This is a genomic window from Streptomyces odontotermitis (assembly GCF_050510915.1).
Lineage (GTDB): Bacteria > Actinomycetota > Actinomycetes > Streptomycetales > Streptomycetaceae > Streptomyces.
On sequence record NZ_JBNJLS010000008.1, the window covers coordinates 107,883 to 165,274 of the forward strand.

General features: G+C 73.2%; 50 protein-coding genes and 1 pseudogene (2 of these 51 cut by a window edge). 34 read left to right on the forward strand and 17 right to left on the reverse strand.

Annotation, left to right across the window (positions count from 1 at the left end; all coding sequences use genetic code 11):
* From pdxR to ACQB60_RS23610, 8 genes are all read left to right on the forward strand, one after another.
* On the forward strand, positions 1-1,174 hold the 3' portion of the coding sequence (gene pdxR, locus ACQB60_RS23575; RefSeq protein ID WP_496928075.1) for a MocR-like pyridoxine biosynthesis transcription factor PdxR. Its footprint begins 266 nt before the window's first position; 1,174 of the gene's 1,440 nt are visible here — the last part of the coding sequence; its start codon lies beyond the left edge, outside the window; the stop codon is at positions 1,172-1,174.
* A gap of 80 nt (positions 1,175-1,254) precedes the next feature.
* Entirely contained in the window at positions 1,255-1,623 is a 369-nt protein-coding gene (locus ACQB60_RS23580) for a hypothetical protein (protein WP_496928076.1), read from the forward strand.
* Between the two features lie 86 nt (positions 1,624-1,709).
* On the forward strand, positions 1,710-2,189 hold the full coding sequence (locus ACQB60_RS23585) for a hypothetical protein (RefSeq protein ID WP_496928077.1): 480 nt from the start codon (positions 1,710-1,712) through the stop codon (positions 2,187-2,189).
* 60 nt (positions 2,190-2,249) lie between these two features.
* Entirely contained in the window at positions 2,250-3,131 is an 882-nt protein-coding gene (locus tag ACQB60_RS23590; protein WP_496928078.1) for an aminoglycoside phosphotransferase family protein, read from the forward strand.
* Between the two features lie 219 nt (positions 3,132-3,350).
* The gene (locus ACQB60_RS23595; RefSeq protein WP_496928079.1) at positions 3,351-3,542 is read left to right on the forward strand and encodes a hypothetical protein; all 192 of its coding nucleotides are present in this window, start codon (positions 3,351-3,353) and stop codon (positions 3,540-3,542) included.
* A 106-nt stretch (positions 3,543-3,648) separates the two neighbouring features.
* On the forward strand, positions 3,649-6,447 hold the full coding sequence (locus tag ACQB60_RS23600; RefSeq protein ID WP_496928080.1) for an ATP-binding protein: 2,799 nt from the start codon (positions 3,649-3,651) through the stop codon (positions 6,445-6,447).
* Positions 6,448-6,559: 112 nt separating this feature from the next.
* Positions 6,560-7,306: an AfsR/SARP family transcriptional regulator gene (locus tag ACQB60_RS23605; protein WP_496928081.1), complete on the forward strand. Its 747-nt coding sequence runs from the start codon at positions 6,560-6,562 to the stop codon at positions 7,304-7,306.
* Positions 7,307-7,405: 99 nt separating this feature from the next.
* A complete protein-coding gene (locus tag ACQB60_RS23610) occupies positions 7,406-7,546 on the forward strand; it encodes a hypothetical protein (RefSeq protein WP_496928082.1) in 141 nt (46 codons plus the stop codon).
* A 161-nt stretch (positions 7,547-7,707) separates the two neighbouring features.
* Here ACQB60_RS23610 and ACQB60_RS23615 read toward each other — a convergent pair whose 3' ends face one another.
* From ACQB60_RS23615 to ACQB60_RS23625, 3 genes are read right to left on the reverse strand one after another with little or no spacing between them, the layout of a single operon-like run.
* Positions 7,708-9,096 carry a hypothetical protein gene (locus tag ACQB60_RS23615; protein WP_496928083.1) on the reverse strand — a complete coding sequence of 463 codons (1,389 nt, stop codon included), beginning with the start codon at positions 9,094-9,096 and terminating at the stop codon, positions 7,708-7,710.
* The gene (locus ACQB60_RS23620; RefSeq protein ID WP_496928084.1) at positions 9,083-10,132 is read right to left on the reverse strand and encodes a caspase family protein; all 1,050 of its coding nucleotides are present in this window, start codon (positions 10,130-10,132) and stop codon (positions 9,083-9,085) included. The genes ACQB60_RS23615 and ACQB60_RS23620 overlap by 14 nt, the downstream gene beginning before the upstream one ends.
* Before the next feature lie 25 nt (positions 10,133-10,157).
* Positions 10,158-11,693: a hypothetical protein gene (locus ACQB60_RS23625; RefSeq protein ID WP_496928085.1), complete on the reverse strand. Its 1,536-nt coding sequence runs from the start codon at positions 11,691-11,693 to the stop codon at positions 10,158-10,160.
* Positions 11,694-11,904: 211 nt separating this feature from the next.
* Between ACQB60_RS23625 and ACQB60_RS23630 the strand changes: the two genes are divergently transcribed.
* The 5 genes from ACQB60_RS23630 (at position 11,905) to ACQB60_RS23650 (ending at position 17,958) form a co-directional block, all read left to right on the forward strand.
* Positions 11,905-12,930 (forward strand): LacI family DNA-binding transcriptional regulator, encoded by a 1,026-nt coding sequence (locus ACQB60_RS23630; protein ID WP_496928086.1) that lies wholly within the window; start codon positions 11,905-11,907, stop codon positions 12,928-12,930.
* Between the two features lie 135 nt (positions 12,931-13,065).
* Positions 13,066-14,442 carry an ABC transporter substrate-binding protein gene (locus tag ACQB60_RS23635; protein WP_496928087.1) on the forward strand — a complete coding sequence of 459 codons (1,377 nt, stop codon included), beginning with the start codon at positions 13,066-13,068 and terminating at the stop codon, positions 14,440-14,442.
* A gap of 7 nt (positions 14,443-14,449) precedes the next feature.
* On the forward strand, positions 14,450-15,400 hold the full coding sequence (locus ACQB60_RS23640; protein WP_496928088.1) for a carbohydrate ABC transporter permease: 951 nt from the start codon (positions 14,450-14,452) through the stop codon (positions 15,398-15,400).
* Positions 15,401-15,413: 13 nt separating this feature from the next.
* Positions 15,414-16,295: a carbohydrate ABC transporter permease gene (locus ACQB60_RS23645; protein WP_496928089.1), complete on the forward strand. Its 882-nt coding sequence runs from the start codon at positions 15,414-15,416 to the stop codon at positions 16,293-16,295.
* Between the two features lie 61 nt (positions 16,296-16,356).
* The gene (locus ACQB60_RS23650) at positions 16,357-17,958 is read left to right on the forward strand and encodes a glycoside hydrolase family 13 protein (RefSeq protein ID WP_496928090.1); all 1,602 of its coding nucleotides are present in this window, start codon (positions 16,357-16,359) and stop codon (positions 17,956-17,958) included.
* Positions 17,959-17,976: 18 nt separating this feature from the next.
* Here the strand turns inward: ACQB60_RS23650 and ACQB60_RS23655 are convergent, their stop codons facing one another.
* The 3 genes from ACQB60_RS23655 to ACQB60_RS23665 are packed head-to-tail and all read right to left on the reverse strand — an operon-like array spanning position 17,977 to position 21,616.
* Entirely contained in the window at positions 17,977-18,792 is an 816-nt protein-coding gene (locus ACQB60_RS23655) for a transporter substrate-binding domain-containing protein (protein WP_496928091.1), read from the reverse strand.
* Between the two features lie 11 nt (positions 18,793-18,803).
* Positions 18,804-20,402, reverse strand: coding sequence for a M81 family metallopeptidase (locus tag ACQB60_RS23660; protein ID WP_496928092.1), 1,599 nt, complete (start codon positions 20,400-20,402; stop codon positions 18,804-18,806).
* Positions 20,399-21,616: an ROK family protein gene (locus ACQB60_RS23665; RefSeq protein WP_496928257.1), complete on the reverse strand. Its 1,218-nt coding sequence runs from the start codon at positions 21,614-21,616 to the stop codon at positions 20,399-20,401. Before ACQB60_RS23665 ends, ACQB60_RS23660 begins: the two co-directional genes overlap by 4 nt.
* Positions 21,617-21,782: 166 nt before the next feature.
* Here ACQB60_RS23665 and ACQB60_RS23670 point away from each other — a divergent pair, with 166 nt between their 5' ends.
* The 9 genes from ACQB60_RS23670 (at position 21,783) to ACQB60_RS23710 (ending at position 32,629) form a co-directional block, all read left to right on the forward strand.
* Positions 21,783-23,636, forward strand: coding sequence for a peptide ABC transporter substrate-binding protein (locus tag ACQB60_RS23670; RefSeq protein WP_496928093.1), 1,854 nt, complete (start codon positions 21,783-21,785; stop codon positions 23,634-23,636).
* Entirely contained in the window at positions 23,633-24,592 is a 960-nt protein-coding gene (locus ACQB60_RS23675) for an ABC transporter permease (RefSeq protein WP_496928094.1), read from the forward strand. Before ACQB60_RS23670 ends, ACQB60_RS23675 begins: the two co-directional genes overlap by 4 nt.
* The gene (locus ACQB60_RS23680) at positions 24,589-25,494 is read left to right on the forward strand and encodes an ABC transporter permease (RefSeq protein ID WP_496928095.1); all 906 of its coding nucleotides are present in this window, start codon (positions 24,589-24,591) and stop codon (positions 25,492-25,494) included. The genes ACQB60_RS23675 and ACQB60_RS23680 overlap by 4 nt, the downstream gene beginning before the upstream one ends.
* A 13-nt stretch (positions 25,495-25,507) precedes the next feature.
* Entirely contained in the window at positions 25,508-27,619 is a 2,112-nt protein-coding gene (locus tag ACQB60_RS23685) for an ABC transporter ATP-binding protein (RefSeq protein WP_496928096.1), read from the forward strand.
* 25 nt (positions 27,620-27,644) lie between these two features.
* The gene (gene mmuM / locus ACQB60_RS23690; RefSeq protein ID WP_496928258.1) at positions 27,645-28,574 is read left to right on the forward strand and encodes a homocysteine S-methyltransferase; all 930 of its coding nucleotides are present in this window, start codon (positions 27,645-27,647) and stop codon (positions 28,572-28,574) included.
* A gap of 114 nt (positions 28,575-28,688) precedes the next feature.
* On the forward strand, positions 28,689-29,774 hold the full coding sequence (locus tag ACQB60_RS23695) for a WD40/YVTN/BNR-like repeat-containing protein (protein WP_496928097.1): 1,086 nt from the start codon (positions 28,689-28,691) through the stop codon (positions 29,772-29,774).
* Between the two features lie 80 nt (positions 29,775-29,854).
* Positions 29,855-30,532: a uracil-DNA glycosylase gene (locus ACQB60_RS23700; protein WP_496928098.1), complete on the forward strand. Its 678-nt coding sequence runs from the start codon at positions 29,855-29,857 to the stop codon at positions 30,530-30,532.
* 14 nt (positions 30,533-30,546) lie between these two features.
* Positions 30,547-31,578: an N-acetylglucosamine kinase gene (locus ACQB60_RS23705; RefSeq protein ID WP_496928259.1), complete on the forward strand. Its 1,032-nt coding sequence runs from the start codon at positions 30,547-30,549 to the stop codon at positions 31,576-31,578.
* Positions 31,579-31,684: 106 nt separating this feature from the next.
* Complete coding sequence (locus ACQB60_RS23710) at positions 31,685-32,629, forward strand: sirohydrochlorin chelatase (protein ID WP_496928099.1); 945 nt, start codon at positions 31,685-31,687, stop codon at positions 32,627-32,629.
* A 90-nt stretch (positions 32,630-32,719) separates the two neighbouring features.
* On the opposite strand, the gene ACQB60_RS23715 is transcribed toward ACQB60_RS23710, so the two are convergent.
* The 4 genes from ACQB60_RS23715 to ACQB60_RS23730 form a co-directional block, all read right to left on the reverse strand.
* Positions 32,720-33,763, reverse strand: a complete 1,044-nt coding sequence (locus tag ACQB60_RS23715) for a lactonase family protein (protein ID WP_496928100.1) — start codon at positions 33,761-33,763, stop codon at positions 32,720-32,722.
* Positions 33,764-33,831: 68 nt separating this feature from the next.
* Positions 33,832-34,977 (reverse strand): nitric oxide synthase oxygenase, encoded by a 1,146-nt coding sequence (locus tag ACQB60_RS23720; protein ID WP_496928101.1) that lies wholly within the window; start codon positions 34,975-34,977, stop codon positions 33,832-33,834.
* A gap of 231 nt (positions 34,978-35,208) precedes the next feature.
* Positions 35,209-36,708, reverse strand: coding sequence for an FUSC family protein (locus ACQB60_RS23725; protein WP_496928102.1), 1,500 nt, complete (start codon positions 36,706-36,708; stop codon positions 35,209-35,211).
* A 201-nt stretch (positions 36,709-36,909) separates the two neighbouring features.
* The gene (locus ACQB60_RS23730) at positions 36,910-37,146 is read right to left on the reverse strand and encodes a DUF2180 family protein (RefSeq protein ID WP_496928103.1); all 237 of its coding nucleotides are present in this window, start codon (positions 37,144-37,146) and stop codon (positions 36,910-36,912) included.
* A gap of 294 nt (positions 37,147-37,440) precedes the next feature.
* Here ACQB60_RS23730 and ACQB60_RS23735 point away from each other — a divergent pair.
* From ACQB60_RS23735 to ACQB60_RS23765, 7 genes and pseudogenes are all read left to right on the forward strand, one after another.
* Positions 37,441-37,914, forward strand: a pseudogene (locus tag ACQB60_RS23735) (Lrp/AsnC family transcriptional regulator); the annotation flags it as partial.
* Positions 37,915-38,041: 127 nt separating this feature from the next.
* Positions 38,042-38,731, forward strand: a complete 690-nt coding sequence (locus ACQB60_RS23740) for an HAD family hydrolase (RefSeq protein ID WP_496928104.1) — start codon at positions 38,042-38,044, stop codon at positions 38,729-38,731.
* Between the two features lie 142 nt (positions 38,732-38,873).
* Complete coding sequence (locus ACQB60_RS23745; RefSeq protein WP_496928105.1) at positions 38,874-39,989, forward strand: chitinase; 1,116 nt, start codon at positions 38,874-38,876, stop codon at positions 39,987-39,989.
* A 112-nt stretch (positions 39,990-40,101) separates the two neighbouring features.
* Positions 40,102-40,599 (forward strand): winged helix-turn-helix transcriptional regulator, encoded by a 498-nt coding sequence (locus ACQB60_RS23750; RefSeq protein WP_496928106.1) that lies wholly within the window; start codon positions 40,102-40,104, stop codon positions 40,597-40,599.
* Positions 40,600-40,665: 66 nt separating this feature from the next.
* Positions 40,666-41,205 carry an SRPBCC family protein gene (locus tag ACQB60_RS23755; protein WP_496928107.1) on the forward strand — a complete coding sequence of 180 codons (540 nt, stop codon included), beginning with the start codon at positions 40,666-40,668 and terminating at the stop codon, positions 41,203-41,205.
* On the forward strand, positions 41,205-42,347 hold the full coding sequence (locus tag ACQB60_RS23760; RefSeq protein WP_496928108.1) for an LLM class flavin-dependent oxidoreductase: 1,143 nt from the start codon (positions 41,205-41,207) through the stop codon (positions 42,345-42,347). Before ACQB60_RS23755 ends, ACQB60_RS23760 begins: the two co-directional genes overlap by 1 nt.
* 169 nt (positions 42,348-42,516) lie before the next feature.
* Positions 42,517-43,881 (forward strand): hypothetical protein, encoded by a 1,365-nt coding sequence (locus ACQB60_RS23765; protein ID WP_496928109.1) that lies wholly within the window; start codon positions 42,517-42,519, stop codon positions 43,879-43,881.
* Between the two features lie 58 nt (positions 43,882-43,939).
* On the opposite strand, the gene ACQB60_RS23770 is transcribed toward ACQB60_RS23765, so the two are convergent.
* Both ACQB60_RS23770 and ACQB60_RS23775 read right to left on the reverse strand, forming a co-directional pair.
* Positions 43,940-45,439, reverse strand: a complete 1,500-nt coding sequence (locus ACQB60_RS23770) for a VWA domain-containing protein (protein ID WP_496928110.1) — start codon at positions 45,437-45,439, stop codon at positions 43,940-43,942.
* Positions 45,436-46,332, reverse strand: coding sequence for an AAA family ATPase (locus ACQB60_RS23775; protein WP_496928111.1), 897 nt, complete (start codon positions 46,330-46,332; stop codon positions 45,436-45,438). The genes ACQB60_RS23770 and ACQB60_RS23775 overlap by 4 nt, the downstream gene beginning before the upstream one ends.
* 276 nt (positions 46,333-46,608) lie before the next feature.
* Between ACQB60_RS23775 and ACQB60_RS23780 the strand changes: the two genes are divergently transcribed.
* Entirely contained in the window at positions 46,609-47,118 is a 510-nt protein-coding gene (locus ACQB60_RS23780) for a MarR family winged helix-turn-helix transcriptional regulator (RefSeq protein WP_496928112.1), read from the forward strand.
* Positions 47,119-47,185: 67 nt separating this feature from the next.
* Here ACQB60_RS23780 and ACQB60_RS23785 read toward each other — a convergent pair whose 3' ends face one another.
* Both ACQB60_RS23785 and ACQB60_RS23790 read right to left on the reverse strand, forming a co-directional pair.
* The gene (locus ACQB60_RS23785; RefSeq protein WP_496928113.1) at positions 47,186-48,001 is read right to left on the reverse strand and encodes an SDR family NAD(P)-dependent oxidoreductase; all 816 of its coding nucleotides are present in this window, start codon (positions 47,999-48,001) and stop codon (positions 47,186-47,188) included.
* Positions 48,002-48,090: 89 nt separating this feature from the next.
* Positions 48,091-48,981, reverse strand: a complete 891-nt coding sequence (locus ACQB60_RS23790) for an esterase/lipase family protein (protein ID WP_496928114.1) — start codon at positions 48,979-48,981, stop codon at positions 48,091-48,093.
* 188 nt (positions 48,982-49,169) lie between these two features.
* On the opposite strand from ACQB60_RS23790, the gene ACQB60_RS23795 reads away from it, so the two are divergent.
* Entirely contained in the window at positions 49,170-50,462 is a 1,293-nt protein-coding gene (locus ACQB60_RS23795) for a PucR family transcriptional regulator (RefSeq protein WP_496928115.1), read from the forward strand.
* A 48-nt stretch (positions 50,463-50,510) separates the two neighbouring features.
* Here ACQB60_RS23795 and ACQB60_RS23800 read toward each other — a convergent pair whose 3' ends face one another.
* Complete coding sequence (locus tag ACQB60_RS23800; protein WP_496928116.1) at positions 50,511-50,933, reverse strand: YybH family protein; 423 nt, start codon at positions 50,931-50,933, stop codon at positions 50,511-50,513.
* Between the two features lie 193 nt (positions 50,934-51,126).
* Between ACQB60_RS23800 and ACQB60_RS23805 the strand changes: the two genes are divergently transcribed.
* The 3 genes from ACQB60_RS23805 (at position 51,127) to ACQB60_RS23815 (ending at position 54,742) form a co-directional block, all read left to right on the forward strand.
* Entirely contained in the window at positions 51,127-52,503 is a 1,377-nt protein-coding gene (locus tag ACQB60_RS23805) for a pyridoxal phosphate-dependent decarboxylase family protein (protein WP_496928117.1), read from the forward strand.
* A 63-nt stretch (positions 52,504-52,566) separates the two neighbouring features.
* A complete protein-coding gene (locus ACQB60_RS23810; protein ID WP_496928118.1) occupies positions 52,567-53,076 on the forward strand; it encodes a DinB family protein in 510 nt (169 codons plus the stop codon).
* 139 nt (positions 53,077-53,215) lie between these two features.
* Positions 53,216-54,742 (forward strand): MFS transporter, encoded by a 1,527-nt coding sequence (locus ACQB60_RS23815; protein ID WP_496928119.1) that lies wholly within the window; start codon positions 53,216-53,218, stop codon positions 54,740-54,742.
* A 55-nt stretch (positions 54,743-54,797) separates the two neighbouring features.
* On the opposite strand, the gene ACQB60_RS23820 is transcribed toward ACQB60_RS23815, so the two are convergent.
* Complete coding sequence (locus ACQB60_RS23820) at positions 54,798-55,949, reverse strand: XdhC family protein (protein WP_496928120.1); 1,152 nt, start codon at positions 55,947-55,949, stop codon at positions 54,798-54,800.
* On the reverse strand, positions 55,942-57,392 hold the 3' portion of the coding sequence (locus tag ACQB60_RS23825; RefSeq protein ID WP_496928121.1) for a xanthine dehydrogenase family protein molybdopterin-binding subunit. It continues 757 nt past the right edge of the window; only the last 1,451 of its 2,208 coding nucleotides appear in the window; its start codon lies beyond the right edge, outside the window; its stop codon occupies positions 55,942-55,944. The genes ACQB60_RS23820 and ACQB60_RS23825 overlap by 8 nt, the downstream gene beginning before the upstream one ends.

A 57,392-nucleotide genomic window follows, 5' to 3' on the forward strand; every position in this document is an offset into this window, starting at 1 on the left:
GCAGCCGGAGTTGAGCGCCACGGAGCCCGTACGGTGGGACCTCCGGCCCGGCGTCCCCGACGTCTCCCTCTTCCCGGGACCTTCCTGGGCGGCCGCCGTCCGGGAGGCCACCCGGCACGGCCCGGACGCGTACGCCTACGGTGATCCGCGCGGCCGCCTCGAACTCCGGTCCGCCCTCACCGGCTATCTGAGCCGCACCCGCGGCGTGGCCGGGACGCCGGGGCAGACCCTGGTGACCGGCGGGTTCGCCGATGGACTCGCCCTGGTGGCGGGGGCGTTGCGGGCGCTCGGGGTGCGGGACATCGCGATGGAGGACCCCTGCCTTCCCGTGCACCGGCAGATCGTCGCGCGGGCCGGGCTCACCGTGCACCCGGTACCGGTGGACACGCGCGGCCTCGACGTCGGCGCGCTCGCCGCCACACCCGCCCGGGCGGTGCTCGCCACACCGGCCCATCAGTTCCCGCTCGGCGTGACGCTGAGCCCGCTGCGGCGGCGCCGGCTCGTCGAGTGGGCGCGGCGGGTCGACGGGTATGTGATCGAGGACGACTACGACGGGGAGTACCGCTTCGACCGGCGCCCGGTGAGCGCCCTGCAGGCCCTCGACCCGGCGCGCGTCGTCTACGGCGGCACGACGTCGAAGACCCTCGCCCCGGCGATGCGGCTCGGCTGGCTGGTGCTGCCGGACCGGCTCTGCCGACCGGTGGTGGACCGGGTGGTGTGCCAACAGGCGCCGCCGCTGGACCAGTTGGCCCTCGCGGAGCTGATCCGGGGCGGGCGGTACGACCGCCAGGTGCGGCGCACCCGGGGCGAGTACCGGCGCCGCCGGGACCGGCTGATCGCGGCGGGGCTGCCGCTGACCGGCATCGCGGCCGGGCTGCACGCGGTGCTCTCGGTGCGGGACGAGGAGGAGCTGCTCACCGAGGCGCGGGCCGCTTCGGTCGCCCTGTTCGGGCTGGGACCCTTCTGGCACGAGCCGGACCCATCACGCCCCGGCCCGCACCCGGACCCGCGCACCGGCCCGCGTCGCCCCCAGGGCGTGATCGTGGGCTACAGCCGCCCACCGGCCCGGACCGCCCCCGAAGCACTGGACCGACTCATCGCCGTGACGGCCCGCGCGGGCTTGCGGCCTGGGATCCAGCCGCCTCGGTGCGCTGCACGAGCCCTCCCAGAATGAGGGCGAGGCCCGCCTCGAACGCCGGTTCGTGATCGATCTCCGGTACGTCGGCCGGCCGCTCTATGACGTCACCGGAGTCCGTGTCGGCTCCCTACAGCGGCATGGGCGTCTCCGGCGGCCTGGTCGGCGCCTACGTCCTGGCCGACGAGATCAACCGGCACGCCGACGACCGGCCCACCGCCCTGGCGAACCACGACGGCGTGCTGCAGCCCTTCATCGACGAGATCCAGGCCGAAGTGAACCCCCGCCTGCTCCGCCTCGGCATGCCCATGAGCAAGCACGCGATCAGCGCCCTCCAGGCCGCCACGGCCCTGGCGTGCCTCCTGCGCATTCCCGACCTCACCGCCCGCTTCGCGACGGCGGACCGCGGCGGCGACTGGCGGCTCCCCGGCTACCGCCCCCTGCCGCCACACCGTCGAACGGCGCGCGCGGGCCTGCCCGGTGCGTGAGGGTTCACCACCCCCCACGCCCCGCGCACCCGCGTCACTCCCGTGAGCGATAACGGTGATCGCCGCCGCCTGATTGGGTCGGGATCATGACCAAGCAGCTCAGGAATCTCCAGCACCTCGCCCTGGCCGTCTCCGCCGTCGCCCTGGTGGTGGCGGGCCCGCTCGCCGCCACCGCGACCGCCGCCCCTCTGCCTCAACTCCCGGGGTCCGGGGCCTCCTTCCGCGCCGAGAGCCCCGCCGCGACGCAGGTCGACGCCTTCTTCGGCGCCTACCGTCGCGCCTCGCTCGGCGGGGTCGAGGAGACCCCCGAGGAGGTGCGCCACCTGTATCTGGACCCGGAACTCGACGTCCGGCTCACCGACTGGGCCGCCGAGCACGACGCCGACCCCGTCTTCCGCGCGCAGAACATCCCGGACTCCTGGTCCGTGGCCACGCTCACGAGCGACGAGGACACCGAGACGGTGGTCCTCACCGAGCACTGGGGAGACGGCTCGACCACCACCGTCTGGTACACCGTCCGGCTCGCCGACCTCGTCATCGTCGGGCTCACGGACCCGCCCCTGTGACCCGTCCCCTCTGACACCTGCCCGACCCGGCCCCCGCCGCTTCCGTGCCATGATCGCGGGATGCCGCACCCGTCCGCCGCCCTCGCCCGCAGCATCGTCGCCGCCGCCCTCCCCCGGGAGCCCGGCCCCGACGTGCGCCCCGTCGACGAGGGCGGCGAGCACTCCACCTGGTGGGTGGGCGAACGGCACGTGCTGCGGCTCGCGTTGGACGCCGACGGGTCGGTGCGGCAGCGGCGCGAGCTCGCGCTGCGGGACGCCGTCCGGGGTCGCGTCGGAGAGGTCGGTGTGCCCGCGAGCGTCGCGTCCGGGACCTGGGCGACCGGACTGACGTACACCCTCGACACGCTGCTCCCCGGGACCTCCGCCGAGGTGCGGGGCGTCTGCGCCGCGGACGAGCGGGATCTGGCCGCGCTGCTCTCGGGCCTCGCCTCCTTCCCGGGAGCGGAGGCCGACGCCCTCGGGGTGCCCGTCGAGCGGCCGCGGGCCCTGGACGACGTACGGAAGCAAGCCACGGACGCGGCGCGGCAGTTGGCCGACAGCGGGGAGGTGGAGCGTGAGCTGCTCGGGCGGCTCACCGGACCAGCGGCGGAGTTCGAGGCGGTGGCCGCTCCGGCCCTCGTCCTCAGCCACTACGACCTCAAGGGCGAGCACCTGCTGGTCACGTCGGCGGGCCGGGTCGCGGGCGTGCTCGACTGGACCGACGCGGCCGTCGCCGACCCGGCCGAGGACGTCGCGGGGCTCGCCCTCTCCGTCGGCGCACCCGCCGCCGTCCGGGTGGCCGCGCTCGCCGGGCACTCCCCCGCGACCGCCGCCCGCGGTGTGGCGCTCGCCCGCTGCGACACGCTGATCCGCCTCGCCGAGCGGCTGTACGGGACGGACGACAGCCCGCTCCCGCTGCTGCGGGTGCAGCGGGAGCGGGCCTGGGCGGCGCTGCCCGCGTAGGGCGACTCGAGAGAAGTTCTCAGCGGAATCCCAGAGGTGTCCCAGGGGTGCCCCGGAGGAATCTTCACCAGGACGTCCCGTTTGCGGAGTTGGTCCCCCCGCACCCTGGGGACATCCCTGGGTGGCGCACCGAAGCGGAGCCGGGGGGCGGCTCCTAGTCTGGATTCCGTCGCCAAGTGTCACGGCTCATGGGCCTGAGCCTGACTCCGGGAGGGCGCTGTGCGCTATGTGATCGAGGTGTACCGCTCGCCCGGTGGGGTGTACGGGAGTGTCGTGACGGAGAGCGGTGAGGAGACGGCCGGTGCCCGGCCGTTTCACGGCTGGCTCGAACTGCTCGCGCTCCTGGAGCCGCCGCCGGAGCCGCAGGGAGCGGGGCTTGTCGTGTCTCCGCCGGCGGAGGATCTGTCCTGAGACGCCCGAAGGACATTCCTCGGGATTCCCGCTTGTGCGCGGGGTGGTCGCGCCCCCATCGTGGACCTTTAGGGGCAGGCATCCCATGCAGGGGTCCGGGGGCGGTATGGCCGACGACGTGTTCTCCGGTCGCGCACAGGAACTCACCGCGCTGCACGAGGAGTTCCGGCGTGCGAGCGCGGGCGAGCCGCGCCTCGTCCTGGTGGAGGGGCCCGGTGGCATCGGCAAGACCGCCCTGGTGCGCCGCTTCCTCGACACCGCGCCGGGCCGCCCCTGTCTGCTGCACGCCAGCGGCGAGGAGAACGAGAGCGCGCTGCCCTGCGGGGTGCTCGCCCAGTTCGTGGGCCAGAGCCCACTCCCGCCGCCCGACGCGCTGGCCGCCCTGGCCTCCGTACCGAAGTCGCTGCCGCCGAACCTGGCGCCGATGGCGGCGGGTTTCGGACTGCTCGACCTGCTCGGCGAGGTACAGGCCAAGGGGCCCGTGGTGCTGGTGCTCGACGACGCCCACTGGGCGGACGCGCCGTCCATGAACGCCCTGACGTTCGCGCTGCGACGGCTGCGCGGTGAGCGGGTTCTGGCCATCGTGACCCTGCGCGACCTGAACAACCCGGCGCTGCCCGACGGGATCCGCCGGCTCCTCACGGACGTGCGCACCCGGCATCTGCCGCTGGAGGGGCTCACCCCCTTCGAACTCACCTCGCTGGGCGCCGAGTTGGCGGCGCTGCGGCTGCCGCACTCGGCTTCCGTGCGGCTGCACGCGCACACCCGCGGCAACCCGCTGCACGCCCGCGCGCTCCTGGACCAGGTGCCCGCCCCCGTACTCATGGACGTCGGCACGCCGCTGCCCGCGCCGCGCTCGTACGCGATGCTCGTCCTCGCCAATCTCGCCGACTGCGGCTCCCAGGCCCGTCGCCTCGTGCAGGCGGTGAGCGTCCTCGGCCTCACCTGCCCGCTGCACAGGGCCGCTTCGCTCGCCCGGCTGCCGCAGCCGCTGCCCGCCCTGGAGCGGGCCATCACCGCGGGCCTGCTGCACTCCTCGCCGCCCGGCTCCGCACCCGAGGTGTCCTTCCCGCACCCGCTGGTGCACGCGGCCGTCTACCAGGACATCGGGCCCGCCCAGCGCGCCGCCCTGCACACCCGGGCCGCCGCCCTGGTCGAGGACGAGTACGCGAGCCTGCGCCATCGGGTGCTCGCCGCGACCGGGCCCGACGAGCACCTGGCCGCCGCGCTCGCCGCCTGTGCGCGCCGGGAGGCGGCCACCGGTCAGTGGGCGGTCGCGGGCACGCATCTGCGGCACGCCTCGCGCGTCGCCACGACCGCCCTGGAGCGGGACCGGCTCGCAGTGGAGGCTGTCGAGGCGCTGCTCCTGGACGGGCGGGTGCACGAGTCGGCGGAGCTCGCGGCCGCGCTCCCGGACAGCACGGCCCCGGCGCTGCGCGGCTATGTGCGCGGCTATGTGGCCCGGGTGGAGGGGCGCACCGAACAGGCGCAGACACTGCTCCTCGACTCCTGGGAGCAGTGCGACCAGGACGCCGAGCCTTCGCTCGCGGCGCGCACCGCCGAGCAGTTGAGCTACGCCGCGGTGATGCGCGGGCGGGCCGCCGACGCGGCGCGCTGGGCGGAGCGGGCGCAGCGGCTCTCCACGCTGCAGGGGCCGAGCCGGATGCTGCGCTTCAACCATCTGATCGCGCTCGGTCTGAGCGGCGCCGCGAAGCAGGGCATCGCGCTCGCCGCCGATCTGCCCGATCCGCTGCTGGTGCCGCTGGGCAGCATCGATCTGCTGCTCGCGCGGGGGCAGTTGAGGCTGTGGTCGGACGATCTCGACGGGGCGCGCCAGGACCTGCTCAGCGCCGTCGCCAACTGCCGCAACACCACGGTGCCGCTGCGGCTGCTGTCCTCGTCGGCCCTCGCTCAGGCCCTGCACCGGCTCGGCGACTGGGACGAGGCGCTGATCCACGCGGAGACGTCCGCCTCGATCGCGGACGACACCGACCAGTCGTGGCTGAAGCCGGTGACGCACGGCGTGGCCGCGCAGATCCTCGCGGCGCGCGGCGCCTGGGACCGGGCGGAGGGGCATCTGCGGATCGCCCTGGACGCGCCGGGCAGCGCAGAGACGGCGGTCGCCTTCGCGTACGCGGCCTCCGCGCACGGCCACTTCGCGGACGCCCGCGCGGAGCCGGAGCGCGTCGTGGACGCGCTGCGCCCGCTGCTGCGCTACGCCGACCACGACGGCGTCAACGAACCGGGCGTGGTCGACTGGCACGAGCTCCTCGTCGAGGCGCTGGTCCAGCTCGGCGAGCTGGACGAGGCCGAGGCGGTGCTCGCGCCCTTCGAGTCGCGGGCCGCGGACCGGTGCCGGCACTCGGCGATGGCGGGGGCGGCCCGGGTGCGGGCGGCGCTGCTCGCGGCGCGGCGCGACAAGTCCGGCGCGGAGGCCGCGTTCCGGCGCGCCCACGACCACGCGGCCCAGGTGCCCATGCCCTTCGTCCGGGCCCGGGTCGACCTGGACCACGGCGCCTTCCTGCGGCGGGTGGGGCGCAGGGCCGCGGCGGTGGCACGCCTGCAGTCGGCGTACGACACGATGTCGGCGCTCGGCGCGCTGCCCTACCGGGCCCGCTGCGCCCGCGAACTCGACGCCTGCGGCCGGGCGGCGCCCCCGCGCACGGACAGCGATCCGGCCCAGAACGGGTCGGCGGGCGACGGCGCGGACGGCGCGCTCACCCCGCAGGAGCTGGCCGTCGCCCGCCTCGCCTCCCAGGGCCTGACGAACCGGCAGATCGCCACGGCCCTGGCGCTGAGCGTGAAGACGATCGAGTACCACCTGGGGCACACGTACGCGAAGCTCGGCATCACCTCCAGGATCGGTCTGGTCGCCCGGCTCGCGCCGCACCCGCACCCCTCCTAGTGGCCGCCCCCAGGGGGACACCGGGGTAATCCCTGGTTCACTCCCCGAGGCGACCCGGTACGGCCCGCCCCTACCGTCGGGGCCGTACACGGGAAGCACTGGAGGTGTTCGGATGGCTTCCTCGACATCCCTGACCGCGTGCGGCGACACACCGGCCGCGCTGCGTCTGGGTCTGCTGGGGGGTTTCCGCCTGAGCCACGGGGGCGACGGCGGCAACGAGATCGACGTCACGGCGAGCGGTCAGCAGCTGCTCGCCCTGCTCGGCCTGCGCGGGCCCGCCACCCGCTCGGTCCTCGCGGGCACACTCTGGCCGGAGGTGCCCGAGCACCGGGCCCGGGCCAGCCTGCGCACCGCCATGTGGCGGCTGAACGGGGCGGGTTCGGCGATCGCCGACGCGCGCACCGGCGTCCTGTCGCTCAGCCCGCTGGTCCGCATGGACATCGACGACCTGACGGCCACCGCCCACGAGGCGCTGTCGGCGGCCGACGGGTCCCGGGTCCGCGGCGAGTCGGCCGTCCTGCTCGGCCGGGGCGAACTGCTGCCGGGCTGGGACCAGGAGTGGGTGGTCTTCGAGCGCGAGCGGCTGCACCAGCTGCGGCTGCACGCCCTGGAGGCCCTGTCCGCGCGCCTGGTCGACCAGGGCGCGTACGCGACCGCTCTGGAGGCCGCGCTGGAGAGCACCCGCATCGATCCGCTGCGCGAGAGCGCCCACCGCGCGGTCGTCTCGGTGCACCTCGCCGAGCACAACGTCGCCGAGGCGGTGCGCCACTACGAGGGCTTCCGGGCCCTGCTGCTGCGGGAGTTGGGGGTCGAGCCCTCGCGGCAGTTCTCGGTGATGGTGCGGCGCGTGCTGGTGTGAGGGCGCGCCCGGCGCGTACGCGGGTGTGACGGGCCGGTGACGCGAGCCCCGCCACGATGGACGCGCCTCGTCCGGGAGACGGGGGAGACGGGCCGGACTATGGGGGGCCGCCCGTCCGGAGCGACGCCCCGGCGGCTGTCCGCGCAGCCGCCGGGACGGGACCGCTCGGCCCTGGGCGAGGCGCTCACCGGCCGGGTGGCCGCACGCCCGAACGGCAACGGGGCGGAGAAGGACAACTGAGACCGCCGTACGTGTGGATCACGGGGCCATGCGTACGGGGAGATGCGCGGACGCACGGACGGGGGTGCGTGTGGACGCGGCAGGGGCGGGGCGCCGTGAGCTCGGCGCCCCGCCCCCTTTCTCTTCCCCCTGGGGCTCCCCCGGGCCCCCTTCTCAGTGGCTCATTCGGCGGCCCGCAGTCCCGCCACCGCCCGCTCGACGGCCTTGTGGGGCAGGCCCGTTCGGCGGCAGAGCTCCTTGGCCGACAGTTCGCGCAGGACCGTGTCGACGTCCTTGCCCTCGATGGCGGCGATCTGCTGGACGTAGCCGCGTACGCGGTCGACCGGGTCGGCGGCGTCCGGGCGCGGCCCCGCGGGCGCCTGCGGGGGCGCCCCGGGCAGGCCGCCCCTGGCCTCGTCGGCGCGGCGCGGCTCCTGCTCCAGCCAGGTCGTCCACACGCCGCGGCCCACCAGGTGCGCGGCGGCCGACTCGGCGACGGAGCCGTCCTCGATGACGCCCGGGTCGACGGCGTCGGCGGCGACCAGGAGGCGGCAGGAGGAGACGAGTTGGGGCGGCGCCGTGACGGACGGCAGCTCCAGGTCCGCGCGCTGGTCCGCGGGCAGCAGGGTGGCGAGCGCCAGGGCGTCCGGGTGGCCGGGGACGCTCGCGAGCAGCCGGTGGATCATGTCGCGCTGCCACTCCCGGTCGAGGGCGGCCCCCTTGCCCAGGAGCATCGCGTGTGCGCCGACGATGCCGAGGAACGGCGCCATCTTCTTGGAGTGCAGCATGAGCGAGATCTGCTCGTCCGAGACCAGTTCGAGGCCCTGCCGGAGCCCGGAGAGGGCTGCCTCCAGGGCGAGCGAGCGGGCCGGGTCGGCGTCGCTCCAGCCGTCTCCCTCGCGCGCCATGTGCACCGAGGCGTACTGGGGTTCCGGGCCCTGGCTGCCGTTGGGCACGAAGACCATCGTGGTCCAGCCCTCCTGCACCCACAGCGCCTGCGCCAGCGGGTAACCGCCGCCGTTCGGGACGCGGGTGCGCAGCCGGTAGCCGCCGGGCGCGAGCGGGGCGCTGAACGCCGACCACTCCTGGTCGCCGGAGCTCGTCCAGCCGTCCTCGCCGCCGTCCACGGGCGTGCCGTCCTCGGCGGCGACCTCCAGGGCGTAGGGCGCGAGCCGGCGGCCGCGGCGCAGATTGCGGAGCAGGACCATGAGGCTGGGCACGCCGGTGCCATGGGTGGAGGCGCGGCTGAAGCGCACGGCCGCCTCCTGGTGGTCCTCGCGGGTGGAGGACGTGCCCACCAGGGGCGCGGGCGTGGGGATGCGGGGCAGCGGCAGCCGTTCGACGAAGGGTTCGCCGCCGACCTCGACGAGCTTGCTGTCGACCGCGCCGCCGAAGCGCTGCTCGATGCGGTAGATGCCCGGCGTGAGCGTCGTCTCGACGGTGCCCATCCGGTGGATGACCTCTTCGAAGGCCGCGTCCGTGACGGTGACCATCACGGAGGGCGTGTCGGGGATGACCACGAACGGCACGCCGTACTCGGCCCGTTCGCGGCGCCGGTCAGAACTGGACACCGTTGCCACCGCCTGTCACTACCTCGAAGAAGCCGTCGTTGCGGAAGTCGGGGGCCATGTCGCTGTCCGGGATCATCCGGTAGAGCCCGGGGACGAGGGACTCGACGCTCTCGTCCTTCTCGACGAAGACCCGGCGCGGCTCGTCGAGGCGGCCGCGGAGTTCGACCCAGCCGCGGAACCCGGCCGGGAAGCGCAGCGTCACCGGGTAGGCCCCGTTCCCCTGGAGTCGGGCGAGGACGAGCGGCTCGCTGAGCTGGGTGCGGAACGTCGCGCGCTGGGAGACCACTCCCCTGGCGCGCTCCAGGACGTGCTGCTGCACGTAGTTGCGCAGCTTGTCCGAGGTGACCGCGCCGTCGGTGACGGTGGCGCCGCCCGCACCGCGCAGCCCTTCCAGGAGCGCGGTGGTGAAGTAGCCGCGCGCCTGGTCGGGGTCGGCCGGCAGGGATTCGTAGGCGGGGTCGCCGAGCGAAGCGGCGTACCCGATCAGCCAGTTGACCTTGTCCGGCGTCTCGTTGGTCTCCGTGAACGGCGGGGCGAAGGGCGCCACGGTGCCGAACCTGGTGCGGCAGCAGTCGGCGAAGAAGACGACCTCGTGGAAGGGCGAGGCGGACTCGTACCACTCCACGTACTTGCCCACGGCGATGTGGTTGCCGAGCATGTGCATCGCCGCGTCCGCCATGAGCAGCGCCGCGTCGCCCCCGAACGGCGCGATGCCGTGGCCCGCGAGGAACACGTACAGGCGGGTCTCGGCCCAGGACTCGGGCCGCTCCTCGAGGGCCTGGCGGACGGCGTCGTGGGCCCGGATCAGGGCGCGGACGACGTTGGCCGTCGTGGGCTTGGCGCACGTGTAGTCGGTGACCTGTTCGTCCTCCTCCGTGGCCGCGACGAGCGTGACGTTCGCCGCGGGCACATCACCTCCGGCCGGGTCGACGAGCCACTCGGCGAAGCGCTGCGCGTCTCCTCGCGGCCCGCGTAGATCGCTGATCGCCGGGTAGCGGTTGATGCCGACCACCACCGCGTAGTGCAGGCTGTTCATCGGGCGTCCCCCTGCGTTCGCTCTCTCACTCGGCGAGCATGGCGGCCACGCTCGCCAGGACCTCCGGGTCGTCGTCGAACCCGGAGTGGCTGTGGGCGCCGGAGCGCAGGCCCGGGCCGCCGTCGTGCGGCGACCACACGGTGCGGGTCGCGTCGGCGTCCAGGAAGTCCCGTACGGCGGCGATGTCCTGGCCCGCGCCGCCCGCCCCGTCGCTGTAGGCGCGCTGCATCCCGGCCAGCGGGAGGACGGCGGAGCGCCCGTCCGGGTCGCGCTCCAGGACGCCGGAGACGAAGTACAGGAGCGACCTGGGGTACAGGTGCGGCACCAGGTGGTCGGCGCGCTCCGCGGTGTCGGTCATGGTGAACATGCGGAAGCGGTCGAAGAGTTCGGCCCTGCGGCGCACGACGGGCGCGAGGTGCGCGACGGTGCAGGCGGGGGCGAGCAGTACGACGTCGCGGATGCGGAAGTCGGCCGGGACGGGCTCCTCGGCGGCGGTGCGGCGGCGGTCGAGGTCGGTGAGGAGGTTGTCGATGAAGACGGCGCCCGCACTGTGTCCGACGACGGAGAGCCGGGGCCGGGGTCCGGCGGCGAGGAGTTCGCCGAAGCGGTCCATGAAGTAGCGTCCGGCGCGCACCTCGCCGGGCAGCGCGGGCGCGGCGAAGGTGGCGGCGGTCTGCTGCTTCATGGCGTCCCAGATGGCGGCGCCGACGTTGGCGACGTAGAACTCGCGCAGGATCTCCTCGACGACGGTCGGGTACAGACCGTGGTCGCTGTGCGCGCGGAAGCGGCCCACGACGGCGCCGACCACGCGGACGGTCTTGCGCACCAGGAGCGCCGAGGTGACGACGGCCCGCTCGACGTCGGCCGCGACCGTGGCGACGGTGAGTTCGTCGACGGTCGCGGGCGACATCAGGGTGGCGGCGGCCGCGCGTCCCCCCGTGACACCGCGCGCCGCCGCCTGCTCGGTCGGTCCTTCGGGTGCCGCCTCGACGGGGTCCTGGTAGGCCGAGTTGACGATCTCTCGGTTGCGCAGGGCGAGTTCGGTGTCCGCGTCGAGCTCGGCGGTGATGCGCTCGCGCTCGGCCTCGCTCAGCTGCTCCACCTCGGGCGGGGCGACGAGCTGCCCGTACGGCTCCTGGCCGCGCTCGGCCAGGGACAGTTCGGCGGCGACGGCGCGGGCCGGCGGGGTGGGCACGGTGCCGAGCGAGCGGCGGCCCGGCTGGGCGAAGACGAGCCCGGCCGCGTAGCGCGTGACGCGGTGGAGCAGGGTGCGGAAGACGCTCTCGGAGAGGATCTTCGGGAGGTTGCCGCGGACCGTCTCCAGGAGGCCGCTGCTCCACACGAAGAAGACGGGCGTGACACCGGCGGCCTCGTAGACCGGGGTGAGGCGGGCGGCGGTGGCGAAGCCGAGGGCGTCGTCGACGAGTCCGCCGTGGAAGTGCAGGACGACCCGCGGCCGGTCCTTGAGCCCGGCGACGAGCGCGTCGATGTCGGCGGTCGTGGTCGTGGCGAGCCGGCCGTTCTCCCGGGTGTGGATGCAGTTGCTGCGGCGTGTGTCCATCTCCGAAACCTCCCGGCCTGCGGACCGGGTGACGGCTCCCGGCGCAGGGCAGCGTAGGACCGGGCCGTCCGCGCACACCTCGGGGACCGGCTCGGGGATGTCCCTGGTGAGCGGGGCCGGGGTACGGTGCCCCTGGTCGGCGGGCCGGGCGAAGCGGGCCATATCCCCACTCCAGCAAGCCACTTGCAAGGCTTGCGCTAGCCTTGCGTTCATGACGCGACGACTTGCTCAAGTGGCCAAGAAGGTCGGGGTCAGCGAGGCCACGGTCAGCCGGGTACTCAACGGCAAGCCGGGGGTTTCGGAGGCGACCCGGCAGTCCGTGCTCAGCGCGCTCGACGTGCTCGGATACGAGCGGCCGACGCAGCTGCGCGGGGAGCGGGCCCGCCTGGTCGGCCTGGTCCTGCCCGAGTTGCAGAACCCGATCTTCCCCGCGTTCGCCGAGGTGATCGGGGGCGCCCTCGCCGGGCAGGGGCTGACGCCCGTGCTGTGCACCCAGACCAAGGGCGGTGTCTCGGAGGCCGACTATGTGGAGCTGCTGCTGCAGCAGCAGGTCTCGGGCGTCGTCTTCGCGGGCGGCCTGTTCGCGCAGGCGGACGCCCCGCACGAGCACTACCGCCTGCTCGCGGACCGGAAGATTCCGGTGGTCCTCATCAACGCGGCCGTCGAGGACCTGGGCTTCCCCGCGGTCTCCTGCGACGACGCGGTCGCGGTGGAGCAGGCGTGGCGCCATCTGCGCTCGCTCGGCCACGAGCGGATCGGGCTGCTGCTCGGCCCGCCCGACCACATGCCCTCGCAGCGCAAGCTGGCCGCGGCCCGGGCGGCCGCGCGGGCGGGCGGCGGCGAGCTGCCCGACGGGCGGGTGGCGCGCACCATGTTCTCCCTGGAGGGCGGGCAGGCGGCGGCCGCGCGCCTGATGGACGAGGGCGTGACCGCGTTCATCTGCGCGAGCGACCCGATAGCGCTCGGCGCCGTGCGGGCCGCGCGCCGCCGGGGGCTGAGCGTGCCGGGCGACATCTCCGTGGTGGGCTACGACGACTCGGCGTTCATGAACTGCACCGAGCCGCCGCTGACGACGGTGCGCCAGCCCATCGAGTCCATGGGCCGGGCGGCGGTCGCCCTGCTCGCCGCGCAGATCGAGGGCGGCAACGCACCCACGGAGGAACTGCTCTTCGAGCCCGAGCTGGTGGTGCGCGGCTCCACGGGCCCGGCACCCTCCTCCGCCTCCTCCGCCCGGTAACTGCCGCTACCTGTCAAGGAATTACGAAAACTGCGCGACATCTTGCGAACCGCTGTGGGCGGTGGTTGAGTGTGGGCCGCCACACAGCGCGCCGCTGTGGGCGTTCCCACGCTTCTGCCCAAGAGGGGTTCGCTGATGAGCAGTTCAGGGTTCCAGCGCACACGCACCACCGGGTTCCGCCGCACCCGCACCGCCTTCCTCACCACGGCACTCGTCCTCACGCCGCTGACCGCCTGCGGGGGCGGCGGCAGTGACTCCGCGGACGGCAAGACGCACATCTCGGTCAACTGCTGGCCGCAGCCCAGCGCGAAGATCGACCACAAGCGCTTCGCCGAGGACCTCAAGACGTTCGAGGCGAACAACCCCGACATCGACGTCGAGGCCCACGACGCCTTCCCCTGCCAGGACCCGAAGACGTTCGACGCCAAGCTGGCGGGCGGGCAGATGGAGGACGTGTTCTACACGTACTTCACGGACACCCAGCACGTCGTCAACATCAACCAGGCCGCCGACATCACCGAGTACGTCAAGGACCTGAAGGGCTATCAGGCGATCTCGAAGCCGCTGCGCGACGCCTACACCGTGGACGGCAAGGTGTACGGGGTGCCGCGCACCAACTACTCGATGGGCCTGCTCTACAGCAAGAAGCTGTTCAAGAAGGCCGGGCTGGACCCGGACAAGCCGCCCGCCACCTGGGCCGAGGTCCGCACGGCCGCCAAGAAGATAGCCGGGCTCGGCGGCGGCACCGTGGGCTACGCCGACTACAGCGCGCAGAACCAGGGCGGCTGGCACTTCACCGCCGAGCTGTACTCGCAGGGCGGCAGCGTCGTGAGCGAGGACGGCAAGAAGGCGACCGTGGACACGTCAGAGGGCCGCGCCGTTCTGCAAAACCTGCATGACATGCGCTGGACCGACAACTCCATGGGCTCCAAGCAGCTGTTGATCATCAATGACGCGCTCCAGATGATGGGCGGCGGCAAGCTCGGCATGTACCTGGCGGCCCCGGACAACGTGCCGCGCATCGTCAAGGAGGCGGGCGGCGACTACAAGGACCTCGCGTTCGCCCCGATGCCCGGCGGCAAGGGCACGCTCATCGGCGGCGACGGCTACATGTTCAACAAGAAGGCGAGCCCCGCACAGATCAAGGCGGGCCTCAAGTGGCTGGAGTGGACCTTCCTCACGCCCGGCAACGGCTTCCAGAACAACTACCAGCGCCTCGCGGGGGACGGCTCGCCCGTCGGCCTGCCCGAGCCCCGGCTGTTCACCGGCGTCACCGACGCCAAGGACCAGGAGCTCAAGAAGAAGTCCGCCAACGTCCCCGTCGAGAACTACCAGTCGTTCATCGACGGCAACCGCAAGCTCGACCTGAAGCTGGAGCCGCCGAAGGGCCAGCAGATCTACGCGGTCCTCGACGGCGCGGTCTCGGCGGTCCTCACCAAGAAGGACGCGGACATCGACCAGCTCCTGGGGGACGCCCAGAGCAAGATCGACGGCATCCTGGCGCGGGGCTGAGCCGGCGGTGAAGACAGCAGCACCCCCGGACCGCCCGGCGCGCGCCTTCCCGGCCGCGCGCCACCGCCCCGCACCGCGCCGCCCCAGCCCGCTGCGCCGCAGACTCACCGACCAGGCCCGGGCCTACGGCTTCCTGATCGGCGGCCTGCTCTGCTTCGCGCTGTTCTCCTGGTACCCGGCGATCCGCTCCGTCGTGATCGCCTTCCAGAAGTACACGCCGGGAGCGGAGCCGGAGTGGGTGGGCACCGCGAACTTCACCCGGGTCTTCGAGGACCCCGAGTTCGGCGCCGCCTGGCGCAACACGCTCACCTTCACGCTGCTCGCGCTCGCGATCGGCTTCGCGGTGCCCTTCCTGATGGCGCTCGTCCTCAATGAACTCCGGCACGCCAAAGCCTTCTTCAGGGTCGTCGTCTATCTGCCGGTGATGATCCCGCCGGTGGTCAGCGCCCTGCTGTGGAAGTGGTTCTACGACCCCGGCGCGGGCCTCGCCAACGAGGTCCTGCGCTTCGTGCACCTGCCGACGTCCAACTGGTCCAACGGCTCGGACACCGCGCTCGTCTCCCTCGTCATCGTGGCGACCTGGGCGAACATGGGCGGCACCGTCCTGATCTACCTGGCCGCGCTCCAGTCGATCCCGGGCGAGCTGTACGAGGCGGCCGAGCTGGACGGCGCGAACCTGTGGCAGCGGATCCGGCACGTCACGATCCCGCAGACCCGCTTCATCATCCTGATGCTGATGCTCCTTCAGATCATCGCGACGATGCAGGTGTTCACGGAGCCGTTCGTCATCACCGGTGGCGGACCGGAGAGTTCGACCGTCACCGTCCTCTACCTCATCTACAAGTACGCCTTCCTCTACAACGACTTCGGCGGCGCCTGTGCGCTCAGCGTGCTGCTGCTCATCGTCCTCAGCGCCTTCTCCGCGCTCTATCTGCGCCTGACGCGCGCCGACGACTGAGAGGAGCCCCGCCATGGCACCGAACGTCCGCACCCTCGTCTCGCCGCTCACCCTGTCCAGGCCGCGCGGCAAGGCCCTCTACTGGGCCGTCTTCACCGGCGTCGTCCTGCTCTTCGCCCTCGCCTTCCTGTTCCCGGTGTACTGGATGGTCACGGGCGCCATGAAGTCCCCGGACGAGGTGACCCGCACCCCGCCGACCGTCGTCCCGGAGAAGTGGCACACCAGCGGCTACACCGACGCCTGGGACCTGATGGACCTGCCGACCCACCTGTGGAACACGGTGGTGCAGGCGGCCGGGGCCTGGCTGCTGCAGATCGTGTTCTGCACGGCCGCCGCGTACGCGCTGTCCAAGCTGAGGCCCGCGTTCGGCAACATCATCCTCGGCGGCATCCTGGCGACGCTGATGGTGCCCGCGCAGGCCCTCGTCGTACCGAAGTACCTCACGGTCGCCGACCTGCCGTTCACGCACACCAACCTGCTCAACGACCCCCTGGCGATCTGGCTGCCCGCCGTCGCCAACGCCTTCAACCTCTATCTGCTCAAGCGGTTCTTCGACCAGATCCCGCGCGACGTCCTGGAGGCCGCGGAGATCGACGGGGCGGGCCGCATCCGCACCCTCGTCTCCATCGTGCTGCCCCTGTCGCGCCCCGTCCTCGGCGTCGTCTCGATCTTCGCGCTCGTCGCCGTCTGGCAGGACTTCCTCTGGCCCCTGATGGTCTTCTCCGACACCGGCAAGCAGCCCATCAGCGTGGCTCTCGTGCAGCTCTCGCAGAACATCCCGCTGACGGTACTGATCGCCGCGATGGTGATCTCCAGCATCCCGATGGTCGCGATGTTCCTGGTGTTCCAGCGCCACATCATCGCCGGGATCAGCGCGGGCAGCACGAAGGGCTGACGCCCCCTCCCCGCCGCACCACCCCTCACACCTTCCCCATCCCCCGTGAAAGGCACTCACCGTGGGACAGCCCTCCCCTGCCTGGTGGCGCTCCGCCGTGATCTACCAGGTGTACGTCCGCAGCTTCGCCGACGGCGACGGCGACGGCACCGGAGACCTCGCCGGCGTCCGCGCCCGCCTCCCCCAGCTCGCCGAACTCGGCGTCGACGCCCTGTGGTTCACGCCCTGGTACGTCTCACCCCTGGTCGACGGCGGCTACGACGTGGCCGACTACCGCGCGATCGACCCCGCGTTCGGCACCGTGGAGGAGGCCGAGAAGCTCATCTCCGAGGCGCGCGAACTCGGTCTGCGCACCATCGTCGACATCGTTCCCAACCACGTGTCCGACCAGCACCGCTGGTTCCAGGAGGCCCTCGCGGCGGGCCCCGGCAGCCCCGAGCGGGAGCGCTTCCACTTCCGGCCGGGCCGCGGCGCGCACGGCGAACTCCCGCCCAACAACTGGCCCTCCCAGTTCGCCGGCTCCACCTGGACCCGCCTGCCCGACGGCGACTGGTACCTCCACCTCTTCACGCCCGAGCAGCCCGACCTCAACTGGGCCCATCCCGAGGTGCGCGCCGAGCACGAGTCCGTGCTGCGCTTCTGGTTCGACCGGGGCGTGGCCGGGGTGCGCATCGACTCCGCGGCCCTGCTGGCCAAGGACCCGCTCCTGCCCGACCACGACGAGGACTCCGGCGCCCCCAACCCGTACATCGACCGCAACGAACTGCACGACATCTACCGGTCCTGGCGGGCCGTCGCCGACGCCTACGAGGGCGTCCTGATCGGCGAGCTGTGGCTGCCCGAGCCGGAGCGCTTCGCCCGCTATCTGCGCCCCGACGAGCTGCACACCGCCTTCAACTTCGACTTCCTGGCCCGCCGTTGGGACCCGGCCGAGCTGCGGGCGTCCATCGAGGAGACGCTCGCCCACCACGCCCCGGTCCGGGCACCCGCCACCTGGGTCCTGTGCAACCACGACGTGACGCGCACGGTGACCCGCTACGGCCGCGCCGACACCGGCTTCGCCTTCGCCACCAAGCGCCACGGCACCCCGACGGACCTCGCCCTCGGCACCCGGCGCGCCCGCGCCGCCGCCCTGCTCACGCTCGCCCTGCCCGGCTCCGTCTACCTCTACCAGGGCGAGGAGCTGGGGCTTCCGGAGGCGGAGATCCCCGAGGGCCGGGTCCAGGACCCGATGCACTTCCGCTCGGGCGGCACGGATCCGGGCCGGGACGGCTGCCGGGTGCCGCTGCCCTGGGAGGCCGACTCCCCGCACGCCGGGTTCGGCACCTGGCCGTACGAGGAGCCCTGGCTGCCGCAGCCCGCCGACTGGCCCTCGTACGCCGTGGACCGGCAGGCAGCGGACCCGGACTCGATGCTCGGCCTCTACCGCGAGGCGCTGCGGCTGCGGCGCACGGAGCCCGGGTTCGGCGACGGTCCCCTCGCCTGGCTGGAGACCGCGCCGGAGGTCCTCGCGTTCGTACGGGACGGCGGCCTGCTCTGCGTGGTCAACATCGGCCGGGAACCGGCCGAACTCCCGCCCCACACGGCGGTGTTGCTGACCAGCGGCCCGCTGGACGGGCGGGGGCGGCTGCCGGGCGACACGGCGGCGTGGCTGCGCGCCTGAGCGTGCCGGAGAAGAGGCTCAGCTCATCCACTCCGCCTCGTACGCCTTGTACGTGCCGTCGTGCGTGGCCAGGTGCACGAACTGGTCGACGTACTCCTTGAACGGCTCGTCGCCCCGCGGCAGCGCGTACGCCTTCTCGGAGAAGGTGAACGGCTTGTCGGGGTGGAGCGAGCACAGTTCCGGGTGGAGCTTCGCCTGGTAGCGGGTCTCACTGGCATCGGTCATCATCACGTCGGCCCGCTTGCCGATGATCTCCTGGAAGATCGTGGTGTTCTCCGGGTGGACCTTGATGGTGGCCTGTTTGATGTGCTCGCGGGCGAACTGCTCGTTGGTGCCACCGGGGTTGACGATCACGGTGGTGCCGGGCCTGTCGATGTCCGCCAGCGCCCCGGCGCCGTACTTCTCCTTGTCGGCGCAGCGCACGATGGGCGTCTTGCCGTCGGTGCGGGTCGGTTCGCTGAAGTACACGGAGCGGGCGCGCGGCAGCGTGACGGAGACACCGCCCATCGCGATGTCGCAGCGCCCCGCCTTCAGGTCGTTCACCAGGTCCGCCCACTTGGTGGCGACGAACTTCGGCTTCGCGTCGAGGCTCTTGGCGAGGTCGCCCGCCATCTTGATGTCGATGCCGCTGTGGCCGCCGTCGGCGTCGAGCCGGGTGAAGGGGGCGTAGTCGCCGGTCGTGCAGACGCGCAGGACGCCCTTCTTGGGGACGGAGTCCAACAGGCTGGTCGTGCCGGGCCGTTGGTGGTGCCCGGTACCTTGGGGTGCGGCGGGGGCCGCGGCCGTGACGGCGAGGACGCAGACCAGGGCGGACAGGGTGGCGGCGCGCTTCATGCGGGGGCTCCTCAACGGGTCGGCGGGGGAAGCTGGACAGGGGTCAGATCGGGCGCCGCATTCTCGTACGCGTCCTCGTCGAAGGGGTACAGGGGGCGCCCCACCCGGTGGTGGCCGAGGCGCACCAGGTCCTGGTCGACGCCGCCGGGGGTGAGGGCGAGCAGCCAGTCGGCGGCCATGGCGTGGAGCTCCGGCTCCAGGTAGCCGATCTTGACCACGACCAGGTCGTAGGTGCGCGGGTCGATGCCGAGGCCGCCCTCGGCCGGGCCCATGAAGTCGGCGAGGGTGTGGAAGGGCTTGCGGCGCCCGACGAGGATCACGGTCAGTCCGCCCACCTGGACGGCGGCCATGTCGACGCCCCGGTCGTAGGCGCCGCCCTCGGCCCGGTCCTTCTGGTCGGTGGCGCGCTGCAACGCCCGTACCGTGCCGGTGAGTTCGCAGGGGCCGCCGTGGCCGGTGTCGACCTTGCCGCCGACGGAGAGGGTGACCTCGGCGCCCACGCCCGCCGCGAAGCAGTGGGCGACGGCGGCCGGGTCGGTGATGCCCGGGTGGACGGCGGTCACGTCGCCGGAGCGGATGGCCTCGTGGGCGAGGAGCCTGCGCAGCATGTACGCGAGGTCGCCGGCGCCGCCCGCGGTCGGGTTGTCGCCCGAGTCGCTGATGAGGAAGGGCCGCTTGTCGGAGGCCACCGCCTGGGCGATGCACGCGTCGGCGGTGCCCGTGGGCCCGACGAAGACGAAGTCGCGGCGGGCCTCCCAGTAGCGGCGGGCGAGCTTCTCGGCCTCGGCGGCGGCGAGTTCGCCATCCTGGCCGGTGACGACGATCGCGGCCTGGCAGCGCGGTTCGTCCGCCCAGGCGTAGCCGACCCACAGCGCGGCGTCGAGGATGCCGGGCAGCCTCTCGATGTCGGCGAGGGAGGCGTACAGGGACTTGGCGGGCTCCAGTCGGGTGCTGGTCTTCTCGCCGGGCAGCAGGACGGGCACCTGGACCCAGGCGCGGTGCGGCCGGGTGCCGTCCAGGAGGCAGCGCACCAGGTTGCGGGCGGCGCGCTCGCGGGTGTCCCAGGCGTCCTCGTGCGGGGCGAGCCGGTGCGCGGTGAGCAGGTCGAGGGGCGCGGCGAAGCGGTGCGAGACGTTGCCGTGCAGGTCCATCGCGGTGGAGATCATGGGGCGTCCGGTGCCGTCCGGGGTGCCGACGTGGTCGAGGGCGGCGCGCACGGCCTCGGTCAGGTCGGCCTCGGCGTCGGTGAGGCCGACGACGCTCATGGCGCCGTGGATGTCGTAGACGAGGCCGTCGAGCGGTCCCGACTCCCGGATGCGGGTGACCAGTTCGTCCTTGAGCCTCAGATACGACTCCGCCTCCACGGGGCCGCCGGGCAGCGACGTCGCGTGCAGCAGGGGCACCCACTCGACGCTGTCCGCGAGGTCGCAGTCCGCCCTGGTCCACGTATAGCGGTCCAGGAGGTCCTGCCCGCGGGTCTGGCGGAAGTCGTCCGTGGTGGAGCGGTGCGGGCAGAAGGTCGACGACTCGATGCCGATGCCGCCGATGCCGATCCGCAGACGGCGGCCCGGGGCGCCCGCGGCGCCGGGCGCGGGGGTGGTGCGGGTCATGCGTGGACGCTCTCTTCCTGGGGGGACGGGGCGGTGGTCGGAAGGTTCTCGCGCAGGGCGGTGAGGCCCGCGCCGAGCAGGCCCGCGTCACGGCCGGTCACCGTGGTGGTGATCTCCAGGTCGGCGGTGGCGAGCGGCAGGCAGCGCTCGTACAGGACCCCGCGGACGGCGGCCACGAGCGGCTCGGCGGTCGCGAGGACACCGCCGAGCGCGACGGCCTGCGGGTTGAAGAAGTTCACGACGACGGACAGGACGGTGCCGATGTGGCGTCCGGCGGCGCGGACGAGGGTGGTGGCCTGCGGGTCGCCGTCCGCGACGAGGCGCAGCAGCTCGTTGGTGTCGGCCACCTCGACGCCCTGGGCGGCGAGTTCGCGGATGAGGGCGGCGCCGCTGGCGACGGTCTCCAGGCAGCCGATGTTGCCGCAGCTGCACGGCCGCTCCCCCGCCGCCTCCACCCGGACGTGGCTGATGTCGCCCGCGCAGCCCGCCGCGCCGTCGTGCGGGCGGCCGGCCGCGATGACGCCGCTGCCGATGCCGCGCCCGGCCTTCACCACGACGAGGTGGTCGAGCTCGGGGCGGGCCGCGCGGTGCTCGCCGACGGCCATCATCGTGGCGTCGTTGGCGACGGTGACGGGCATGCCGAGGCGCTCGGCGAGGACGTCGCGCAGCGGGTAGCGGTGCCAGCCGGGCATCCGCGACGGGCTGAGGACGCGGCCGTCGGCGGGCTGGACGGGGCCGGGGAAGGCGACGCCGAGGGCGCGCACGGCATGCCCGGACTCCCGTTGTGCGGCGGCGAGTTCGGTGACCCGTTCGCAGAGCCAGTCGACGGCGGACTCGGGACCCGCGGTGATGTCGTGCGGCAGGTCGACGGCGTCGCCGACCCCGCCGCCGACGTCGACGGCGCCGAGCCGGGCGTGGTGGCTGCCGAGGTCGGCGGCGAGGGCGACGCCGCCCTGTGCCCGGACCCGCAGCAGGCGTGGTCTGCGGCCCCCGCGGGAGGCGCCCTCACCGGACTCGGTGAGCAGCCCGGCCGCGACGAGCTCCTGGACACGCGCCGACACCGTCGACGGAGCGAGCCCCAGCTCCCGTACGAGCTCGGTCCTGGAGGACGCGGCGCCCGTCGAGACCAGATGCAGGATGTGCTGGGCCAATCCTTGTTCGCCGACTGCCGTTCCGGCCACGCTGCCGCCCCCAATTGCCGCACTGCGATCCATACTTGGTCTGTGCATATTGCGCACTTGTTTCGATGCCAGCGCCAACTCTAGGTCGATACGAATGAAGTTGACCAGAGGTGCCATCGAACTCGAACGAAGCTATTGACTTGCTTTTCTCCCTCGTCCTAGCGTTCGGGCGCCCCTCCGACGAACCCAGGGAGACCCCTTGACCCTGCGCTCCCTCAGAACAGCCGCCGCGGCGATCGCCCTCACGATGCTCGCCCTCGCGGGCTGCACCCGCGAGGGCGGCCGCATCGACATGGGACCGACCGGCGGCACCCCGGTGCGCGGCGGCACCGCGACGATGGCCCTGCCCCCGGCCGCCAGCCCCAACTGGATCTTCCCGATCGGCCCGCCGGGCTACGGCGCCTCGTACAACTACGCCATCCAGACGCTGCTGTTCCTGCCGGTGTACGACGCCGTGCAGGACCGGGCGAAGGGCGAGTTGACCACGCACGGGCCGAGCACCCTCGGCCTGAAGCCCCGGTACTCGCACGGGAACAAGACCGTGACCGTGCCGCTGCGCGAGGGCGTCAAGTGGTCGGACGGGACGCCGGTGACCGCCCGCGACCTGGAGTTCTGGTTCAACCTGCTCAAGGCGAACAAGGCGGAGTGGGGCAACTACTCGGTCGGCACGATGCCCGACAACGTCAAGCGCTTCGAGACCGTCGACGACCACACCGTGCGGCTGCACCTGAGCCGCGCGTACAACCCGGACTGGTTCAGCGCCAACCAGCTCACGCTGATGCGGGCGCTGCCCCGGCACGCCTGGGACGCGAAGACCGACGGCGGGAAGATCGGCGACTGGGACCGCACCCCGGCAGGCGCGAAGGAGGTCTTCGCCCGCCTCACCCAACACGCCAAGCGCCTCGGCTCCTACGCCTCCGACCCGCTGTGGAAGACCGTCAACGGGCCCTGGAAGCTGGCGGGTTGGCGCGACAGCGGCCAGGTCACCATCGTCCCGAACGAGAAGTTCACCGGCCCGGAGTCGGAGCGGCCGCGCCTGGACAAGGTGGTCTTCAAACCCTTCACGACCGCCGACTCCGAGTACAACGTGCTGCGTTCGGGAGGCGTCGACTACGGCTACATCCCGCCCTCGGTGATGGCGCAGAAGGAGAAGTTCGAGGACAAGGGGTACCGCGTCGACCCGTGGGAGGGCTGGGCGGTCACGTACATCGTCTACAACTTCAACTCCACGCACGCCGGGCCGATGATGTCCCAGCTCTACATCCGCCAGGCCATGCAGCACCTCGTCGACCAGAAGGCGATGAGCGACGTCGTCTGGCAGGGCAGCGCCACCCCGACGCTCGGCCCGGTGCCGGTCACGCCGAAGAGCCAGTACCTGTCGAGGGACATGGAGCACAACCCGTACCCCTTCTCCGTACGCAAGGCGAAGGAGCTGCTGTCCGCACACGGCTGGGAGGCCACGACGGACGGCGGCACCGCGCGCTGCACACGCCCGGGGACCGGCGCGGACCGGTGCGGCAAGGGCATCGGCCGGGGCGACCCGCTGGAGCTGACCCTCCTGTCGCAGTCCGGCTCGACGGAGACGACGAACACGATGCAGGAGCTGAAGTCGTCGCTGTCCAAGGCCGGGATCGACCTGACCGTGCGGCAGCAGCCGCTCAACTCGGTGCTCGGCAACTCCGTTCCGTGCAAGGCCGAGGACCCCGGGTGCGACTGGGACATGTCGTTCTTCGGGACGGCAGGCAGCTGGTACTACCCGCTCAACCCCAGCGGCGAGCAGCTCTTCTCCACCGGCGCCTCGGCCAACTTCGGCAACTACAGCGACAAGAAGGCCGACCAGATCATCCGGGCCGTGCAGTACTCCCCCGACATGAAGGCCGTGCACGCCTACGGCTCCTACCTCTCCGCGCAGCTGCCGGTGATGTGGCTGCCCAACCCCGCGTACCAGGTCTCCGTGATCCGCAACGACCTGCGCGGCATCGAGCAGAACCCGACCGTCACCTTCGCCCCGCAGCACTGGTACTACGTCAAGAAGAAGGGAGCCGCGAAGTGACCGGCTTCACCGGCTTTCTGGTCAAGCGCCTCCTGCAGGCACTCGTGGTGCTCTTCCTCGTCTCGGTCATCGTCTTCGTGCTGCTGCACCTGCTGCCCGGCGGACCGGCCCGCGCGATCCTCGGCCCCAAGGGCACCCCGCAGCAGATCGAGCACTTCAACCACCAGCAGGGCTTCGACCGTTCGCTGCCCGAGCAGTACGTGCTGTATCTCAAGCGCCTGGTCACCGGCGACCTCGGCGAGTCCTTCAAGCTCAACTCGCCCGTCTTCGACCTGCTGAAGCAGCGGCTGCCCAAGACGCTGCTCCTGACCGGCCTGTCCACGGCGCTCGCCGTCGTGATCGCGGTGCCGCTCGGCCTGCTCCAGGCGGTGCGGCGCGGCCGGCTCGCGGACTACGCGCTGACGGGGCTCGCCTTCCTGATGTACGCGACGCCGGTCTTCTTCCTCGGCCTCATCATGATCATCCTGTTCGCGCAGGTCCTCCCGATCTTCCCGGCGGAGGCGCCGCAGGGCGAGACGGTCGGCGAACTCCTGGGTGATCTCACGGGGTTGGTGCTGCCCGTCGTCACCATGGCGTTCGGCATCATCGCGATGTTCAGCCGCTACATGCGCTCGGCGGTGCTCGACAACCTCTCCGAGGAGTACGTCCGCACGGCGATGGCCAAGGGCCAGTCGAGCCGCCGCATCATGGTCCGGCACGTCCTGCGCAACGCCCTGATCCCCCTCGCGACACTGCTGGGCCTCTATCTGCCGACCCTCTTCAGCGGCGCCCTCGTCGTCGAGTCGATGTTCAACTACCCGGGCATGGGGCTGCTGTTCTGGAACGCCGCGCAGGGCTCCGACTTCCCTGTGCTGCTCGGCGTGACCCTCGTCGTCGGCGTCGCCACTGTCCTCGGCTCACTGCTCACCGACATCCTCTACGCCGTCCTCGACCCCCGGATCCGGAGCGTGGCATGACGTCCCCCGCTGTCCCCCTCACCGCGCCGGGCCACGAGGAGGCCGCCCTCGCCACACCCTCGCTGGCCCGCCGCACCCTTCGCGTCTTCACCGGCAACAAGCTGGCCCTGACGGGCGTGGTCGTCCTGGTGCTGCTGCTCGCCTTCAGCTACCTCGGGCCGCTGGTGTACGACACCGAGCAGGTGCACACCGACCTGGCTCAGGCCAACCTGTCCCCGGGCAGCTCCGGCCACCTCCTCGGCACCACCGACCTCGGCTACGACATGGTGGGGCGGCTCATGGTGGCCGGGCAGACCTCGCTCGAGATCGGCCTGGCGGCAGGGTTGTTGGCGACGCTCTTCGGCACCGTGTACGGCGCGATATCGGGCTACTTCGGGGGCTGGCTTGACGCCGTGATGATGCGCGTCACGGACGCGGCGCTCGCCATCCCTGCGATGTTCCTGCTGGTGGTCGTCGCCGCGATCATCACCCCGAGCAAGGGCGTCCTCGTCCTCATCATCGCCGCCGTGGCCTGGCTCTCCCCCGCGCGCCTGGTACGCGGCGAGGCCCTGTCGCTGCGCGACCGCGAGTACGTGCAGGCCATGCGGATGATGGGCGGCGGCGGGGCGCGCGCCGTCGCCAAGCACATCGTGCCCAACGCGATCGGCACGGTCATCGTCAACTGCACGTTCCAGATAGCCGACGCCATCCTGTACGTCAGCTACCTCGCCTTCCTGGGGCTCAGCATCCCGCCGCCCGCCGCGGACTGGGGCTCCATGCTGTCGGCCGGGATCACCTACACGCAGAACGGCTACTGGTGGCTGATCTTCCCGCCGGGCATCGCGATCGTGCTGGTCGTCGCCGCGTTCAACTTCATCGGCGACGGGCTGCGGGACGCGTTCGACGTACGGCTGCGGAAGTGAAGGAGCGCACCCCATGACACAACCCCTGCTCACCCTCGACGAGTTGAGCGTCGACATCGTCGCCCGCGACCGCACCGTGCACGCCCTCGACGGCGTCTCCCTGTCGCTCGCACCCGGCGAGGCCCTCGGCATCGTCGGCGAATCCGGCTCCGGCAAGACGATGACGGCGCTCAGCGTCCTGGGGCTGCTGCCGCCCGGCGGCAAGGTCACCGGCGGCCGCGTCCTCTTCGACGGCACGGACCTGGCGGCCGCGCCCGCCCCCGTCCTCCAGGACGTCCGCGGCAACACGATCGGCATGGTCTTCCAGGACCCGCTGACCTCCCTCAACCCGACCATGACGATCGGGGCGCAGGTCGCCGAACCGCTGCTGCTGCACCGCCCCGGCATCGGCCGCAGGGCCGCCTGGGCGCGCGCCGAGGAGATGCTGGGCCTCGTCGGGATGCCCCGGCCCGCCGAGCGGATGAAGGCGTATCCGCACCAGCTGTCCGGCGGCATGCGCCAGCGCGTGGCGATCGCCATGGCGCTGGTCTGCGAGCCGAAGCTGCTGATCGCGGACGAGCCGACGACCGCCCTCGACGTGACGACGCAGCACCAGATCCTGGAACTCGTCGACGAGCTGCGCGAGCGCCTCGGCATGGCGCTGATCCTCGTCACGCACGACCTCGGCGTCATCGCGCACCGCGTCGACCGCGTCGCCGTGATGTACGCGGGCCGGATCGCCGAACAGGCCGGCGTGCACGGCCTGTTCGCGCGCCCGCGCCACCGCTACACGGAGGCCCTGTTCGCGGCGCTGCCGGAGCGGGCCGCCGGGAGCGGCACCGCACTGCACACCATCCCGGGCCTGCCGCCCGCGCTCACGGTGCGGCCCACGGGCTGCCGGTTCGCGCCGCGCTGCGGATTCGCGACGCAGGAGTGCCGGACGGCGGAGCCCGAGCTGGGCGCGGATGGCGTGAGCGAAGGGGGCGACGAGCGCGACGGGCGCGACGAGGAGCATGTGTTCGCGTGCTTCCACCCGGTGCCCCTGCCGGGAGAGGCCACGTCAGAGGCCGAGGTCGTGGTGCCGGAGACGGCCCCCGCGGGCGACGCACCCGGCGGCGTCCTCCTCGAACTCGACGCCCTGGTCAAGGAGTTCCCCCTCAAGGGCGGCCCCTTCTCGCGCGGCAGGGGCACGGTCAGCGCGGTCGGCGGGGTGTCCCTGGAGATCCGCAGGGGCGAGACGTTCGGGATGGTCGGCGAGTCGGGCTGCGGCAAGACGACGCTGGGGCGGATCGTGGCGGGCCTGGAGCGGCCGACCGGGGGCGCCGTCCGCTTCGAGGGCCGGGACCCGGCGGAGCTCTCGCGGGCCGAGCGGCGGGCGCACCGGAGGCGGGTGCAGCTGATGTTCCAGGACTCGTCAGCCGCGATGGACCCCCGGATGCGGGTCGGCGAGATCCTCCGCGAGCCCCTCGTCATCCAGGGCGTCGGCTCCCGCGGCGAACAGGACCGGCGCGTCGGCGAGCTGCTCGACGCGGTGGGGCTGCCGCGCGGCGCCGTGCAGCGCTATCCGCACGAGTTCTCCGGCGGCCAGCGCCAACGCCTGGGCCTGGCCCGCGCGTTGACGCTCTCCCCCGACCTGGTGGTCGCCGACGAACCGGTCTCCGCGCTCGACGTGTCCGTGCAGGCGCAGATCCTCAACCTGATGCGGGAGCTGCAGCGCGAGCGCGGCCTGACGTACCTGTTCATCTCGCACGACCTGGCCGTGGTGCGGCACCTCGCGGACACGGTCGGCGTGATGTACCTGGGCAAGCTCGTCGAGACGGGGCCCGCGGAACGGGTGTACGCGCGTCCGCTGCACCCGTACACGCGGGGGCTGCTCGACACGGTCAACGTGCCGGACCCGCAGGCGGCTCTCGCTCGCGCGGCGGACCGGGCGCCGCTGCGCGGGGAGGCTCCGTCGGCGGCCGCACCGCCCACGGGCTGCCGCTTCCGCACGCGCTGCCCCGTCGCCCAGGAGGTCTGCGCGACCACGGAGCCGCCGGTGCGCACGCCGGACGGGTCGGGGCACCGGGTGGCGTGCCACTTCCCGCTGACGGAGCGGGTGGGGGCGGCCGCCGGGGGAGATCCGCACGGGGAGCGGCTGAGCTAGCGTCGACGCCGTGAACGACTCTCTCGTGACCGGCTCGCAAGCGACCGGCGGCTCTCTCTGGGACACCCTGACGCGGCGGCCCGTCGTCCTGGACGGCGGCCTCTCCAACCAGCTGGAGGCCGCCGGGCACGACCTGTCCGACGCCCTGTGGTCGGCGCGACTGCTCGCCGACGAACCCGAGGCGATCACGGCAGCCCACCGCACGTACTACGCGGCGGGCGCCGAGGTCGCCATCACGGCCAGCTACCAGGCGACGTACGAGGGCTTCGCCCGGCACGGCATCGGCGCCGCCCGCACCGGGCAACTCCTGCGCCGCAGCGTGGAGTTGGCGCGGGAGGCGGCGGACGCGGCGGCCGGGCGCACCGTGTGGGTGGCGGCGTCGGCGGGCCCGTACGGGGCGATGCTGGCCGACGGGTCCGAGTACCGGGGCCGGTACGGGCTGAGCGTCGCCGAGCTGGAGCGCTTTCACCGGCCGCGCCTGGAGGTCCTCGCGGACGCGGGCCCCGACGCGCTGGCCCTGGAGACCGTGCCCGACACCGATGAGGCGCGGGCGCTGCTGCGCGCGGTGCGCGGCCTCGGGGTCCCGGCGTGGCTGTCGTACAGCGTCGCCGGGGACCGGACGCGGGCCGGGCAGCCGCTGACCGAGGCGTTCGCGCTGGCGGCGGAGGCCGACGAGGTGCGGGCGGTGGGCGTCAACTGCTGCGATCCGCGCGACGCGGCGGCCGCGGTGGCACTCGCCGCACGGATCACGGGCAAGCCGGTGGTGGTCTACCCCAACAGCGGGGAGACCTGGGACGCGGCCGCCCGGTCCTGGAGCGGCCCCTCGCGCTTCACGGCCGGGCAGGTCGAGGGGTGGGTGGCGGCGGGCGCACGGCTCGTCGGGGGTTGCTGCCGGGTGGGGCCGGAGGCGATCGCCGAGGTGGCGGGGAGCCTTGCGGGGCCCGCGCCGGGCTGATCCCTCGAACAAGGCTCTGACCTGCGGAAGGAGCGGCTCCGGGGGAGATTGTCAGTGGCGGGGGCCAGACTGGCGGCAGTACCTCAGACAACGACGTCCTGGAGGTGGTCGGCGATGGCCGACGTACTTCTCACCGTGGGAACCCGCAAGGGCCTGTTCATCGGCCGCCGCACCGGCGGCACCTGGACCTTCGACGACAGCCCGTACTTCAACGCCCAGGCCGTGTACTCGGTCGCGATCGACACCCGCGCCTCCGTGCCCCGCCTCCTCGTCGGCGGCGACAGCGCGCACTGGGGCCCGTCCGTCTTCCACTCCGACGACCTGGGCCGGACCTGGACGGAGCCCGCCAAGCCCGCCGTGAAGTTCCCCAAGGACACGGAGGCGTCCCTGGAGCGGGTGTGGCAGCTGCACCCGGCCGCCGCCGAGCCGGACGTGGTGTACGCGGGCACGGAGCCGGCCGCGCTCTACCGCTCCGAGGACCGTGGCGAGACCTTCGACCTGGTGCGACCGCTCTGGGAGCACCCGACGCGCTCGAAGTGGGTGCCCGGGGGCGGCGGCGAGGGGCTGCACACGATCCTCACGGACGAGCGGGACCCGCGCGCCGTGACCGTCGCGGTGTCCACGGCCGGGGTGTTCCGCACGACGGACGGCGGGGCGAGCTGGGCGCCGTCCAACTCGGGTGTCGCGGCGGTGTTCCTGCCGGACCCGAACCCGGAGTTCGGGCAGTGCGTCCACAAGGTCGCCCGTGACGCCGCCGACCCGGACCGGCTGTATCTGCAGAACCACTGGGGGGTGTACCGCAGCGACGACGCGGGCGCCCACTGGACCGACATCGGCGAGGGCCTCCCCTCGGACTTCGGCTTCGCCGCGGTCGCCCACCCGCACCGCGCCGACACGGCGTACGTGTTCCCGATCACCGCGGACGCGGACCGGGTCCCTGCCGACCACCGCTGCCGCGTCTACCGCACTCCGGACGCGGGCAAGAGCTGGCAGCCGCTCTCCGCCGGCCTCCCCGAGGAGGACCACTACGGGACGGTGCTGCGCGACGCCATGTGCACGGACGGCACGGACCCGGCAGGCATCTACTTCGGCAACCGGAACGGGGAGGTGTACGCCTCGGCGGACGACGGCGACAGCTGGCAGCAGCTCGCCGCACACCTGCCGGACGTGCTGTGCGTGCGGGCGGCTGCCATCGGCTGACGCGGGCGACGTGGCGCGTGGACGGGGGGCGTGGCCGTCGGTTGATGGCGCCCCCCGTTACGGCAGTAGAGTGACGCCCCGTGGCACCACGACCCTTGCATGAAATCGTCGAACCGGGCTGGGCGAAGGCCCTGGAGCCGGTCGCCCAACAGATCGCTTCCATGGGCGACTTCCTGCGCTCGGAGATCGCCGCGGGACGCACCTACCTCCCGTCGGGGGCGAACGTTCTGCGCGCCTTCCAACAGCCCTTCGACGACGTCCGCGTCCTGATCGTCGGCCAGGACCCCTACCCGACACCGGGGCACGCGGTGGGCCTCTCGTTCTCGGTCGCGCCCGAGGTGCGGCCGCTGCCGGGCAGCCTCATCAACATCTTCCGCGAGCTCAACACCGACCTCGGCCTGCCCCAGCCGGCCAACGGCGACCTCACGCCGTGGACCCGCCAGGGCGTCCTGCTGCTCAACAGGGCGCTCACCACGGCCCCGCGCAAACCTGCCGCACACCGCGGCAAGGGCTGGGAGGAAGTGACCGAGCAGGCCATCAGGGCGCTCGCCGCGCGCGGCCGGCCGATGGTGTCGATCCTGTGGGGGCGGGACGCGCGCAATCTGCGGCCGCTCCTAGGCCAGTTGCCGTCGGTGGAGTCCTCGCACCCCTCCCCGATGTCGGCGGACCGCGGCTTCTTCGGGTCGCGCCCGTTCAGCCGGGCCAATGAACTTCTCGAACGCCAGGGGGCGCAGCCGGTCGACTGGCGCCTTCCGTGACGTCCGTGACGTCCGTGACGTCCGTGACGTCCGTGGCGCCCGTGACCGTCCTGGGAGTCGACTCCGGCGGCTCCGGGTTGCGGGTCGGCCTGGGGCTGCCCGAAGGGGCGCCCCCCGTCGCGCCGTTGAGCTCGACGGAGCCGGTACGGACCGGGCCGCGCGGCATCGACGCGGCACACCTCCTCACCCAACTCCTGCCCATGGCGCGGGAGTTGCTGCGGCGATCCGGTGCGGGGCAGCTCACCGCCGTGGCGATCGGCGCCGCCGGGATGGCGACGCTCGGCGACGACCTGCGCGCCGAACTGCCCGCCGCCCTGGCGCGGGAGCTCGGCGTGCGCCGCCTCGCCCTCGCCGCGGACGCCGTCACCGCGTACGCGGGCGCGCTCGGCACCCGGCCGGGCGCGATGGTCGCGGCGGGCACCGGCCTGATCGCACTGGGCACCGACCTCAGCGCGTGGCGCCGCACCGACGGCTGGGGCCATCTGCTGGGCGACTGCGGCGGTGGCGCGTGGATCGGGCGGGCGGGCCTCGAGGCGGCGATGCGCGCCTACGACGGCAGGGACGGCGGATCGGCGCTGCTGCGCACCAGCGCCGAGAAACGCTTCGGGCCGCTGCCCGACCTGCCGGGACAGCTCTATCCGCGCACCGACCGCCCGGCGTTCCTCGCCTCCTTCGCGCCCGACGTGGGCTCCTGCGCGGCGGACGACGCGGTCGCGGCCGGGATCCTGCGCACCGCGGCCCGGCACATCGCGGAGTCCGCGGCCGCCGCCTGCCCGGCGACGGGCCCGGGCACTCCTGCGTGTGAAATTGCCCTCACCGGCGGCCTGTTCAAGCTGGGCGAGCCGCTCCTCGGGCCACTGGACGAGGAGTTGGCGCGGCGCCTGCCGCACGCACGGCGGGTCCCGGCCGCGGGCGACCCGCTGGACGGGGCGGTGCGCATCGCCACGGACCTCGCCGGGGGCCGCCTGGCACTCCCCCGGGACGCCCGGCTGCTGACGGTCCATGCGGCAGGCACCGGTGACGCCCGCACGGAAAGCGGCAGTTGACCAACTACGCAACGCTTTGCACCTGAACCGACAAAACCGGACGTATACCGCCCACCTGCACCCTCCCTCAACGGGAGGACCCGACAAGCCAGTAGCATGCGGCGCCATGAGCTCCCCCACTGGGCCCGCTTCCGGCCTGCCCGTACGAATGCCGCGACCCCGCCAGCCCGGTCGGCACCGCCGCCCGGAGCCCGTGGCGGCTCCTGAGGGAGCACCCGCGCTCGTCCTCGCCGTGCCGGGTGCCCCCAGCAGCACGACCCGTTCCATCGCCGAGGAAGTCGTGAGCATCGCCCGCTCCGAGCTGCCCGGCCTCGACGCCCGTATCGGTTACCTGGACGGGGAGGAGGACGCCACCACCACCTCGTTCCCCGAGTTCCCCTCACTGCACTCCGTGCTCGCGCACGCCGCCGCCCAGCGCGCCGCCCGCATCGAGCAGGCCCGTGCCGCGGGCGCCGAGGTGGCGGACCCGGAAGGGCCCGTCGCCGTCGTGGTGCCGCTGCTCGCGGGCCCCGACAACGCGCTGATGCGCCGCGTCCGCCAGTCCGTCATGGAGAGCCGCGCCGCCGCCGAGCTGACCGATGTGCTCGGCCCGCACCCGCTGCTCGCGGAGGCCCTGCACGTGCGCCTCTCCGAGGCCGGTCTGGCCCGCGCCGACCGCGCCCGCCTGTTCACCGTGGCGACCGCGGCGGACGGCATCGTCCTGGCCACGGTCGGCGGCGAGGAGGCCGTGCAGGCGGCCGGGATCACCGGCATGCTGCTCGCGGCGCGCCTCGCGGTGCCCGTGATGGCGGCGGCCCTGGACCAGGAGGGCGCGATCGCGGCCACCGCCGAGCAGCTGCGCGGCTCCGGCTCCGGCCAGCTGGCGCTCGCCCCGTACCTGATCGGCCCGGAGGTCGACGCGGGTCTGCTCGACGCGGCGGCGAAGGAGGCGGGCTGCTCCGTGGCCGAGTCGCTCGGCGCCTACCCGGCGATCGGCAAGCTGGCCCTGTCGAAGTACACGACGGCCCTCGGCATCACACCGCAGCAGCCCTCGGGCGCGCCGGTGCGCTGAGGCGCTCCAGACATACGGCGATGGGCCCGCCCCCGAAGCAGGGGGCGGGCCCATCGCCGTATGCCCGTGTGTCCGTGAGCGGCCCCGGCGTCAGCCGAAGAGCACGCAGGAGGCCGCGGGCACCGGGACGGACCCGGCGCGGACCGGGATGCCCGTGGCCTCGTCGAGGGCGAACCAGGTGACGTCGCCGGAGCGCTCGTTGGCGGCGTACAGGTACCGGCCGGAGGGGTCCAGGGCCAGGTCGCGCGGCCAGTCGCCGCCGCACTCCACCGAGGCGGTGAGCCGCGGCCGCTCCCCCGCCTCGTCGAGCGCGAAGACGGAGATGAGGTCCTCGCCGCGCGTCGCGGTCCACAGGAAGCGGCCGTCGGACGCGACCACGACCTCCGAGGGGTAGGCGTCGCCCTCCGGTGCCCCCGGCAGCACGGAGATCTCTGCGAGCGGCTTCAGGCTGCCTTCGGCGGGGTCCCAGGCGCAGGTGGTGAGGGTGGGCGTCAGCTCGTTCAGGACGTAGGCGTGCCTGCCGCCCGGGTGGAAGGCGAGGTGGCGCGGGCCGGAGCCGGGGCGCAGGGCGACCTCGCGGTGCAGTTCGGGGCCACCGTCGGTGAGCGCGCACACGCGCACCGAGTCCGTGCCGAGGTCGACGCTGAGCACCCAGCGGCCGCTCGGGTCCGGGAGCACCTGGTGGGCGTGCGGGCCCTGCTGGCGCTGCGGGTGCGGGCCGGAGCCGGTGTGCGGCAGGACGCCGGACGGGGCGGGGGCCAGGGTGCCGTCGGGGTGCAGCGGGACGGCGGAGACGCTGCCCGAGCCGTAGTTGGCGGTGAGCACATGGCCCGCGTGCAGGGCGAGGTGGGTGGGCGCGTCCGCGCGCACGGGCACGGGGGCGCGGCGGAGTTCCGGCTTGCCGCCCGTGACGTCGAAGGCGGCGACGGCTCCCCGGGCGGTCTCGCTGACCGCGTAGAGGGTCCGCCCGTCGGGCGCGAGCGCGAGGTACGACGGGTCGGCGACCACGTCCGTCGCCCCCACGACGGTCAGGGCGCCGCTCTGCCCGTCGAGGTCCGCGACGAGCACGCCGGGCCCTCCCGCCGCGGTGAAGGACCCGATGTACGCCCGTACGCCATGGCTGCTGCCGACCACTGCATTCCCCTCTCGCCCTGAATCGCGACCCGGCCGCCCGCGGCACCCGTGATCGTGCGGCGACGACGCTAGCAGCAGGTCTGGACCACCGAGGTGTCGGCTTCTCCGCGCGCCCGGGCCAGGGCCTCCGGGTGGTGCACGAAGGCGGGGCGCTGCTCGACCGTGTCGTAGGTGCGGTGGAAGACCGGTGTCGCGGAGCCGGACAGGGGCGGCACGATCCAGGACCAGTCGGCGCCGACGGTGCGGCCCTTGCGCTCCTCGCGGTCGAGGTGGGCCAGGAAGCGGCGGGACTCGGTGTGGTGGTCGCTGATGGTGACGCCCGCGCGGTCGAAGGAGTGCAGGACCGCGCGGTTCACCTCGACGAGGGCGCGGTCCTTCCACAGGGAGCGGTCGCTGGCGGTGTCGAGGCCGAGGCGGCGCGCGATGCGGGGCAGCAGGTCGTAGCGGTCGGTGTCGCCGAAGTTGCGGGCGCCGATCTCGGAGCCCATGTACCAGCCGTTGAAGGGCGCCGCCGGGTAGCAGACGCCGCCGATCTCCAGGCACATGCAGGAGAGCGCGGGGACGGCGTGCCAGCGCAGCCCGAGCTCCGCCCACCAGGCGTACTCCGGGTGCTCGATGGGGACTTCGAGGACAGCGTCGGAGGGGAGCTCGAACCAGCGGGGTGCGCCGCCCGCGCCCTGGATCACCAGCGGCAGCACGTCGAAGGGCGTGCCGGGGCCGCCGGGCCAGCCCAGGCGCCGGGCCAGGGCAGTGAAGCCGGTGGTGCGCGGGTCGCCGGTGACGCCGCCGTCGGGGCGGGCGTATCCGGCGTAGCGGATGAGCTGCTCGTTCCAGATGCGCGGTCCCGGGCGGCCGGGGGCGTCCGGGGCGAAGACCGTGACGAGGGGCCGGATCCGGCCACCGTGAGTGGCCTCGCGCAGGTGTGTGGCGCAGGCGGCGGCGAGGTCCTCGGCGCGGCGCAGGGAGCGGCGGTCGAGGACGCGCAGGGAGCGCCAGTACAGGCGCCCGATGCAGCGGCTCGCGTTGCGCCAGGCCACGCGGGCGCCGAAGGAGAGCTCGTCGGGCGTGTGGCGGTAGGTGCCGGTGGCGCCGATCTCGGCGAGGGCCTCGGTAACGCGGGGAGCCGGGTCTCCCAGGCCGTTCTCCGCGTGGTGCAGGGTGAGGAACTCGGCGGCGGCCCGGGCGAGGGCGGCACGGGGCGAGGGGCAAACCATCACCCTAGAGTTGAGGTTGAGACTTGGCTCCGGGGCTGGATTCCCGGTGCTCTCGGTCCGGCGCAGGCGTGGGTGCATCGCGCTCCCCCAGGGGGTCCGGGGCGGGCCGCTCCCGCGCGGCCCGCGCGTCCGTTGGCGACGGGACTACCCCTGCGATGGCCTGATCCACCCTGTACATGTCGGGCGAACCTGCCCATGGCACGGGCGAGTTGACGCCCGCACCCGGTGCGGTCAGGCGCCGAGCAGCGGGGAGCGCGGGGAGGTCCGCAGGGGCGCGGCCAGTTCGGCGAGCGCCCTTTCGAGGCCGTGAAGGTGGGCGAGGGCGGGTTCGGCGGCGGCGTGGACGGCGGGCGGCACCGTCGCCTCCAGGGCCTGTTCACCCGCCATCAGCGCCTCGACGGCGGCCTCCACGCGGCGGCAGGCGGCGGCGAGCCGGGCGTCGTGGGACGCCTCCGGATCCGCCGCGACCGAGGCCAGGCCGCGGGCCTCGCGGGCGCAGTCGTCGAGCAGGGCGAGGACCTGGCGGGCGCGGGCCTTGCGGGCGCGCATCGGGCTGAGCGGGTGGACCAGCGGGGCCAGCGAGAGCCGGACCCGGCCGAGGAGCGCCTCGAGCTCGGCGACGTGCGGGGCCGGGTCGGCGTCGGGGGTGCCGGAGAGGCGGGCGGCGGACTCGGCGGCGCAGGCGCGGACGCTGCGCAGGGCGCGCTCGATCCAGGCGTTGGTCGTGGCGTGAGTGGTGACGGGCAGGACGAAGAGCACCGCCGCCACCGCCCCGAGCGCGCCGACGGCCGTCTCCAGCAGGCGCAGCGCGAGCAGCGGCGGGTCCAGGACACCGAGCAGGCCGTAGAGCGCCCCGGCCATGACCGTGACGGCGAACATCATCCAGGTGTACGAGACGGCGGCCGTGTAGAAGATCCCGAAGACTCCGGCGGCGACCAGGACGGCCGTGGGCACAGGTGCGCCCTGGAGCGGCACGACGAGGACGAAGCCCACGGCGATGCCGATGAGGGTGCCGAGGACCCGGCGGAAGCCGCGCACCATGGTCTCGCCGCGCGAGGCGGTGTTCACGAACACCCACCAGGTGGCGCCGACCGCCCAGTACCAGCGCTGCTCGGACAGGAGCTGGCCCACGAGGAGCGCGGCGCCGCCGCCGACCGTGGCCTGCACGGCCTGCCGGGTGGTCGTGCGCAGCAGTCCGGTGCCGCCGGGAGCGGCGGGCGGCGCGGCGACCGGCAGGCGCCGCTCGTAGCACCAGAGGCCGAAGCGGACGGTGGACGAGGCGAGCAGGGACAGGGCGACGGCGGCGTACAGCTCGGGGAGCTGGCCGGGGACCGTGTGCAGGAACTGTGCGATGAAGAAGGTCATGAACGCGAACACGCCGAGCGCGTGGCCGCGCGGGCCGAACCGGCGCACGTACACGCCGCCCCCGACGACCGCGAGGAAGGCCAGGTCGCGCACGAGCGGATGGTCGTGGAGCCCGGCGGCGAGAGCGAGCACCGGGAAGCCGACGGCAGGGAGCAGGGCCGTGGTGACGGCCTGTCCACGCACGGTGGTGTCGGTGACGGTGAAGAGGGCGAGCAGAGCGGCGAGGCCACCGGAGATGGCGGCGACGAGCGAGTGGCCGACGAGACCGCTCACGGTCACCGCGAGGCCGATGCCGAGTACCGCCCGGAGGGCGGCGCGCAGTCGCAGCCGCCCGGGATCCGCGGCGACGAACATCCCCTTCAGCACAGTTACTTCCCGCCCCTTCCGTTTCCGTTCCCGCGTCCCTGCCCGTGGCGCCCCATGAAAAAGGGCGCCGCGGGGATCCGCAGCGCCATCGACGGGGGATATTTGAGCATGGCCGGGCCCATTGGCTCAACACGATCGAATGGTGCTGTGCCATTGGTGCATTCAGGCGGCGATCAGCAGTGCCAGAACGGGGCCAACGGATCAGCGGTCGGTGGGGGCGTGGTGCGCGGCGGTCGCCGGCGATTCCGCCTCGTGGCAGACCGTGCACGTCATCCGGCGCGCGGCCCGCGGCCCATGGCTCAGCCCCATGCCGGTGAGGTGGCGTACCTCCTCGCCGGTGACGGCGACGTGGGCGACGCACATGCCGCTGCCGCAGTGGCGGCACACGGCGACGGCGTCGACGGACTGTCCGGCGTGCGCGCAGTCGTAGCACTTCATGCGAGATCCCCCTCCTCAGAGGGCCTGGGGCGCCCACGGCCCCTCCCGCACTCCGGGTGCCCCCGCCGACGGCATCCGAACATGGGCCCGCCAAAGGTCTGAACAGGGGCCCGGACATGGGCAAATGGCGCCGCGGAATCCGGAGCGGCGCCCTTGTCGCTCCGGCGCATCGCGGCGCCATTGATGAGCGTTAGGAAAGCATCAAGCGGGCACTGGTTCAACTGACGTCACCTTCACTGCACCATTGGTACAGTTACTCAAGATCACTTGGCGCCCCAGGGAGACCATCGGACCATGGCCGTCGACGCACTCGACACCCGCATCCTGCGACTGCTCCTGGAACAGCCGCGCACCAGCGTCCGTGAGTACGCGCGCATCCTGGGCGTCGCCCGCGGCACGCTCCAGGCCCGCCTCGACCGCCTGGAGCGGGACGGCGTGATCACCGGCACGGGCCCGTCCCTCTCCCCCGCCGCGCTCGGCCACCCCGTCCTCGCCTTCGTGCACATCGAGGTCACGCAGGGCCATCTCGACGACGTCGGGGACGCGCTCGCGGCGGTGCCGGAGATCATCGAAGCCTTCTCGATCACGGGCGGCGGCGACCTCCTGACGCGCGTGGCCGCGCGGGACAACGGCCATCTGGAGGACGTGATCCAGCAGTTGATCCAGCTGCCGGGCGTGGTGCGCACGCGCACGGAGATGGCGCTGCGCGAACGCGTCCCGCACCGGCTGCTGCCGCTGGTCGAGTCGGTGGGCCGCGCGGCGGCCCAGAGCCCCGGCTCCGGTTCCGGCTCCTCCACCTCCCCCAGCTCCCCCGGCTCCCCCGGCTCCCCCGGCTCCCCCGGCTCCCCCGGCTCCGCGAAATCGGAATGATCGCGTCCTTGGCATCCTGGAAGGCATGAGCACCTTCGACAGCACAGCGGTCATCTTCGATCTCGACGGCACCCTCGTGGACAGCGAGCCGAACTACTTCGAGGCGAGCCGCCTGGTGCTCGCCGAGCACGGGGTCCCCGGCTTCACCTGGCAGGACCACGAGCACTACGTCGGCATCAGCACCCTGGAGACCCTGGAGATCTGGAAGGAGCGGTACGGGCTCACCGCGCCCGTGGCCGAGCTGCTCGACGAGACGAACACGGCCTATCTGCGGCTGGCCCGCGCGAACACGCAGGTCTACCCGCAGATGCGCAAGTTCGTCGAGGCCCTGCACGGCGCCGGGGTGCCGATGGCCGTGGCCTCCGGCTCCTCCCGCGCCGCGATCGAGGCGATCCTCACGGGCACGGGGCTCGACGCACAGCTGACCACGTACATCTCGGCCGACGAGGTGGACCGCGGCAAGCCCGCACCCGACGTCTTCCTGGCCGCCGCCCGTCTCCTGGACACGGACCCCTCAGAGTGTGTGGTCCTGGAGGACGCCGCTCCGGGTTCGGCGGCCGCGCACGCGGCGGGCATGCGGTGCATCGCGATCCCGTACGTCGCCGCACAGGCGGACGACCCGGCGTTCGCGACGGCGGACCTGCTGCTGCGCGGCGGCCAGGGCGAGTTCACCGCCGAGGGCGCCCTGGACTGGCTGGCCCGCCCCGCCCGCTAGCCAGGGAGCACGCACCACCCGGCACTCCAACACCCTTACGGTCCAGACCTGTTGACGAAAGGTCTGGACCAACTTACGTTGTGGGGCATCGCACACCCCAGCACCTCTTCAGGAACGAACCCCCACCGTCCAGGAGGTCGGCGTGTTCCCCCGCTCTCCCCGCTCCCCTCGCACCCCTCGCACCCCTCGCTCTTCTTCCAGGCGTTCCAGACCCGTCGCGCGTCTCCTCGGCGCCGGTCTCACCCTCGCCTTCGCCGCCCAGTTCCTCACCGCCGCCGCGTCCCCGGCCGCCGCCCGCGACGACACCTGCGCCGTCAAACCCAAGCCCGCCGGGAAGGTCCTCCAGGGCTACTGGGAGAACTGGGACGGCGCCGCCAACGGCGTGCACCCGCCCTTCGGCTGGACCCCCGTCACGGACAGCCGCATCGCCGCGCACGGCTACAACGTCCTCAACGCCGCCTTCCCCGTGATCCGTTCGGACGGGACGGCCCTGTGGGAGGACGGCATGGACGCGACCGTGAAGGTCCCCACGCCGGCCGAGATGTGCCAGGCCAAGGCCGCGGGGCAGACCATCCTGCTCTCCATCGGCGGGGCCGCCGCGGGCATCGACCTGAGCTCGACCGCCGTCGCGGACCGCTTCGTCGACACGATCGTGCCGATCCTGCAGAAGTACAACTTCGACGGGATCGACATCGACATCGAGACCGGCCTCGTCGGCAGCGGCAACATCAACCAGCTCTCGCCGTCCCAGTCCAACCTGATCCGCATCATCGACGGGGTCCTCGCCCGGATGCCCGCGGGCTTCGGCCTGACGATGGCGCCGGAGACCGCGTACGTCACCGGGGGCAGCGTCACGTACGGCTCCATCTGGGGCGCGTATCTGCCGATCGTGAAGAAGTACGCAGACAACGGCCGCCTGTGGTGGCTCAACATGCAGTACTACAACGGCTCGATGTACGGCTGCGCCGGCGACTCGTACCAGGCCGGGACCGTGCAGGGCTTCACCGCTCAGACCGACTGCCTGAACAAGGGGCTCGTCGTGCAGGGCACCACGATCCGGGTGCCCTACGACAAGCAGGTGCCGGGGCTGCCCGCCCAGCCGGGCGCGGGCGGCGGCTACATGGCGCCTGGCTCCGTGGCCCAGGCGTGGAACCACTACGGCGGCGGCCTCAAGGGGCTGATGACCTGGTCCCTCAACTGGGACGGCTCCAAGAACTGGACCTTCGGCGACAACGTCAAGGCGCTGCAAGGCCGTTGACGTCACCGGAGCCACGGGGCCCATCGGCCGGGGGCGGACCCGCAGCCATCCGTCCCCGGCCTGCGGGGTTCCCCCACAGGCCCGCGGCGCGGCCCGACCTATGCTGGCTCTCATGAGGCGGACTTCCTTTGCCCACTGGCCCTGCTCGATCGCCCGCACGATGGATCTGCTCGGGGACTGGTGGACGCCGCTGGTGCTGCGCGAGGCGTTCTACGGCGTGCGGCGCTTCGACGGGTTCCAGCAGTCCCTCGGCGTCGCGCGCAACACCCTCGCGGACCGGCTGCGCCGACTGGTCGACGAGGGCCTCCTGGAGAAGCGCCCGTACCAGACCGAGCCGGTCCGCCACGACTACGTCCTCACCGAGAAGGGCCGCGACTTCTACGGCGTCCTCATGGCGATGAACGCGTGGGGCGACCGCTGGCTCGCCGACGAGCAGGGCCCGCCGGTGGTGTTCCGGCACGAGCCGTGCGGGCACACCAGCCGGCCCGAGGTCGTCTGCGCGGACTGCGGCGACCCCATGACGCCCGCCAACACCAGCGCCCGGCTCGGCCCTGGCTACCCTGCGCGACTCGCCCAACGCCCGGACGTGCGCGAGCGGTTCGGCGCCTGACCGACCCCGCCCCGGCGGCCGGGCTCACCCTTGACAGGTAAGTCTATCTACGCAACTTTGGTGGTCATGGAGTGGACAGGCGCACGCTACGCCGATACACCGACCGTCGAGAGCGAGATCTGGATCGGGGCTCCGCCCGGGCGGGTGTGGGACCTCGTCAGCGACATCCACCTGATGCCCCGGCTGAGCACGGAGCTGCGGGCGGTCGAGTGGCTGGAGGGGAGGGCAGGGCCCGCGCTCGGGGCGCGCTTCCGGGGGCACAGCGCCCATGCGTCGCTCGGGGAGTGGTCCACCGTCTCCGAGGTCGTGGCGTACGAGCCGGACGGGCCGGAGCGGGTGTTCGCCTGGGCGGTAGGGGACCCCGAACTGCCGTCGGCACGGTGGCAGTTCACCGTCGTGGCGCAAGGCGGCGGGGCGCTGCTGCGGCAGTGGATGCGGCTCGGCCCCGGACGCTCCGGACTCTCGTACGCCATCGACCGGATGCCAGAGAAGGAGCAGAAGATCGTGTTCGTACGGATGCGGGAGTTCGAGCAGAGCATCGGTGCCACGCTCGACGCGGTGAAGCGGCTGGCCGAGGGCGCGGACGACCAGGGGGCGGACAGCTGATGCGGACGTCGACCACCATCGAGGCGCCCGGCGGGAGTTGGCGCGAGACCGTCGACTTCGTGACCGAGGCGGAGAAGCTCGGCATGGACATCTGCTGGGTCGCGGAGGCATGGGGAGCGGAGGCGCCCTCGCCGCTCGGCTATCTCGCCGCGCGCACCGAGCGGATGCTGCTCGGCTCGGGCATCATCCAGCTGGCCACGCGCACCCCGATGGCCATCGCGCGAGCCGCCCTCACCCTCGCGGAGATCTCGGAGGGCCGCTTCCTGCTCGGTCTCGGTCCGTCCGGGCCGCAGGTGATCGAGGGGCTGCACGGCGTGCCGTTCGCCCGGCCGCTGTCGCGGATGCGGGAGACCGTGGAGGTGGTGCGCGCGGCCGCGTCCGGGGAGAAGGTCACGTACTCGGGGCGGGAGTTCACCATCCCGCTGCCGGGCGGGGAGGCGCGGCCGATGCGGCTCTCGCTGCGCACCGAGCACACCGTGCCCGTCTATCTCGCCACCCTCTCCCCCAAGATGCTCCGCCTGACCGGCGAGATCGCCGACGGCTGGCTGGGCACGAGCTTCGTGCCGGAGGGCGCGAAGGAGGCGTACTTCGATCATCTGGACGCGGGCCTCGCGGCGGCCGGGCGGGACCGGACGGAGCTCGACGTGTGCCAGGGCGCCGAGGTGGCGTTCGCCCGGGACGAGGACGAGCTGCGCCCGATGATGGCCGAGCGGAGGGCGAAGCTGGCGTTCAGCCTGGGCGGCATGGGCTCGGCGGCCACGAACTTCTACAACGCCGCCTACAGCCGCCAGGGCTGGGCCGACACGGCGGCCGAGGTGCACCGGCGCTGGCGGGCGGGCGACCGGGAGGGCGCCGCCGACCTGGTCACCGACGAGATGGTGCTCGGCACGACGCTGATCGGCACCGAGGACATGGTGCGCGAGCGGCTTCGGGTGTGGCGGGCGGCCGGGGTCGACACCGTGCGCCTCTACCCGGCGGGCGAGAGCCTGGCCGAACGCCTCGACACGCTGGGACGGGCGCTCGATCTGGTCCGTGACGTGGAGCGGGACGACGCCACCCACGACACCCCGCACGGCGCCGCCCACAAGGCCGACACAATCGACGGAATCAGCGGGTTTACGACACCGAATTCCCGGACATGAAATGCGGGACCTCAATTCACGCTCCCCTGAATGCACTTGGGAACATTTGAACTGAACTGGCGATCAGGAATCCGGAGTTGAAATTCCGAATCCGAAAGGGAAGGATCTCCGCACGGGGAAAGCCCGGCCCATTCGAGGCCGGGCGCCCGCGTTTATGAGGAGACGAAACATGTCCATATCGCGCACGGCGGTCGCCATCGGGGCGGCACTCTCCGCCGCGCTCGTGCTCAGCGCCTGTGGTTCCGACGACGGGGGCGACAGCGGTCAGGGCGACGGTGGTTCGGAGGCCACCGCCCCCGAGGCGAAGGTCCTCGCCAAGGTGCCGATGGCCAAGGTGAGCGAGCTGACCGGCGCCATGGGCATGTGGACCACCGACAAGAACTTCGTGAAGACCGAGCTGAAGAAGATCGTCGGCTATCCGCTCGCCGGTGGAAAGCAGCAGTGGGAAGTGCCGCTCGCGGGCGAGGTCTGCTGGTCTTCGGAGCGGCCCAGCAAGGACGGAAAGGTGGCGGTCCTCTTCCAGAACGACAAGGAGTCGACGCCCACCTGCACCGAGGTCGGCGTCGTCGACATCAACAAGGGCAAGCTGCTCTGGCAGAAGGAGGCCAAGGACAGCTACGGCTCCGCGCAGAGCTTCGACGAGGTGAGCCTCGGGGGCGGCACCGTGGCGGCGGCCGGCACCAGCGGCGCCGCGTCCTGGTCCGTGAGCGGCGCCCCGCAGTGGAAGCAGGACTCGGACACCAAGTGTCCCGACCAGGGGTACGCGAGCGAGGGCGAGAAGCTCGTCGCGGTGCGCGACTGCGGCAGCACCGACCGCCCGGCCCTCGAGGTCCAGACGGTCAACCCGAAGAACCGCACGGCGACCTCCACGTACAAGCTGCCGCAGGGCACCAAGTACGCCCACGTCGTGTCCACCGACCCCCTCGTGGTGGCCGTGGACGACGGCAAGTCGCAGGGCGGCTCCGGCATCTCCTCCCTCCTGTCGATCGACGACGGCGCGGCCCAGGGCAAGCTGCTCGGCACGATCGGTGCGAAGGGCGGCAAGCACGGCAAGTACGAGGCGGAGTGCCCCTCCACCAACGTCTCCGGCTGCTCCCAGATCACGGTCGACAAGAAGACGAACACCTTGTTCGTGGGCACCTCCGACCCGGTCAGCGCCTCCTCCGACGCCGACAACGACGTCGTCGCGATCAGCCTGAAGACGGGCAAGCGCGTCGGCATGACCCAGGGCAGTGAGAACGGCCGCATGGCGCCCGTCGGCGTGGACGAGGGCGGGAAGGTCATCGTCTATCAGGAGAGCAGCGTGGCGTCCGAGGAGGGCGGCGCCGTGTGGAGCATCGACCCGGCCACGTACAAGAAGACGAAGCTGATGCAGAACCCCTCGTCCACGTACGAGATGGAGAGCCGCTTCGAGACGGACCGGCGCGTCCTGTACGCGGGCGAGCGCCTCTACCTGGGCGCCGACCACGAGAGCGAGCCGTCCACGGTCTACAAGACGCCGCAGCCGATCGCGGCCGTCTTCGGTACGAAGTAGGCGCCTTACGAAGCAGGCGCCCCGGGCGCCGCGTGACGCTCGCCGCCCGGGGGGCGACTCAGACCGGCAGCAGCCGGGCGACGAGTTCGCTGAGGCGGCGGGCGTTGCGGCAGGGGTGCATGGCGACGGCCTCGGCGTAGGCGGGGGCGGCCGAGTCGCCGGTGCCCCACAGGGCGGGGCGCTCCGGGTTGAGCCAGTGGACGCGGCGGGCCCTGGCCGCGATCTCGCGCAGGGCCGGGAGGTTGGGGTCGAAGCCGTTGGTGCGGGCGTCGCCGAGGATCAGCACGGAGGTGCGGGGGCCGACCGCGTCCAGGTGGCGGTCGGTGAACTCGCCGAGGGCGGCGCCGTAGTCGCTGCTGCCGTGGTAGCCGCAGAGGGTGGCCTCGGTGAGGATGCGGCGGCCGAGTTCGGCGGGGTCGGCGGCGCCCGTGGTGATCAGCCCGGTCACCTCGTCGGTGCGGTTGACGAAGGCGAAGACCCGCACCTTGCTGAACTGGTCCCGCATCGCCTGCACCAGCAGCATCGTGAAGCCCGCGAAGCCCGCCACCGAGCCCGACATGTCGCAGAGCAGCACGATCTCGGGGCGTGCGGGGCGGTGTCTGCGGTAGGCCGGGCGGAGGGGGACGCCGCCGGTGGACAGGGAGCGGCGCAGGGTGCGGCGGACGTCGATCCGGCCGCGGGCGGCCTTGCGGCGGCGGGCGGCGAGCCGGGTGGCGAGCTTGCGGGCCAACGGCTGGACGGCGCGCCGCAGTTCGGCGACCTGCTCGCGGCCCGCCACGAGGAAGTCCACCTGGTCGGCGCTGGGCGCGACGGCGAGCCGGGCGATGCGGTCGGTGCCGCGGCGCTCGGCGACGCGCCTGCGGGCCTCGACGCCGACGCGGGCGCGGAAGTCCTGGATGCGGCGGCGGATCTCGTCGGCCTCGATCCGCTCCGTGACGTCGGCCCCGGCGTCATCCGGCCCTTCCCCCTCCCGCAGCGCCGCGAGGACGCGGGCCAGGAGGGTCTCCGGGCGCAGCCTGCTGAGCGTCTGGTGGGCGGACCAGCCGTCGGTGCCGGGCGTCGAGCCGTAGCCGCCGAGCGCGTTCACGGCCTCGCCCGCGAGCCGGGTCAGCGCGGCCTGGTCGTTCGCGGCCAGGGCCTCGGCGAGACGGTCGCGGATCGTGTCGCGGTCGGCGTCGGGCTCGGTCCGCGCGCCCTCCGGAGTGCCCACGCCGAGCGGGAAGTACAGCTCGAAGGTCGCGTCGAACACGGCGCGCTGGCGGTCGGCCCGCAGCAGGGCGGCGGCCAGGCCCTCACGGATCCGCTCCCGGTCGGCGAGGCCGAGGACCTCCAGGACGGCGGCCGCGTCGACGGTCTCGCTGGGCCCGATCCGGATGCCGTGCCCGCGCAGCGCCCGCACGAGGCCGGTCAGGCGCCCGGTGAGCGGCGCCTCGGCGGCCGCGCGAACGTCGGCTTCGACCCGGGCGGCCCCGGGAGCGCCGGCTTCTGCCGCGGCGGCCGCGGGAGCGCCGGCTTCGGCCTCGGCGGCCGCGGGAGCGCCGGCTTCGGCCTCGGTCATGCGAGCGTCAGCTTCGCACTCGCCTTCACGACGTCCTCCTGGTGCTTGAGGATCACGCCGAGGCTGCTGCGCACCACGGCCTCGTCGAGGGTGTCCGCTCCCAGCGCGAGCAGCGTCCGCGCCCAGTCGATCGTCTCGGCGACCGAGGGCGCCTTGCGCAGCTCCATCGCGCGCAGCGCGCCGACCACGCGGACCAGGGACTCGCTGAGCACGTCGTCCAGGCCCGGCACCTTCATCCGTACGATGCGCTGCTCCAACTCGGCGTCGGGGAAGTCCAGATGGAGGAAGAGGCAGCGGCGGCGCAGGGCCTCGGAGAGCTCGCGGGTCGCGTTGGAGGTGAGGACCGTGAAGGGGCGCCGCGTCGCGGCGATGGTGCCGAGCTCGGGGACGGTCACCTGGAAGTCGCTGAGCACCTCCAGGAGGAGGCCCTCGACCTCGACGTCGGCCTTGTCGGTCTCGTCGATCAGCAGCACGGTCGGCTCGTCGCCGGTGATGGCGGTCAGCAGCGGCCGGGTGAGCAGGAATTCGTCGCTGAAGATGTCGGTACGGGTCTCGTCCCAGCTCTCGTCGCGGCCCGCGGTGATGCGCAGCAGCTGCTTGGCGTGGTTCCACTCGTACAGGGCGCGGGACTCGTCGATGCCCTCGTAACACTGCAGCCGCACCAGGCGTGCGGCGCCCACCTGGGCGACGGCCTTGGCCAGTTCGGTCTTGCCGACGCCCGCGGGGCCCTCCACCAGGAGCGGCTTGCCGAGCCGGTCGGCGAGGAACACGGTGGTGGCGACGGCCGTGGAGGCGAGGTACCCGGCCCCGGCGAGCCGCTCGGCGACATCGTCCACGGACGTGAAAAACCCGGTCCCCGGCCCCGCTTCGACCCGCTGTGCACGCCCGCTCATCGGCCCGACTCCCCTTCGCCGCCTGATCGTTCTCCCGCACCCTAGGGCCTGCCGGTCGCGGTGGCGCCGGACCATGACCTACGCCACATCACGGCCCCGGGACCGTCGCGTCCCCGTCACGCTCCGCCCACCGCCTGTCAAGCGCTTCGGCGCACTGTCACCAGCTTGGGCGTACCGCCCTCAAGTAGCTGTCCAGATAGCTTTCTTGCGGCGCTAGCATGCGGCGACGAGAGCCCCGGGGCGGCAGCCGCGGGAGCCGGCGCAGAAGGAGGCCGAGTGGAACGGCGGACGGACCGGATCGACGACGTGGTCAGGGCGTGGCGGCGCGAGTTGCCGGACGCGGTCGGGCCGACCACGGAGCTGGCCAGCCGGATCATGCTCTTGTCCGCCGCCCTGGACGACGTGACGACCCGTGAGCTGAACAAGCTGAAACTGACCGTCGCGGAGTACCACACGCTCGTCGCCCTGCGCCGGGCCGGCAATCCCTTCCGGATGCGGCCGAGCCAGATCGTCAATGAGCTGCCGATCACCTCGGGCGGCACCTCGAAGATCCTGAAGCAGCTGTCGGTGCGCGGTCTGGTGGTGCGGCGCCCGGACGAGTGGGACGGCCGGGTCACCTGGGTGCAGCTCACCGATGCCGGGCTGACCTTCTCCGAAGAAGTCGTCCGCAATACGAGCGCCGCCCAGCAGGAGCTGTTCCGGCGCCTCGCCCCGGAGACGGCCGAGCACGCGACGCACGCGCTGCGCGAGCTCTCCGTGTCGGTGGCCGACCGTCTGCCCGTCTGAACCGGCCGTCCCCGGGGGTCTTCTGAAGTCCGGGCCTTCTGGGGTTCCGGGGCCTTCTGAAGTGGTGTCAGCCCTCCGCCCGCGGACGCACGCTGAACTCGAAGGCGACCGTGCCGGAGCCCACGGCCGTGACGCCGCCGTCGACGGTGAGCGTGGCGCCGTTCACGTAGGACGCGGCGGGCGACAGGAGCCAGGCGATCGCCTCCGCGGCCTCCTCGGGCGCACCGGGACGGCCCGCCGGGGTGAGCCGGGTCGCCTCCTCGTACGCCGCGTCGACGCCGCCGTCCCCGAGCCCGGCCTCCCGCGCGAACCGCGCCATCCGCTCGTCGGCCATCTCCGTGCGCACCCAGCCGGGGCAGACGATGTTGGCGCGCAGGCCCTGTCGTCCGTAGTCGACGGCGAGCGAGCGGCACAGCTGGAGCAGGGCCGCCTTGGACGTCGCGTACGCGGCGTTGGCGACGCCGTTGCTCAGCGCCGCGACCGAGGCCACCCCCACCACGGAGCCGCGCGCCGCAAGGAGGTGCGGCAGCGCGGCGCGCAGCAGCAGGAACGGCCCGGTCAGGTTGGTGCGCAGGACCAGGTCCCAGTCCTCGTCCGACAGGTCGCCGACCGCACCGTTGCGCCCGACACCGGCGTTGAGGACCAGTCCGTCGATCCGCCCGTACGCGGAGAGGGCCGCCTCCACCAGGCCCGCCACCTCGTCCGGGTCACCGGCGTCGGAGGGGTGCGCGAGGGCGCCGGTCTCCTCGGCGATGCGGCGCAGCGGCTCGGGCCGCCGCCCCGAGACCACGACCCGGTCCCCGGCCGCCCGCAGGAGGCGCGCGGTGGCCGCCCCGATCCCTGTACCCCCGCCGGTCACGATGACAACTCGCTGCTCTGACATACCGCGAGCATAGGCAGGACGGCCGGGCGGCCCGGACGCGTTTCGGCCAGGTGGGACGGCAGGGGGCGGGCTCATCCGGCTGAGCGGGCTCAGCCCGGTGAGCCGACCGCGCACACCTTGATCGGCGTCGCGTGCTCGGGGTCGAGCGCGTTGCGGACGAGGTGCCAGACGTTCAGGTCGTACGCCTCGCCGATGTGGCCGACCGGGTCGAGGGGACAGGAGTCCTGCACGTACTGGTTGGTGACGCCGGGCTCGCGGACGAACGAGGTCTCCGGCGGCGTGACGATCTCGTCGTAGCGCGAGGTGATGATGGTGTACGCGATGTCGGGCTGGGCCACCGGGCCGTCGTTGAGGGCCTTGACGGCGGGGCCGCCGGGAAACTCGTCGGACAGGACAGGGAAGCCGAGCTTCGCCACGATCGTGTCGAGGGTGCCGCGCCCGAGAATCTTGTCGCCGAGCTTCACCAGGCCCGCCGCGTCGGTGCCGTGCGTGGGCGGGGCGATGGCCACGACGCGCTTGATGTGGCTCTGGATTCCCTGCATCTTCGCCAGGTACAGCGACTGCAGACCGCCCTCGGAGTGCCCGACGACGTCGACCTTGGCGGCCCCGGTGCGCTCCCGCACCTTCTCGACGTACTCCTTGATCTCGACGTTCGACTCGGCGACCGGCTTGAGCCCGCCGACCAGCGGGAACTCGGGGTAGGCGCCGTAGGTGAGGGCGAAGGTGCAGTAGCCGCGGGCGGCGAGGTCCGCCTGGAGGAAGTTGATGTCCTCGTACCAGGTGGCGAACGTGCCGTGGAGCAGCACGACGGGTTCGGGGTGGGCCGAACTGGGCTTGCAGGAGAAGTCGTTGATGCCGCCGGTGGCTCTGGTCGTTGCTCTGCCCGGGTCGTCGACCGCGGCCGCGGTCGCGGGCAGGGCCGCGCCGAGCACGAGGGTCAGGGCGAGGCCCGTGCGGGCGAGCCAGCGCGTACACGCCATGGGGGGAGTCCTTTCCTGAGGGAGGGCAGGGAGAACAAGCGGAACAGGGAGAACAGGGAGACGGCGGCGGGTGGGTGACCTGCCGGTACTGTCCGGCTGCACAGAATGGCCCCCGCACGGCCCCGCTGTCCCTTGGCGGTACGCGCAGAAGGCTTCCTGCCGCGTTTGTGCACGGTGACAATGCGGGGATGGACACTGCCTCGAGCCAAGCGTGGGGGCCGGAGAGCGGCCCCGAGGTCCAACCCGCCGCCGGGCTGGCCGCGTTGCTGCCCCGCGTCGGCGCCATCGCCGCCGCCGCGGTCGCCCGCTGCGTCACCGAGATCCCCGACTACCGGGAGCTGCCCGCGCACGTGCTCGACGGCGACCTGGTGGCCAACACCGAGGCGGTGCTGCGGCTCTTCGTCACCACGGCCGGGGAGGGACGCCCGCCCACGCAGGAGGAGCTGGACGCGCCCATCGCCTGGGGCGCGGAGCGGGCCAGGGACGGGGTGCCGCTCCACGCCGTCCTGCGGATCTATCCGCTGGGCGCCCGCGAGGCATGGCGGCTGGTGCGGGCCGAACCCGGCGTGGGCATCGACCCGGACCTGCTGGCCGAGCGGCTCCTCGACTTCCTCGGCGCGGTGGTGCCGCGCGTCGCGGAGGCGTATCTGCGTGAACGGGCCGATCTTGACTGGGAGTTGCGCGAGCACCGGCAGGGTCTCGCCGGGACGCTGCTCGCGGGGCGGCCCGCGCGCCGGGCCGCCGAGCGGTACGGGCGCACCCTCGCCGACCGCTACGAGGTGGTGGTCTGGCGGATCCCCGAACCCTCGACGGCCACGCGACCGGGCCCGGTCCGCGGCCGGAGCCGGGGCCGGGAACGGGAACGGGTCGGCACGGACGGGCTGCGTGCCATCCGCTCCGAACTCGACCACTCCCCCGAGGTGTTGGCGACCTTCAAGGGGGACGGCGGCGTCCTCCTCGTCCCGGCGGACGAGGGACGAGCAGACCCGAGGAAAGCAGGCGAGGCGCGAGGGGACGCCGTGGCCGTGCTCCTCGCCCGCCTGGAGAAGGCCGCCGCCGCGCCCTGCACCGCCGCCTCCGCCCTCGCCCCGGACCACGACGCGATCCCCGCCGCCCACGCGGAGGCCACCGAAGTCCTCTCCCTCGCCGAGCACTTGCGGCGCCCGCCCGGCCGCTACCGGCTCGCCGACCTCGCCATCGAGTACCAGCTCGCCCGGCCGGGCCCCGCCCGCTCGGCCCTGGCCGACACCCTCGCGCCGCTCGCCCGGCACACCCATCTCGTGGACACCCTGCGGGAGTTCATCCAGTGCGGCTACCGGCGCGGCGAGGCGGCGGCAGCGCTCACCGTCCACCGCAACACCCTCACGTACCGCCTCGGCCGCATCCAGGTCCTCACCGGCTACGACCCGACCGTCCCCGACGACGCCCGCCGCCTCGCGGCCGCCATGACCGCGTACGACATCGTCCGCTCGGCCGGGTAGCGGGCGAGCCGGCCCGGGTGAGCGGCTCGCCTCTTCCGGAACCGGCGCTCAGCCCTCCGGGGACTCGTACGGGAACGAGTGGTGCTCATGGGCCACGACCCAGCGCCCCTCCTCCTTGCGCAGCCCGAGGGTGAGCCGCAGCCGCTGCTCCGGGCGCGCGGCCAGCTCCTCGGGGGTGCCGCAGCGCAACAGGGCGTGGGCATAGGCGACTTCGGCGCCCGCGGTGACGTCGAGCGCGACGATGTCGAAGCGGGCACCCCGGGCCTGCCACGCGAAGAACGGCGGCCACACCGCGCGATACGCGTCCAGGCCCCGGATCCCGTCCTGCGGCGGCGGCACGTCGAACATCACGATGTCGTCGGCGTGGTCGGCCACCACACCCGGCAGATCGCCCCGGTGCACCGCACGGGCCCACTCCTCCACCAGGGCCCGGATCTGTTCCTTGTCCTGTTCCGCGTCCTGCTGCGCCACGGCTCGGCTCCTCGCTCTCCGTCGAGTCCCGCCGCCGGAACCGCCGGAACTCCCTCCCGACCCTAGGCACGGGAGAGGAGACGAAGAGGCCACCTGCCTCCGATTGGCCCAGGCGCCCCGCCGTGCGCGCGTCCTAGCCTGCCCCCGTACCCGCTGGCCGGAGCCTCCTCCGCGCCCGACGAACGGAGCCCGCGTGCACCCCCGACTCGCCGCCGACCTCGACCAGTTGCCGCAGCACCTGGACGCCACGCGGCGGCATGCCACCGCCCTGCTCGACTCGCTCGCGGAGCGGCCCGTCGTGCCGGAGTGGCAGGCCCCCGAGCCCGCCGCGCTCCCGGAGGGTGCGGGCGGACTCGCCGCCGCGCTCGACGCGTTCGCCGAGCGGTGGCAGCCGGGTCTCTCTGCCAGCGCGGGCCCTCGCTACCTCGGGTTCGTCACCGGGGGCGCCACTCCGGCCGCCCTCGCCGGCGACTGGCTGACCGCCGCCCTCGATCAGAACCCCACGTCCTCGCTCGACCCCGCGGGCCCGCAGCTCGAACGCGAGACGGTGGGCTGGCTGCGCGACCTCTTCGGCCTGCCGGACGCGCACGAGGGCGCCTTCGTCAGCGGCGCCACGCTGTCCAACACGGTGGGCCTCGCCATCGCCCGGGAGTGGCTCGGGGAGCGGCGCGGCGTCTCGGTCGCCGAGGAGGGGGTGATGGCACTCGGCCCGGTGCGCGTCGTGTCGGGCAGCCCGCACTCCAGCATCACCAAGAGCCTCGCGGTCCTCGGTCTGGGGCGCTCCTCGCTGGTGCAGGTGCCGACCCTGCCGGGCCGTGAGGCGGTCGATCCGGTGGCGCTGGAGGCCGCGCTGCGCGGGCCGTGCGTCATCGTGGCGAACGCGGGCACCGTCAACACCGTCGACTTCGACGACCTGCAGGCGCTCGCCGACCTGCGCGACCGGTACGGGTGCTGGCTGCACGTGGACGCCGCGTTCGGCGCCTTCGCCGCCCTCTCCCCCGCCCACGCGCATTTGGTGGCCGGGCTCGGGCGCGCGGACTCGGTCTGCGTGGACCTGCACAAGTGGCTGAACGTCCCTTACGACAGCGCCGTGCAGTTCACCCGCCGCCGCGACCTGCAGGCCCGCGTGTTCCAGAACGCCGCCGCCTATCTGGGCCCGCTGGGCGAACGCCCCGACCTGGTCCACCTGACGCCGGAGAACTCCCGCCGCCTGCGCGCACTCGCGGCCTGGTTCGCGCTGCGCGCGTACGGCAGGGAGGGCCACGGGGAGATCGTCGAGCGCTGCGCGGAGAGCGCCCGTGCCCTCGGCCGGGCGATCGAGGAGCTGCCCGCCCTGCGACTGCTCGCCCCGGTCCGCCTGAACGTCGTCTGTTTCACGCTGGCCGCCGACCCCACCCCGCAGCGCCTCGCCGCCCTCGCCCGCGAGCTCTCCGACGAGGTCTTCCTGACACCCACGCAATACGGGGGCGTGCCCGCGCTGCGCGCCGCGTTCAGCAACTGGCGCACCGAGGAGTCCGACGTCGCGCGGATCGCGGCGGCGCTGGAGCGGGCCACCAAGGACCCCTCGTAGGGACGGCGTGGGCGCCGCACTTACATTCACCCTCAACGACCGCACGAACGAGGAGCTCCGCCAGTGACCACGGACCACCGCACGGGACCACCCAGCATGGGCGACGAGCGCGAGACGCTGCGGGCCTTCCTCGACTACCACCGGGCGACCCTCGCCATGAAGTGCGAGGGGCTCGGCGACGAGGAGCTGCGGCAGCGGTCGATGCCACCGTCGACGCTGTCGCTGCTCGGTCTGGTGCGCCACATGGCGGAGGTGGAGCGCGCCTGGTTCCGGCGCGTGTTCGAGGACAACGACGCACCCATGGTCTGGTCCGACACGATCGACTTCCAGGCGGCGTACGACGCGTCGGCGTCCACCCGGCAGGAGGCGTTCGCGGCCTGGGAGGCCGAGGTGGAGAACTCGCGCCGTGTCGAGCGGGAGGCCGCCTCCCTCGATCTGGTCGGGCACCAGCCCCGGTGGGGCGAGGACGTGTCGCTGCGGATGGTGATGGTGCACGTGCTCCTGGAGTACGGGCGCCACAACGGGCACGCGGACTTCCTGCGCGAGGGCGTCGACGGCACCGTGGGCGCCTGAGCGCGCCCCGCGCGGAGTAGGCCACCTCACACCCCTTATCGAAACCAAGTCGTTTCGGTGATGGGCTATGCTCGACGGGTACGAAACCGTTTCGTTCACTAGGCGGCGCCCGGTGGACGACCCTCCCTGGAGTGGCTTCATGACGCAGTCCGTGACCGACGGCGCCCCCGCGGGCACCGTCACCGCCCCGCCGGGGCAGGAGCAGTCCCCGGCACAGCAGTCGAGCAGGCGCTGGTGGATCCTCGGCATCATCGGCATCGCGCAGCTGATGGTGGTCCTCGACGCCACCATCGTGAACATCGCGCTGCCCTCCGCCCAGGCCGACCTCGGCTTCTCGGACGGCAACCGGCAGTGGATCGTCACCGCCTACGCCCTCGCCTTCGCCTCCCTGCTGCTGCTCGGCGGCCGCATAGCGGACCTCTTCGGCCGCAAGCCCGCCTTCCTCGTCGGCGTCGCCGGGTTCGCCGGGGCCTCGGTGCTCGGCGGCGCCGCGAACAGCTTCGGGATGCTGGTGACCGCCCGCGCGCTCCAGGGCGTCTTCGGCGCACTGCTCGCGCCCGCCGCGCTCTCCCTGCTCAACACGACGTTCACCGACGCCAAGGAGCGCGCCAAGGCGTTCAGCGTCTACGGCGCGATCGCCGGTGCCGGCGGCGCGGTCGGCCTGCTGCTCGGCGGCATCCTCACGGACGCGCTCGACTGGCGCTGGACCCTCTACGTCAACCTGGTCTTCGCCGTCGTCGCCTTCGCCGGTGCCTGGATTCTGCTCGGCAACCACCGGGACGCGGCGGGCGCCAAGCTGGACCTGCCCGGCACCGTCCTGGTCTCGGCGGGACTGTTCTCGCTGGTCTACGGCTTCTCCAACGCCGAGACGCACGACTGGAGCTCGCCGCAGACCTGGGGCTTCCTGATCGCAGGCGGGCTGCTGCTCGCCGCGTTCACCTGGTGGCAGACGCGCGCCGCGCACCCGCTGCTGCCGCTGCGCGTGCTGCTCGACCGCAACCGGGGGGCCTCCTTCGTGGCCGTCCTGATCACCGGCGCGGGCATGTTCGGCGTCTTCCTGTTCCTCACCTACTACCTGCAGCTCAACCTCGGCTTCAGCCCGACCAGGACGGGCCTCGCCTTCCTGCCGATGGTCGCCGCGATGATGGTGATGGCGCAGGTCGCCACGACGATCCTGGTGCCGCGCATCGGGCCCAAGGCCGTCATCCCCGCGGGCTTCGCCCTCGCCACCGTCGGCATGGCCTGGCTCACCGGCATCGGCCTGAGCTCCAGCTACGCCACGGCCGTGCTGCCGCAGCTGATCCTCATCGGCGCGGGCCTCGGCGTCGTGATGCCGCCCGCGATGGCGATGGCCACCAGCGGTGTCGCCGCAGCGGACGCGGGCGTGGCCTCCGCCACGGTCAACACCATGCAGCAGGTGGGCGGTTCGATCGGCACCGCGCTCCTGAACACCCTGGCCGCCAGCGCAGCCACGAGCTACATGGCGGGCAAGAACCCCGCCGACAAGCTGGCCAGGGCCCAGTCGACGATCGAGAGCTACACGACCGCCTTCTGGTGGTCGGCAGGCTTCTTCGCCGCCGGTGCCGTCATCGCCTTCCTGCTCTACCGGCGAGGCGTGCAGCAGGACGCCGACGATGCAGCCGCGGCGCCGGTCGTCCACATGTGACGCCCGGCGGGCGCTGAGAGCGCTGGAGGACAGGCGGTACGGGGCGTGGCCTGAATCAGGCCACGCCCCGTACCGCTCCCTCTCCCCCGGTGCCCGTGCGGTGGATCGGCCTGTCCGAGCCGGTCAGCGGCGCGCCCGTGCCGCCCTGCCGGTCCGCGACGATCTCCGCGGCGATCGACAGGGCGGTCTCCTCGGGCGTACGGGCCCCCAGGTCGAGCCCGATCGGGGACCGCAGCCGGGCCAACTCGGCCTCGGTGACGCCGACTTCGCGCAGCCTGCGGTTGCGGTCCTCGTGCGTGCGCCGGGAGCCCATGGCGCCGACGAACGCGACGGGCAGGCGCAGGGCGTCCGCCAGCAGGGGCACGTCGAACTTGGCGTCGTGGGTGAGCACGCACAGCACCGTGCGGACGTCGGTCGTGGTGCGCCGCAGATAGCGGTGCGGCCAGTCGACCACGATCTCGTCGGCGTCGGGGAAGCGGGCCCGGGTCGCGAAGACGGTCCGGGCGTCGCACACCGTGACGTGGTAGCCGAGGAACTTGCCGACCCGGACGAGGGCGGCGGCGAAGTCGACGGCGCCGAACACGATCATGCGCGGCGGTGGCACGCTGGCCTCGACGAGGACCGTCAACTCGGCGTCCTCGCACCGCGATCCGCTCTCCGAGAGGTCGACGGTGCCGGTGCGGCCCGCGGCGAGCAGGTCGCGGGCCTCGGCCGCCGCCGCCAGGTCGAGTTCCGCCTTGCCGCTGAACGTGCCCTCGTACGTGCCGTCCTCCTGGACGAGGAGCGCGGTGCCGAGCAGTTCGGCCGGGCCCCGCACCACGCGGGCGAGCGCGGCCGCCCCGCCCCGGGCGGCGGCCGCGAGGGCCGCCGCGTACACGGAGCGGGCCGGGGCGTCCGCGCCGACCGGCGTCACCACGACCTCGATGACGCCGCCGCAGGTGAGGCCGACCGCGAAAGCGTCCTCGTCGCTGTAGCCGAAGGACGCGCGGACCGTCTCGCCGTCCCGCAGCGCCTGCTCGCACAGCTCGTAGACCGCGCCTTCCACGCAGCCGCCGGACACCGAGCCGATGACCGTGCCCTCGGCGTCGACGGCGAGGGCCGCGCCGGGCGGGCGGGGTGCGCTGCCGCCCACCGACACGACGGTGGCGACGGCGAACTCCCGCCCCTCCTCGGCCCATCGGTGCAGCTCGGCGGCGATGTCAAGCATCGCCGTCCTCGTCGGCCCCGGACCGCGGGCGGGCTGCGTCGAGGACGCGGTCCGGCCGGATCGGCAGGTCGCGGTGGCGTACGCCGGTCGCGTGCCAGACCGCGTTGGCGATGGCCGCGGCGGCCCCGACGATGCCGATCTCGCCGACGCCCTTCACGCCGACCGGGTCGCCCGGGATCGGGTCGTCCACCCAGTCCGCCTCGATGAGCGGCACGTCGGCGTTGGCCGCGACGTGGTAGTTGGCGAAGTCCGGGCCGACGTGGGCGCCGGACCGCTGGTCGCGGACCGCCTCCTCGTGCAGCGCCATGGACAGGCCCCACGTCATGCCGCCGATCAACTGGCTGCGCGCGGTCAGCGGGTTGACGATCCGGCCCGCCGCGAAGATGCCCAGCATGCGCCGGACCCGGACCTCGCCGGTGGCGGTGTCGACGGCGACCTCGGCGAACTGCGCGCCGAACGAGTGCCGCTCCTGCGGCGGCAGCGCGCCGATGGCCTCGGCGCTGTCCGCGCGGACGGTGAGGCCCTGCGGCGGGATCTCCGCGTTCACCGCGAGCTGGGAGCGCAGCTCGCGGGCGGCGTGCATGACCGCCCACCCCCACGAGCGGGTGCCCATGGAGCCGCCGGCGACCCAGGCGGGCCCGAAGTCGCTGTCCGCGATGCGCACATGGACGCGCTCGGGCACCACTTCGAGGGCGTCCGCCGCGATCTGGGTGAGCGCGGTGCGGGCGCCGGTCCCGACGTCCGCCGCGGTGATCCGCACCGTGAAGCCGCCGTCCGCCTCGGCGGTCACCGACGCCGTGGACGGGGCGACGCCCGAGGTGTAGGTGGCGGCGGCCGTGCCGGTGCCGAGCAGCCAGCGGCCCTCGCGGCGGATGCCGGGGCGCGGGTCGCGCGCGGCCCAGCCGAACCGGCGCGCGCCCTCCTCGAAACAGGCCAGCACGTTGCGGCTGTTGAACGGGAGGCTCGAGACGGGGCCCACGTCCGGTTCGTTGCGTGCGCGCAGCGCGATCGGGTCGACACCGCACTTCTCGGCGAGCTCGTCCAGCGCCGACTCGAGGGCGAACGAGCCCGGCGCCTCGCCCGGTGCGCGCATCCACGTCGGCGTCGGCACGTCGAGGCGGACGACGCGGTGGGCCGTGTGGTGGGCGTCCGCGTCGTACAGGACACGGCCGAGCGCGGCGCTCGTCTCGATGAACTCGTGCATCGACGACGTGAGGTTCTGCGCCTCGTGGCTGAGCGCGCGCAGCCGTCCGTCGGCGTCGGCGCCGAGCCGGACCCGCTGTGCGGTGGGGCTGCGGTAGCCGACGAGGGAGAACATCTGCCGCCGCGTCGTGACGACCCGGACCGGGCGCTGCAGCGCGGTCGCGGCCATCGCGGCGAGGATCTGGTGCGCGCGCGGGCCCTTCGACCCGAAGGCGCCGCCGACGTGTTCGGAGCGCACCC

Bases quoted from the DNA above. Each gene is read 5' to 3' on its own strand.
- ACQB60_RS23630 (WP_496928086.1), top strand. From the start codon at position 11,905: ATGACGCGACGACTTGCTCAAGTGGCCAAGAAGGTCGGGGTCAGCGAG.
- ACQB60_RS23775 (WP_496928111.1), bottom strand. From the start codon at position 46,332: ATGAGCGGGCGTGCACAGCGGGTCGAAGCGGGGCCGGGGACCGGGTTT.
- ACQB60_RS23685 (WP_496928096.1), top strand. From the start codon at position 25,508: ATGACACAACCCCTGCTCACCCTCGACGAGTTGAGCGTCGACATCGTC.
- ACQB60_RS23610 (WP_496928082.1), top strand. From the start codon at position 7,406: ATGGGGGGCCGCCCGTCCGGAGCGACGCCCCGGCGGCTGTCCGCGCAG.
- ACQB60_RS23815 (WP_496928119.1), top strand. From the start codon at position 53,216: ATGACGCAGTCCGTGACCGACGGCGCCCCCGCGGGCACCGTCACCGCC.
- ACQB60_RS23820 (WP_496928120.1), bottom strand. From the start codon at position 55,949: ATGCTTGACATCGCCGCCGAGCTGCACCGATGGGCCGAGGAGGGGCGG.
- ACQB60_RS23760 (WP_496928108.1), top strand. From the start codon at position 41,205: ATGCGGACGTCGACCACCATCGAGGCGCCCGGCGGGAGTTGGCGCGAG.
- ACQB60_RS23665 (WP_496928257.1), bottom strand. From the start codon at position 21,616: ATGGATCGCAGTGCGGCAATTGGGGGCGGCAGCGTGGCCGGAACGGCA.
- ACQB60_RS23790 (WP_496928114.1), bottom strand. From the start codon at position 48,981: ATGGCGTGTACGCGCTGGCTCGCCCGCACGGGCCTCGCCCTGACCCTC.
- ACQB60_RS23720 (WP_496928101.1), bottom strand. From the start codon at position 34,977: ATGGTTTGCCCCTCGCCCCGTGCCGCCCTCGCCCGGGCCGCCGCCGAG.
- ACQB60_RS23655 (WP_496928091.1), bottom strand. From the start codon at position 18,792: ATGAAGCGCGCCGCCACCCTGTCCGCCCTGGTCTGCGTCCTCGCCGTC.
- ACQB60_RS23750 (WP_496928106.1), top strand. From the start codon at position 40,102: ATGAGGCGGACTTCCTTTGCCCACTGGCCCTGCTCGATCGCCCGCACG.
- ACQB60_RS23600 (WP_496928080.1), top strand. From the start codon at position 3,649: ATGGCCGACGACGTGTTCTCCGGTCGCGCACAGGAACTCACCGCGCTG.
- ACQB60_RS23765 (WP_496928109.1), top strand. From the start codon at position 42,517: ATGTCCATATCGCGCACGGCGGTCGCCATCGGGGCGGCACTCTCCGCC.
- ACQB60_RS23785 (WP_496928113.1), bottom strand. From the start codon at position 48,001: ATGTCAGAGCAGCGAGTTGTCATCGTGACCGGCGGGGGTACAGGGATC.
- ACQB60_RS23635 (WP_496928087.1), top strand. From the start codon at position 13,066: ATGAGCAGTTCAGGGTTCCAGCGCACACGCACCACCGGGTTCCGCCGC.
- ACQB60_RS23605 (WP_496928081.1), top strand. From the start codon at position 6,560: ATGGCTTCCTCGACATCCCTGACCGCGTGCGGCGACACACCGGCCGCG.
- ACQB60_RS23730 (WP_496928103.1), bottom strand. From the start codon at position 37,146: ATGAAGTGCTACGACTGCGCGCACGCCGGACAGTCCGTCGACGCCGTC.
- ACQB60_RS23585 (WP_496928077.1), top strand. From the start codon at position 1,710: ATGACCAAGCAGCTCAGGAATCTCCAGCACCTCGCCCTGGCCGTCTCC.
- ACQB60_RS23645 (WP_496928089.1), top strand. From the start codon at position 15,414: ATGGCACCGAACGTCCGCACCCTCGTCTCGCCGCTCACCCTGTCCAGG.
- ACQB60_RS23695 (WP_496928097.1), top strand. From the start codon at position 28,689: ATGGCCGACGTACTTCTCACCGTGGGAACCCGCAAGGGCCTGTTCATC.
- ACQB60_RS23620 (WP_496928084.1), bottom strand. From the start codon at position 10,132: ATGAACAGCCTGCACTACGCGGTGGTGGTCGGCATCAACCGCTACCCG.
- ACQB60_RS23770 (WP_496928110.1), bottom strand. From the start codon at position 45,439: ATGACCGAGGCCGAAGCCGGCGCTCCCGCGGCCGCCGAGGCCGAAGCC.
- ACQB60_RS23795 (WP_496928115.1), top strand. From the start codon at position 49,170: ATGGACACTGCCTCGAGCCAAGCGTGGGGGCCGGAGAGCGGCCCCGAG.
- ACQB60_RS23590 (WP_496928078.1), top strand. From the start codon at position 2,250: ATGCCGCACCCGTCCGCCGCCCTCGCCCGCAGCATCGTCGCCGCCGCC.
- ACQB60_RS23740 (WP_496928104.1), top strand. From the start codon at position 38,042: ATGAGCACCTTCGACAGCACAGCGGTCATCTTCGATCTCGACGGCACC.
- ACQB60_RS23625 (WP_496928085.1), bottom strand. From the start codon at position 11,693: ATGGACACACGCCGCAGCAACTGCATCCACACCCGGGAGAACGGCCGG.
- ACQB60_RS23660 (WP_496928092.1), bottom strand. From the start codon at position 20,402: ATGACCCGCACCACCCCCGCGCCCGGCGCCGCGGGCGCCCCGGGCCGC.
- ACQB60_RS23710 (WP_496928099.1), top strand. From the start codon at position 31,685: ATGAGCTCCCCCACTGGGCCCGCTTCCGGCCTGCCCGTACGAATGCCG.
- ACQB60_RS23680 (WP_496928095.1), top strand. From the start codon at position 24,589: ATGACGTCCCCCGCTGTCCCCCTCACCGCGCCGGGCCACGAGGAGGCC.
- ACQB60_RS23755 (WP_496928107.1), top strand. From the start codon at position 40,666: ATGGAGTGGACAGGCGCACGCTACGCCGATACACCGACCGTCGAGAGC.